Annotated in this window: 49 protein-coding genes, 1 tRNA gene and 1 pseudogene (2 of these 51 cut by a window edge); 20 read left to right on the plus strand and 31 right to left on the minus strand. The window is 69.6% G+C overall.

Annotated elements, in window-relative coordinates:
* The 4 genes from ACFYPN_RS17940 to ACFYPN_RS17955 form a co-directional block, all read left to right on the plus strand.
* On the plus strand, positions 1-532 hold the 3' end of the coding sequence (locus ACFYPN_RS17940; RefSeq protein ID WP_266707105.1) for an aspartate kinase. 740 nt of this gene lie to the left of the window's left edge; 532 of the gene's 1,272 nt are visible here — the last part of the coding sequence; its start codon lies off the left edge, out of view; the stop codon is at positions 530-532.
* Positions 529-1,608: an aspartate-semialdehyde dehydrogenase gene (locus tag ACFYPN_RS17945; protein WP_358764666.1), complete on the plus strand. Its 1,080-nt coding sequence runs from the start codon at positions 529-531 to the stop codon at positions 1,606-1,608. The genes ACFYPN_RS17940 and ACFYPN_RS17945 overlap by 4 nt, the downstream gene beginning before the upstream one ends.
* Before the next feature lie 772 nt (positions 1,609-2,380).
* Complete coding sequence (locus ACFYPN_RS17950) at positions 2,381-2,965, plus strand: SigE family RNA polymerase sigma factor (RefSeq protein WP_358764698.1); 585 nt, start codon at positions 2,381-2,383, stop codon at positions 2,963-2,965.
* A 425-nt stretch (positions 2,966-3,390) separates the two neighbouring features.
* Positions 3,391-4,950 carry a hypothetical protein gene (locus tag ACFYPN_RS17955; RefSeq protein WP_358764664.1) on the plus strand — a complete coding sequence of 520 codons (1,560 nt, stop codon included), beginning with the start codon at positions 3,391-3,393 and terminating at the stop codon, positions 4,948-4,950.
* 176 nt (positions 4,951-5,126) lie between these two features.
* Here the strand turns inward: ACFYPN_RS17955 and ACFYPN_RS17960 are convergent, their stop codons facing one another.
* Positions 5,127-6,047 carry an SURF1 family protein gene (locus ACFYPN_RS17960; protein WP_389299227.1) on the minus strand — a complete coding sequence of 307 codons (921 nt, stop codon included), beginning with the start codon at positions 6,045-6,047 and terminating at the stop codon, positions 5,127-5,129.
* Positions 6,048-6,109: 62 nt separating this feature from the next.
* Positions 6,110-7,975 carry a prolyl oligopeptidase family serine peptidase gene (locus ACFYPN_RS17965; protein WP_389299229.1) on the minus strand — a complete coding sequence of 622 codons (1,866 nt, stop codon included), beginning with the start codon at positions 7,973-7,975 and terminating at the stop codon, positions 6,110-6,112.
* 236 nt (positions 7,976-8,211) lie between these two features.
* On the opposite strand from ACFYPN_RS17965, the gene ACFYPN_RS17970 reads away from it, so the two are divergent.
* On the plus strand, positions 8,212-8,658 hold the full coding sequence (locus ACFYPN_RS17970; RefSeq protein ID WP_358764658.1) for a nuclear transport factor 2 family protein: 447 nt from the start codon (positions 8,212-8,214) through the stop codon (positions 8,656-8,658).
* Between the two features lie 179 nt (positions 8,659-8,837).
* On the opposite strand, the gene ACFYPN_RS17975 is transcribed toward ACFYPN_RS17970, so the two are convergent.
* Entirely contained in the window at positions 8,838-9,632 is a 795-nt protein-coding gene (locus tag ACFYPN_RS17975; protein ID WP_358764657.1) for an SGNH/GDSL hydrolase family protein, read from the minus strand.
* 648 nt (positions 9,633-10,280) lie between these two features.
* Complete coding sequence (locus ACFYPN_RS17980; protein ID WP_389299231.1) at positions 10,281-11,465, minus strand: helix-turn-helix transcriptional regulator; 1,185 nt, start codon at positions 11,463-11,465, stop codon at positions 10,281-10,283.
* A gap of 127 nt (positions 11,466-11,592) precedes the next feature.
* Between ACFYPN_RS17980 and gltX the strand changes: the two genes are divergently transcribed.
* Complete coding sequence (gene gltX, locus ACFYPN_RS17985) at positions 11,593-12,963, plus strand: glutamate--tRNA ligase (protein WP_389299435.1); 1,371 nt, start codon at positions 11,593-11,595, stop codon at positions 12,961-12,963.
* Positions 12,964-13,090: 127 nt separating this feature from the next.
* On the plus strand, positions 13,091-13,348 hold the full coding sequence (gene tatA / locus ACFYPN_RS17990) for a Sec-independent protein translocase subunit TatA (protein ID WP_358764653.1): 258 nt from the start codon (positions 13,091-13,093) through the stop codon (positions 13,346-13,348).
* A gap of 88 nt (positions 13,349-13,436) precedes the next feature.
* On the opposite strand, the gene ACFYPN_RS17995 is transcribed toward tatA, so the two are convergent.
* From ACFYPN_RS17995 to ACFYPN_RS18005, 3 genes are all read right to left on the minus strand, one after another.
* Complete coding sequence (locus ACFYPN_RS17995; RefSeq protein WP_358764651.1) at positions 13,437-13,670, minus strand: hypothetical protein; 234 nt, start codon at positions 13,668-13,670, stop codon at positions 13,437-13,439.
* Between the two features lie 889 nt (positions 13,671-14,559).
* Entirely contained in the window at positions 14,560-14,808 is a 249-nt protein-coding gene (locus ACFYPN_RS18000; RefSeq protein ID WP_358764649.1) for a hypothetical protein, read from the minus strand.
* Between the two features lie 362 nt (positions 14,809-15,170).
* Positions 15,171-16,124: an SEC-C metal-binding domain-containing protein gene (locus tag ACFYPN_RS18005; protein ID WP_219995614.1), complete on the minus strand. Its 954-nt coding sequence runs from the start codon at positions 16,122-16,124 to the stop codon at positions 15,171-15,173.
* Between the two features lie 646 nt (positions 16,125-16,770).
* On the opposite strand from ACFYPN_RS18005, the gene ACFYPN_RS18010 reads away from it, so the two are divergent.
* A complete protein-coding gene (locus ACFYPN_RS18010) occupies positions 16,771-17,895 on the plus strand; it encodes a hypothetical protein (RefSeq protein WP_358765895.1) in 1,125 nt (374 codons plus the stop codon).
* A 414-nt stretch (positions 17,896-18,309) separates the two neighbouring features.
* Here the strand turns inward: ACFYPN_RS18010 and ACFYPN_RS18015 are convergent, their stop codons facing one another.
* From ACFYPN_RS18015 to ACFYPN_RS18030, 4 genes are all read right to left on the minus strand, one after another.
* Positions 18,310-22,074 carry an AAA domain-containing protein gene (locus tag ACFYPN_RS18015; RefSeq protein ID WP_389299236.1) on the minus strand — a complete coding sequence of 1,255 codons (3,765 nt, stop codon included), beginning with the start codon at positions 22,072-22,074 and terminating at the stop codon, positions 18,310-18,312.
* Positions 22,071-22,454: a hypothetical protein gene (locus ACFYPN_RS18020; protein WP_103509194.1), complete on the minus strand. Its 384-nt coding sequence runs from the start codon at positions 22,452-22,454 to the stop codon at positions 22,071-22,073. The genes ACFYPN_RS18015 and ACFYPN_RS18020 overlap by 4 nt, the downstream gene beginning before the upstream one ends.
* 244 nt (positions 22,455-22,698) lie before the next feature.
* A complete protein-coding gene (locus ACFYPN_RS18025) occupies positions 22,699-24,099 on the minus strand; it encodes a hypothetical protein (protein WP_358765898.1) in 1,401 nt (466 codons plus the stop codon).
* A gap of 312 nt (positions 24,100-24,411) precedes the next feature.
* Complete coding sequence (locus tag ACFYPN_RS18030; RefSeq protein WP_389299463.1) at positions 24,412-24,777, minus strand: hypothetical protein; 366 nt, start codon at positions 24,775-24,777, stop codon at positions 24,412-24,414.
* Here ACFYPN_RS18030 and ACFYPN_RS18035 point away from each other — a divergent pair.
* Complete coding sequence (locus tag ACFYPN_RS18035) at positions 24,664-25,089, plus strand: restriction endonuclease (RefSeq protein WP_389299438.1); 426 nt, start codon at positions 24,664-24,666, stop codon at positions 25,087-25,089. The two genes, ACFYPN_RS18030 and ACFYPN_RS18035, sit on opposite strands and share 114 nt — an antisense overlap.
* A 41-nt stretch (positions 25,090-25,130) precedes the next feature.
* On the opposite strand, the gene ACFYPN_RS18040 is transcribed toward ACFYPN_RS18035, so the two are convergent.
* The 3 genes from ACFYPN_RS18040 to ACFYPN_RS18050 are packed head-to-tail and all read right to left on the minus strand — an operon-like array spanning position 25,131 to position 27,059.
* Positions 25,131-25,724 carry a histidine phosphatase family protein gene (locus ACFYPN_RS18040; protein WP_389299240.1) on the minus strand — a complete coding sequence of 198 codons (594 nt, stop codon included), beginning with the start codon at positions 25,722-25,724 and terminating at the stop codon, positions 25,131-25,133.
* Complete coding sequence (locus ACFYPN_RS18045) at positions 25,717-26,478, minus strand: SDR family NAD(P)-dependent oxidoreductase (protein WP_389299243.1); 762 nt, start codon at positions 26,476-26,478, stop codon at positions 25,717-25,719. The genes ACFYPN_RS18040 and ACFYPN_RS18045 overlap by 8 nt, the downstream gene beginning before the upstream one ends.
* Positions 26,463-27,059, minus strand: a complete 597-nt coding sequence (locus ACFYPN_RS18050) for a hypothetical protein (RefSeq protein WP_358765912.1) — start codon at positions 27,057-27,059, stop codon at positions 26,463-26,465. Before ACFYPN_RS18050 ends, ACFYPN_RS18045 begins: the two co-directional genes overlap by 16 nt.
* Between ACFYPN_RS18050 and ACFYPN_RS18055 the strand changes: the two are divergent.
* A pseudogene (locus ACFYPN_RS18055) lies at positions 27,034-28,101 on the plus strand (LacI family DNA-binding transcriptional regulator); the annotation flags it as partial. The gene ACFYPN_RS18050 and the pseudogene ACFYPN_RS18055 overlap by 26 nt on opposite strands.
* Positions 28,102-28,358: 257 nt before the next feature.
* Here the strand turns inward: ACFYPN_RS18055 and ACFYPN_RS18060 are convergent.
* From ACFYPN_RS18060 to ACFYPN_RS18080, 5 genes are all read right to left on the minus strand, one after another.
* Positions 28,359-28,784, minus strand: coding sequence for a hypothetical protein (locus ACFYPN_RS18060; protein ID WP_358765902.1), 426 nt, complete (start codon positions 28,782-28,784; stop codon positions 28,359-28,361).
* Between the two features lie 195 nt (positions 28,785-28,979).
* On the minus strand, positions 28,980-29,639 hold the full coding sequence (locus tag ACFYPN_RS18065; protein ID WP_358765904.1) for a hypothetical protein: 660 nt from the start codon (positions 29,637-29,639) through the stop codon (positions 28,980-28,982).
* An 858-nt stretch (positions 29,640-30,497) separates the two neighbouring features.
* Positions 30,498-30,571: transfer RNA gene (locus ACFYPN_RS18070), tRNA-Pro, on the minus strand.
* 65 nt (positions 30,572-30,636) lie between these two features.
* Positions 30,637-31,374 (minus strand): Pr6Pr family membrane protein, encoded by a 738-nt coding sequence (locus ACFYPN_RS18075; RefSeq protein ID WP_358765906.1) that lies wholly within the window; start codon positions 31,372-31,374, stop codon positions 30,637-30,639.
* 113 nt (positions 31,375-31,487) lie between these two features.
* Positions 31,488-32,426 (minus strand): metallophosphoesterase, encoded by a 939-nt coding sequence (locus ACFYPN_RS18080; RefSeq protein ID WP_358762957.1) that lies wholly within the window; start codon positions 32,424-32,426, stop codon positions 31,488-31,490.
* A 93-nt stretch (positions 32,427-32,519) separates the two neighbouring features.
* Between ACFYPN_RS18080 and ACFYPN_RS18085 the strand changes: the two genes are divergently transcribed.
* The gene (locus tag ACFYPN_RS18085; RefSeq protein ID WP_358762959.1) at positions 32,520-32,984 is read left to right on the plus strand and encodes a GatB/YqeY domain-containing protein; all 465 of its coding nucleotides are present in this window, start codon (positions 32,520-32,522) and stop codon (positions 32,982-32,984) included.
* Between the two features lie 174 nt (positions 32,985-33,158).
* Here the strand turns inward: ACFYPN_RS18085 and ACFYPN_RS18090 are convergent, their stop codons facing one another.
* Positions 33,159-35,411 (minus strand): transglycosylase domain-containing protein, encoded by a 2,253-nt coding sequence (locus ACFYPN_RS18090; RefSeq protein WP_358762961.1) that lies wholly within the window; start codon positions 35,409-35,411, stop codon positions 33,159-33,161.
* 617 nt (positions 35,412-36,028) lie between these two features.
* Between ACFYPN_RS18090 and ACFYPN_RS18095 the strand changes: the two genes are divergently transcribed.
* Complete coding sequence (locus ACFYPN_RS18095; protein ID WP_358762963.1) at positions 36,029-36,379, plus strand: WhiB family transcriptional regulator; 351 nt, start codon at positions 36,029-36,031, stop codon at positions 36,377-36,379.
* A 481-nt stretch (positions 36,380-36,860) separates the two neighbouring features.
* Here ACFYPN_RS18095 and ACFYPN_RS18100 read toward each other — a convergent pair whose 3' ends face one another.
* Both ACFYPN_RS18100 and ACFYPN_RS18105 read right to left on the minus strand, forming a co-directional pair.
* Positions 36,861-38,351: an ArsA family ATPase gene (locus tag ACFYPN_RS18100; RefSeq protein WP_358762965.1), complete on the minus strand. Its 1,491-nt coding sequence runs from the start codon at positions 38,349-38,351 to the stop codon at positions 36,861-36,863.
* Positions 38,348-39,322, minus strand: a complete 975-nt coding sequence (locus ACFYPN_RS18105; RefSeq protein WP_358762967.1) for an ArsA-related P-loop ATPase — start codon at positions 39,320-39,322, stop codon at positions 38,348-38,350. The genes ACFYPN_RS18100 and ACFYPN_RS18105 overlap by 4 nt, the downstream gene beginning before the upstream one ends.
* A 70-nt stretch (positions 39,323-39,392) precedes the next feature.
* Here ACFYPN_RS18105 and ACFYPN_RS18110 point away from each other — a divergent pair, with 70 nt between their 5' ends.
* From ACFYPN_RS18110 to ACFYPN_RS18125, 4 genes are all read left to right on the plus strand, one after another.
* On the plus strand, positions 39,393-39,551 hold the full coding sequence (locus ACFYPN_RS18110; protein ID WP_358762969.1) for a DUF4177 domain-containing protein: 159 nt from the start codon (positions 39,393-39,395) through the stop codon (positions 39,549-39,551).
* Positions 39,551-40,021, plus strand: a complete 471-nt coding sequence (locus tag ACFYPN_RS18115; protein WP_358762971.1) for a RidA family protein — start codon at positions 39,551-39,553, stop codon at positions 40,019-40,021. The genes ACFYPN_RS18110 and ACFYPN_RS18115 overlap by 1 nt, the downstream gene beginning before the upstream one ends.
* Positions 40,022-40,169: 148 nt before the next feature.
* Entirely contained in the window at positions 40,170-41,057 is an 888-nt protein-coding gene (locus tag ACFYPN_RS18120; RefSeq protein WP_358762973.1) for an NUDIX hydrolase, read from the plus strand.
* The gene (locus ACFYPN_RS18125) at positions 41,050-41,880 is read left to right on the plus strand and encodes an MBL fold metallo-hydrolase (RefSeq protein WP_358762975.1); all 831 of its coding nucleotides are present in this window, start codon (positions 41,050-41,052) and stop codon (positions 41,878-41,880) included. The genes ACFYPN_RS18120 and ACFYPN_RS18125 overlap by 8 nt, the downstream gene beginning before the upstream one ends.
* A 217-nt stretch (positions 41,881-42,097) precedes the next feature.
* Here ACFYPN_RS18125 and ACFYPN_RS18130 read toward each other — a convergent pair whose 3' ends face one another.
* Both ACFYPN_RS18130 and ACFYPN_RS18135 read right to left on the minus strand, forming a co-directional pair.
* The gene (locus ACFYPN_RS18130) at positions 42,098-42,772 is read right to left on the minus strand and encodes a Crp/Fnr family transcriptional regulator (protein ID WP_150489041.1); all 675 of its coding nucleotides are present in this window, start codon (positions 42,770-42,772) and stop codon (positions 42,098-42,100) included.
* A 69-nt stretch (positions 42,773-42,841) separates the two neighbouring features.
* Entirely contained in the window at positions 42,842-43,285 is a 444-nt protein-coding gene (locus ACFYPN_RS18135; protein ID WP_358763039.1) for a hypothetical protein, read from the minus strand.
* Between ACFYPN_RS18135 and nth the strand changes: the two genes are divergently transcribed.
* From nth to ACFYPN_RS18150, 3 genes are all read left to right on the plus strand, one after another.
* Positions 43,197-44,162, plus strand: a complete 966-nt coding sequence (gene nth / locus ACFYPN_RS18140; RefSeq protein WP_358762977.1) for an endonuclease III — start codon at positions 43,197-43,199, stop codon at positions 44,160-44,162. The genes ACFYPN_RS18135 and nth overlap by 89 nt on opposite strands.
* Before the next feature lie 144 nt (positions 44,163-44,306).
* Positions 44,307-45,062, plus strand: a complete 756-nt coding sequence (locus ACFYPN_RS18145) for a CoA pyrophosphatase (RefSeq protein WP_358762979.1) — start codon at positions 44,307-44,309, stop codon at positions 45,060-45,062.
* 86 nt (positions 45,063-45,148) lie between these two features.
* On the plus strand, positions 45,149-46,348 hold the full coding sequence (locus ACFYPN_RS18150; RefSeq protein WP_358762981.1) for a MarP family serine protease: 1,200 nt from the start codon (positions 45,149-45,151) through the stop codon (positions 46,346-46,348).
* Positions 46,349-46,485: 137 nt separating this feature from the next.
* Here ACFYPN_RS18150 and ACFYPN_RS18155 read toward each other — a convergent pair whose 3' ends face one another.
* The 6 genes from ACFYPN_RS18155 to ACFYPN_RS18180 all read right to left on the minus strand — a co-directional run bounded on the left by ACFYPN_RS18155 (position 46,486) and on the right by ACFYPN_RS18180 (position 55,214).
* Entirely contained in the window at positions 46,486-46,689 is a 204-nt protein-coding gene (locus ACFYPN_RS18155) for a hypothetical protein (RefSeq protein WP_358762983.1), read from the minus strand.
* 106 nt (positions 46,690-46,795) lie between these two features.
* Complete coding sequence (locus tag ACFYPN_RS18160) at positions 46,796-47,908, minus strand: alpha/beta hydrolase (RefSeq protein ID WP_358762985.1); 1,113 nt, start codon at positions 47,906-47,908, stop codon at positions 46,796-46,798.
* Positions 47,905-48,438, minus strand: coding sequence for a phage holin family protein (locus tag ACFYPN_RS18165; RefSeq protein ID WP_358762987.1), 534 nt, complete (start codon positions 48,436-48,438; stop codon positions 47,905-47,907). Before ACFYPN_RS18165 ends, ACFYPN_RS18160 begins: the two co-directional genes overlap by 4 nt.
* Positions 48,439-48,477: 39 nt before the next feature.
* Positions 48,478-49,842 carry a Na+/H+ antiporter NhaA gene (gene nhaA / locus ACFYPN_RS18170; protein ID WP_358763033.1) on the minus strand — a complete coding sequence of 455 codons (1,365 nt, stop codon included), beginning with the start codon at positions 49,840-49,842 and terminating at the stop codon, positions 48,478-48,480.
* 499 nt (positions 49,843-50,341) lie between these two features.
* The gene (acs, locus tag ACFYPN_RS18175; RefSeq protein ID WP_358762989.1) at positions 50,342-52,339 is read right to left on the minus strand and encodes an acetate--CoA ligase; all 1,998 of its coding nucleotides are present in this window, start codon (positions 52,337-52,339) and stop codon (positions 50,342-50,344) included.
* Between the two features lie 283 nt (positions 52,340-52,622).
* Positions 52,623-55,214 (minus strand): bifunctional SulP family inorganic anion transporter/carbonic anhydrase, encoded by a 2,592-nt coding sequence (locus ACFYPN_RS18180; protein ID WP_358762991.1) that lies wholly within the window; start codon positions 55,212-55,214, stop codon positions 52,623-52,625.
* A gap of 282 nt (positions 55,215-55,496) precedes the next feature.
* On the opposite strand from ACFYPN_RS18180, the gene ACFYPN_RS18185 reads away from it, so the two are divergent.
* The gene (locus ACFYPN_RS18185; RefSeq protein WP_389299254.1) at positions 55,497-56,870 is read left to right on the plus strand and encodes a hypothetical protein; all 1,374 of its coding nucleotides are present in this window, start codon (positions 55,497-55,499) and stop codon (positions 56,868-56,870) included.
* 157 nt (positions 56,871-57,027) lie between these two features.
* Here the strand turns inward: ACFYPN_RS18185 and ACFYPN_RS18190 are convergent, their stop codons facing one another.
* Positions 57,028-57,120, minus strand: partial view of an ATP-binding protein gene (locus ACFYPN_RS18190; protein ID WP_358762995.1) — the 3' portion only. Its footprint extends 900 nt past the window's final position; the window shows 93 of its 993 coding nt (coding positions 901-993); its start codon lies off the right edge, out of view; the stop codon is at positions 57,028-57,030.

Genomic DNA, 57,120 nt, shown 5'->3' on the forward strand with positions numbered 1-57,120 from the left:
GGACCAGCAGGTGGAGCACGCGATCATCTCCGGAGTCGCCCATGACGTCTCCGAGGCCAAGATCACCGTCGTCGGCGTCCCCGACAAGCCGGGCGAGGCCGCCGCGATCTTCCGCACCATCGCCAACGCGGAAGTCAACATCGACATGGTGGTGCAGAACGTCTCCGCCGCCGCGACGGGGCTGACGGACATCTCCTTCACCCTCCCCAAGGCGGAGGGCCGCAAGGCCATCGACGCCCTGGAGCGGGCCAAGGGCACCATCGGCTTCGACTCGCTGCGCTACGACGACCAGATCGCCAAGATCTCGCTGGTCGGCGCCGGTATGAAGACGAACCCGGGCGTCACCGCCGGATTCTTCGAGGCGCTCTCCGACGCCGGGGTGAACATCGAGCTGATCTCGACCTCCGAGATCCGCATCTCGGTCGTCACCCGCGCCGACGACGTCAACGAGGCCGTGCGCGCCGTGCACACCGCCTTCGGCCTCGACAGCGACTCCGACGAGGCCGTCGTCTACGGAGGCACCGGCCGATGACCTCACGCCGCCCCTCGCTCGCGGTCGTCGGTGCGACCGGGGCGAGCGGCGGCGTCATGCTCCAGATCCTTTCGCAGCACGCGGATGTCTGGGGCGAGGTGAAGCTCATCGCCTCACCGCGTTCGGCCGGCCGCAAGCTGGCCGTACGCGGCGAGGAGAAGGAAGTCCTCCCGATCACCGAGGACGCCTTCGACGGCGTGGACATCGCCGTCTTCCTGGTGCCCGAGAAGGTGGCGGCCCTCTGGGCGCCCGTCGCCGCATCCCGGGGCGCCGCGGTGGTCGACGGCTCCGCCGCCTTCCGCCTCGACCAGGACGTGCCCCTGGTCGTCCCCGAGGTCAACCCCCACGCGGCCCGCACCCGCCCCCGCGGCATCGTCGCCTCGCCGGACTGCACCACGCTCTCGCTGATCGTCCCGGTCGGCGCACTGCACGCCGCCTTCGGCCTCCGCGAACTGACCGTCTCCACCTATCAGGCCGTCAGCGGCCGGGGCCGCGACGGCGTCGCCGCCCTGCGCGAGGAACTGAGCCTCGTGGCCGGCAGCCTCGCCGTCGGCACGGAGCTGGGCACCCGCCCGGGAGACGTACGCCGCGCACTCGGCGACCGGCCCACCAGCCCGTTCCCCGCCCCTGTCGCGTTGAACGTCGTGCCCTGGGCCGGTACGGACGCGGGCGACGGCTGGTCCTCCGAGGAACTCGCCATCCGCGACGAATGCCGCAAGATCCTCGGCCTTCCACAGCTGCGTACCGCCATCACCTGCGTGTACGTCCCCGTCGTCACCACGCACTCGATGTCCGTCCACGCGCGCTTCGAGAGCGAGGTCACCGTCGACCGGGCCCACGAGATCCTGGCCACCGCCCCCGGCGTCGTCCTCTTCGACAGCCCCGCCGCGGGCGACTTCCCGACCCCGGCGGACGTCGTGGGCACCGACCCCACCTGGGTCGGCCGAGTACGCCGCTCCCTGGACGACCCGCAGGGCCTGGAGATGTTCATCTGCGGGGACAACCTGCGGAAAGGCGGGGCCCTGAATGTGGCCCAGATCGCCGAATCCCTGGCGGCCTCCGGGCGCAGGGCCTGAAGCACGCCCTGGAACGTGTCACGGAGATTCGCTCCGGATGACCTTCCGGGCGGGTGTTTCGTGTTTCGGACGGGTGTTTGGGCAGGGGTTTCGGGCGACAGGTTTCGGTGGAGTTCCTCTCGGTGTCCGGTTCCGGTGTCCAGTTCCGGTGTCCGCCGACCGCGGCGTTCGGTCGTGGTGTTGGATCGCGGCGCGTTGGATCGCGGTGTTGGATCGCGTGTTCGGTTCCGGTCTTCGTTTCTGTTCTCTTTCTGGTTCGCTTCGATCTCCGCTCCCTCCGTGCTGGTCCTGGGCTGTCCTGAGCCGGCTCCGCGATGATTCCGGGCCGAGGGGGAGGTCGTTCCGGCCCGCTTCCGGCGTGCGGCGGGGCCGTCTCCGGAGCCATCAAATTTCATATGCCATCGAAATGTCTGATCGAAAGAGTTTTGTGGGATCTGTGAAGGTCACATGTTCAATTCGGCTTCCTTAACCCCTTGAGCTGGGGCGTTGTCATATCCGACGATGAGCCTGCGGTCCTGTGCAACCGCGAGGCGGCTGTTCGGCGTCTTCGCCGTCACTTCTTGCGCGACGGGCGCACCAATAGGGCAATTGGGGAAGAGCGGGTACGTATGAGGGCGAGTCGCAGAGAGCTGAACGCGCTGCCGCACGCGTACAACCCTGACGGGGGGCAGCGTGTCCAACTGGCGTGGCAGAGGTTCTCGAAATTCCGGTGGTCGGCTCGTTGCGGGGCATCTCCGTGCTCCCGCTCCGCAAGCCCCGTGCGGTCGGCGGCATGCCGGTGATCGCCCCGCTGACCGCTGCGAGCACGACGAGCCCCGTAAGGTTCCCCTCGCAGCGCGAGGGCGCTGAGGAGGCGGTGGCGGCGGGAACGACGGTCGACCATCTGACCGAGACCTACCGTGCCCACTACCGCTCGTTGCTCGGCCTCGCCGCGCTGTTGCTGGACGACACCGCCTCCTGCGAGGACGTCGTACAGGAGGCGTTCATCCGTGTGCACTCGGCCCGCACCCGGGTGCGGGAGCCCGAGAAGACGCTCGCCTACCTCCGGCAGACGGTCGTCAACCTCTCCCGTTCCGCGCTCCGTCGCCGCATCCTCGGGCTGAAGCTGCTCTCCAAGCCCATGCCCGACATGGCCAGCGCGGAAGAGGGAGCGTACGACCAGCTGGAGCGGGACGCGCTGATCAAGGCGATGAAGGGCCTCCAGCGGCGGCAGCGGGAAGTGCTGGTGCTGCGCTACTTCGCGGACATGACCGAATCGCAGGTCGCCGACACCCTCGGTATCTCCCTGGGGTCGGTCAAGGCGTACGGTTCGCGCGGGATCGCCGCTCTGCGTCTGGTGATGGAGGCGCAGGCATGAGCGGTCGCCCCCTCAACCACGAACCGGACCGGACGGGAAGCGGAACTGTGAACCACGGGCCGAACACGAGCCACGGGCCGAGCGCGGATCCCCGTCCGGAGCGCTCCGCCGAGCCGGCCGGAGCAGCTGGGACGGGCACGTCCCCCGGCCGGGCCGGTCAGGCCGGTCAGGCCGAGTCGGGCGCCGAACCGTCCGAACGGGCGGAGGCGGGCGAACCGTCCGAACGGGCGGAGGCGGACGAACGGGCGGAGGCGGGCGAACGGGCGGAGGCGGGCGAGCCGAGCGGTCGTGCGCGCGGTGGCGACGAGGATCACGACCCTCCGGCACACACACCGTCCGGCCGGTACGTCGGAACAGCCGGCGTCGCCTCGCCGGAGAGGCCCAGCGATGCCCCGGCGGAAACGCCCGGCGACGCTTCCGACCGCATGGCTGCTGCATCCTCGGCCGACGTGAGCGGTGACGCCCCGGCCGACGTGAGCGGTGCCCTCTCGGCCGTCGACGTGACCGGTGCCCGACCGGGCGATCCGGCCGATCCGGCCGATCCGGCCGATCGGGCCGCTCCGGGCGCTCCGGGCGCTCCGGGCGACGCAGCCGGAGCGAACGACGCAGCCGACGCAACCTCCGCGCAGCACGATAAGGCGCCCCGCGCGGGCGACTACCCGTTCCGGCCCCGCGAGAAGGCGCCCAGCTTCCGTGAGGACGTTTCCGGGACCGGCACGCTGACACACCTCTTCGCGCCACGCGGCTCGGCCACGCGCCTCGGCCGGGCCCTCGGCGGCGGTACGGCGGACAGCGGCGATGGCATCGACATGGGCGGCATCGACCTGAGCGGCAGCGGCGGCGGCCCGAGTAGCGGTGGCTTGGGTAGCGGCCTGAGCGGCAGCGGGGTGGGCAGTAGCGGCCTGAGCGGCAGCGGCTGGGGCGGCAGCACGTGGAGGGGCAGCGGCTCAAGTGGTGCCGGTGACGTGGGCGGTGCCGGAGACGCGGGCGGCACGGCCGACGAAGAGGCGCTGCGACGCCTGCTGCGGGGAGCCGTTCAGGATCTTGAACCCACCGAGAACGCACTGGAGCATCTGCACCGGGCCGTACCCGCCCGGCGGGCGCGACGCCGCCAGGCCGTCATCGGCGCGGCTGCCGCGGCCCTTCTGATCGGTACCGCCGTGCCCGCCTTCGTGCACGTGGCGAACTCCGAGAGCGTGGCCACCGCTGCCCCCTCCCTCATCGGGCACGACCAGAACTCCCAGAGCCAGCAGGGCGATGCGTCCGGGGCTGCCGTGGGGGAGAAGCCGAGCGCCGGACAGCCCACGGCGGGCACGGACGGCCGGCCCAGCGGGGCGCCCGACCCCAGCGACGCTCCTTCCGCGACCGACGGCCCGACGGACTCCGACAGCACCCTTCCCGGAGCCGTCAGCGACGAGGAACGCGCCTCGATCGCCGCCCTGCCCGCCTGCGCCCCCGGTCAACTCGGTGTCGCCTCGGCGTCCGCCGGGACCGCAGACGCGAATGGGACGGTCTACGGCACCTTCCGGATCGCCAACACCTCCGCCACCGACTGCTCGGTCAGCACCGTTGGCACAGTGGCTTTCACGACCACGGGCGCCGCGGACGCGACGAAGATCGCGATCGTGCAGCACGTCGCGGGTGACCCCGCCGCCGGACTGCCCGACCCCACCGCCGAACCCACAGCCATGCTGTTGCAGCCCGAGATGGCGTACGAGGTGCAGTTCGCCTTCGTACCGAGCGACACGTGTCCCACGGCCGCGAGCCCCACGCCCACGCCGACCGTGGCCCCGTCGGGGGCGGCCGAGGGGGAGGACCAGGCGGCAAACGTGGAGACGCAGACCCTGACGGCGGACGGGGACCCGACCGAGGGGACCATCGCCGTGACGCACACCCCGGAAGCGGGTGCGCCGACCGCCGAGACCACGATCACCCACGCCTGCGCGGGCACGATCTACCGCACCGGCATCCTCGCGGCCTCCTGAGCCTACGGCGGCCCACCCCGGCCATCACGGCCCCCCACGGCCGCGACGGCCCATCACGGCCACTACGGCCGCGCCAGCCCACGACGGCACGGAAGGCTTTTCGGGACCGCCCGAAGCGGTGAGGGCTGTGAGACCGCGGGGGCCGGTGAGGCCCGCCGGGCCTGTTGGCGGCCTCCTCACTCGCTGCGGGGCGTCGTCCCTGAAGCAGTGCCGACGGGGTCACCCGGTTCGGCGGCGACCGCCCCCGACCTGGGCGGTGCGACTGCCGCGGTGGCGGCGGACGCGGACGCGGTGGCGGTTGCAGGGTCGGGGACCAGGCCCAGGGCGATGTCCCGGGCCGCTTCGGCCTCGCGCCGCAGCAGGCGGAACCACATGAAGAGCACGAACGCCGCGAAGACGAACCACTCCCCGGTGTAGCCCAGGTTCTGGAAGGCCTTGAGGTCCAGCCCGCTGCCCTCCACGGCTGCGGCCGGGACCGCCCGCATTCCGTTGCCGGAGTCGTCCGCGCCCCCGATGCCGCTCGCCGGGAGCGTCACCCAGGCGTCGTACACGTCGTACGGCACGAGATTCACCAACGAAGCCGCGCTGATGATGCCGAGTTCCCCGTCGGGGAGCCCGCCCGCGCTGTTCACGCCCTTGCTGGAGGCGCTCTCCGAAGCCTGGAGGTCACCGGTCACCGTGATCTCGCCAGTGGGTGCCGGAGGGATCGTGTTGTTCTCCCGCGCGCGTTCCGTACCGCCGGGCATCCAGCCGCGTACGACGGGCAGGGCCTTGCCACTGTCCGTACGCAGCAGGTCCAGGACGTAGAACCCGTCGCGGTCGTCCAGCTCACGCCCCGGGACCAGGAACTGGTCCGCGAACGTTCCCGTGGCCGTCGCGGGACGGCCGGACGTGACGGTGTCCACGGGCAACAGCGAGTCCAGCGGCTTCGCCCGGCGGGTGCCCGGGTCCGGCTGCTTCTCGGCCTGTTCGTGCGAGTGCACGCGGTCCTCGAAGCGGCCGAGCTGCCAGGTGCCCATGAACACGCAGAACGGAATGGCCAGCACGACGAAGAGGTTGATCCCCCACCATCGCGGGGTCAGCAGGAACCGGTACACCCCCTTACCGTACGGTCCCCGCTCCACCGGCCGGGAGCGGGGGCCGCCCCTTTATCCGGCTCTTACGCGAGGGAAGAGGTGTCCGCCTCCGACTTCCGCGCCCCCGGAAGATGGCGCAACGCGAAGTCCAGCTCCAGTCCCACCTGCTTGATCCGCTCCTCCACCACCAGCGAGCCATGCCCCGCGTCGTAGCGGTAGACCTCGTGCACCGCGCCCCGGGCCTTCAACCGGTCCACGTAATTCTCCACCTGTCGGATGGGGCAGCGCGGATCGTTGACGCCCGCAGAGATGTACACCGGGGCGCGCACTGCGTCGACGTACGTCAGCGGCGACGACGCCTCGAAGCGCTCCGGCACCTCCTCCGGAGTGCCACCCAGCAGAGTGCGGTCCATCGCCTTCAGGGCCTCCATCTCGTCGTGGTACGCCGTGACGTAGTCAGCGACGGGTACGGCGGCCAGGCCCAGGGCCCAGGCGTCCGGCTGGGTACCCAGACCGAGCAGGGTCAGATACCCGCCCCAGGACCCACCGGCCAGGACCAGACGGTCCGGATCGGCGAGGCCCGACTCGACGGACCACTCCCGGACCGCCGCGATGTCCTCCAGCTCGATCAGCCCGACCCGGTGCTTCAGCGCGTCGGTCCAGGCCCGGCCGTACCCCGTCGAGCCCCGGTAGTTCACCCGTACGACCGCGAAGCCGTGGTCGACCCAGGCAGCAGGGCCCGAGGCGAACGCGTCGCTGTCGTGCCACGTAGGACCGCCGTGGATCTCGAAGATTGTCGGGAACGGGCCCTCGCCCGAAGCAGGAGTCTGCACCAGTGCGTGGACCCGCCCGCCCGGCCCCTCCACCCAGACGTCCCGCACCGGCACCGAGGCCGGGGCCTTCGGGCCCGGCGGGTCCAGGACCACCGCGCCCGTGGTGGAGCGGACGACCGGCGGGAAGGCGGCCGAGGACCAGAGGTACTCCACCGTCCCGTCCGGTCGGGCCGTGGCACCCGACACCGAACCGACGGGCGTCTCCACCCGCACCGGCTCCGGCCGGCCCGGCTCATGGCGCCACAACTCACTCCGGGCCTCGAAGCCGTGCTCGATCAGGATCGCGGAGCCGTCCGGATACCACTCGGCGCTCACGTCGCCGGGGAGATCGAGCGCCAGCTCCGTCTCCGTGCCCGCGACCGGGTCCCAGATCATCGGCTCCCAGCGCCCGCGCCGCTGGTGCCCGACCAACAGCCGGGTGTCGCCCGCGACGGGAGCGAACCCCATCACTGCCAGGCCCAACTCCTTCGTACCGCCCTCGGTGTCGTCGAGCTCCGCCACCGTCGACCCGTCCGGCCGCACCACACGCAGCGCCGAATGCATCGCGTCGCCGTGCTCCGTGTGTTCCAGCGCGATCAGGCTGCCGTCGTACGACAGATCGCCCACCCCGGCCGACTCGCGGTGGCGGTAGATCTCCACGGGCGCCGCGCCGCCCGGCCGCGCCAGATGGATCGTCGTCCCGTCCTCGTCGGTCGAGCGGCCGACGACGGCGCTGCCGTCCCGCCCGATCGCGAGACCGGCCGGATACGACGGCTCCAGCCCCGGCGCCGCCGGCACGTCCTCGCCGCCACCGAACGGCTGCCGCATCCAGACACCGAACTCGTCGCCGTACGAGGGCGACCCGGGATCGCCGGAGCTACGGCCGTCGTCGAACCACCAGATCCACTCCCCGTCGGGAGAGAGCGCCCCGTCCGTGGTGCCGTCCGGCCGGTCCGTGACCATGCGTTGCTCGCCGGTCTTCCGGTCCCACGCGTAGATCTCGTACGTGCCTGTCGCGTTGGACACGAAGAGCGAGCGCTCCGGGGCATCCTCCGCCCACTGGGGCAGGGACACCCGGGGGGCGCGGAACCGCTGCTCCCAGTCCGGCGGGGTCGAGGCGTTCTGTGTGTCGCTCATGCCCCCATCCAACCCGATGAGGAGCCCCGGACGCACGGCCCTTCGTCTCACCGCGAAATCACCCGGATTGCGGGCCGCCGAAGTTTCGCACGGCCGTGATCACCGGGGTGCGTTCCGGCCTCCGTCGGACAGACCGAGAGTGCGCGCCCCCGTGCGGCAGGTGAGCCGGAACCGTTTGTCGATCGCCGTCCACGCAGGTCAGGGCGATTGTCAGTGGCGGGGTCCACACTCCTCCCATGACTGCAGAGATGAGCGCGGGCACGGTCTCGACCGCTGTTCTGCGCAAGGCCGTGGAGACGTACTGGACCGCCGCCGACGCCCGTGACTGGGAGGCGTTCGCGGCCACGCTCGACGACGACGTCGTGTTCGAAGTGCCGCAGACCCGTGAGGTGGTCCGGGGCAAGGAGAGATGCGTGCGGTTCAACCGTGAGTACCCGGGCGACTGGCACGTGCGGATCGACCGGATCGTTGCCGACCTGCCCGAGCACCCGGCCGGTGCCGCCGTGGCCGGTGTCGGTGGACAGGCCGCCGCACGGACGCTGTTCACCGTGGGGGATGCGGAGTTGGACGGCATTCACTTCTTCTCGTTCGACACCAGGGGCCGCATCACCGCCGTCACCGACTTCTGGCCGGAGCCGTACCAGCCGCCGACCGGCCGCGAATACCTCGTCGAGCGGGTCTGAGTCCTGAGGCCCACCGGCCGGGCGCGCCCGGGGCGCGCAACGGCACAGGGCCCCGGCGCCGGTCTGCGGCGGAGGAGCCCTGTGCGTGTGGGGGGTGGCGCTCTGTGGGCGTCGAGGGAGCGAAGGCGACGCGGGGTGCTCGGCGTGAGCCCGGTGAGCGAGCCCAGCCGGGACAGCCCTTAGATGGCCGAGCGGAAGGCGGGCAGGTAGCCGCTCGACTGACCGGCGGCCTTCGGGTGGTAGGAGTTGTAGATCGGCAGCGTGACGCTGTTGAGCCAGGGGTCACCGGAACAGAGCTCGTGGCCGGTGAACTCGTCCACCACGCTGGAGTAGGTGAACCCCGCGTTGGCCGCGCGCTTGGCGATCACCGTGTTCAGGACGTCCGCCCCGTTGTTGATCGCCTTCCGTGAGTTCTCGCTGAGGCCCAGGATGCAGCTCCCCGCGATCTTGTAGAAGTGCGGGTAGCCCAGGACCACGACGTGGGCCGAAGGGGCCTTCGCGTGGATGGAGGTGTAGAGGGAGTCGAGGCTGCCCGGCAGGACGTTCTGCGCCTTGGTGATGGCCGCGTTCACGCTGCTCACGCAGGTGGCCTCGCTCGACAGCACGCAGGTCTGCATGACATCGGCGAAGCCGACGTCGTTGCCGCCCGCGGAGATGCTGACCAGTGCGGTCGAGGAGCTGAGCGCGCTCAGCTGACCGCTCGCGACGGTCGATGTCGTCGCACCCGAACACGCGACGAAGGCGAAGGAGGACGGCGAGTTGGCGGCGGCCCAGAGGTACGGATACGCCTTGGTCGAGCGGTGGCAGTCGCCACTGTCCGAGATGTAGCTGCCGGCGCCGACTCCGGAGGAGTAGGAGTCGCCGAGAGCGACGTAACCGCCCGTAGCGGCGGAGGCCGGCTGAGCGGCTCCCAGCGCGGCGACGGCTGCGATGGCCAGAGTGGAAACGGACGCCCAGAATCTACGCACTGACATGGCCGATGGCCCCTTCGGAAGGTGGGGGGTGCGAGGGGAGTTCGTGGAGCAGACAGTTTTTAGCAGCTCGAAGTACCGGCCGGTAATGGCTGTGCGGGAAGTCGTCTGATATGCCCGAATGATCGTTCGGTAGCCGTAGCTCCGCGCGTAGATAAACCCTGAACACTGGTCAAAATCGGGGCACTTGGGGGCGCAGGCTCGGCGCGCGGATCAGAGGGCTGATCGGCGCTGAAGGGGTTCTGACGACAAGGTTCACGGCTTCCGCCAGATGCTGACTACTCACCAGAAACCACCCGCACGGGTGGGGGCGTCCTACCCGCGATGTCGCCCACCGGTGACGCCCCGCATCGGGCATGCAGTTCGGGACCACCGCGCCGGGGTCACTTTCCGTAATCCCTCGTCCGTCCGACGGCCGTCGTCGCGGACCGTTTTGCATCGTCCCGCCCGGTACTACCGTTTCCCCGCACCCGGCGCACCGCGGTGCATTCCGGCGAGACCCGGGCCGCACCGGACGAGGCCCGGACGCTCGTCTTCGCGCCCAGAGGCCGCCCGCTTTGCTCAGAGCCCTTGCGGCAGCTGGGTCACCTGGGTCGCCTGCGGCAGTTGGGCTACGTGGGGCGCCTGGGCCACCCGTGGCAGCGGTGGCGCCTACGTCTCCTGCGTGACGGTCGGGGAGGGCGTGTCCGCCAGCCAGCCGATCCGTGCCGCGTGCCAGCCGAGTTGGAAACGCGTGGAGGCCCCCACCTGCGCCATGAGCCTCTGGAGGCGGCGCTGAACGGTGCGATGACCCATGCCGAGTTGGCGGGCGATGGCCGAGTCCGTGAGACCGAGGTGCAGCAGGGCGAGGACTCTGCGGTCGGTCGGGTCGAGAAGGGAGCCGGAGGCGTCCTCGGGAAGCGCGGCGGGGGAGGGGCGGAGGAGCGTCCCCCGCTCGAACTGTGTCTCGAAGAGAGAGCTGAGCGCGATGAGAAGCCCGGTGCGGTGGACGACGAGAGCGACCGGCTCGATGTCTTCGCGCTCCGGATCGAGGGGCAGCAGCGCGATCCGCCGATCGACGATGACCAGCTTGATCGGCAGCTTGTCCACCACGGAGATCTGCTGGCCCTGGGTGACATAGGCGTTCAGTGCCTCCGCGGTGTCCGGGTTCTCCAGCCAGTCGCGTTCGATGACGGTCCGCAGGGCGATTCCGCGCCGCATGAGGATGCCCTCGATCTCCGCGTGGTTGTCCTCGTAACTGATCACGGAGTGCCGCGGCTCTCCGAGCGGCATCAGATTGCACACCTCGGTGGTGGCCTGCTCCTGCATCAGCAGCAGCCTGCGGCGGATGGCCGCGGCCCCCGAAAGCACCTCGACCGGTGCCCCCGAAGCATGGGCCTGGGCGGACCGGTGCCGCTCGGTGAGGGTGGCCATCAGGGATTCGACCCGGTGCAGGGAGGACCGCCGGGATTCCAGCAGAGGGCCCAGAGCGAGCACGGGAGAGGCCGCCCGGTAACGCGGTACGGCCCCGCCGGCGGAGGCGGAGCTCGCGAGTCCGCGCACCACGAGTGACTCCAGTGCGTCGCGGACGGCCGGGAGGGGAGCGGCCAACTCCTTGGTCAGCAGCGCGGGCTCACTGTCGGGGCGGTCCACGAGAAGCCGGTAGAGAGCATCCTCCAGCGGGTCCAGCCCGAGCAGGGTCAGCAGCGCGTCCTCGGAGCCCCTGGCGTTCGGTGCCCCGGCCGCGCCGCCCGCCGGGCCGGAGCCGGTGGTGCTCAGGGGGATCTCCGGCCGGGTGTGGGCTCGAACATGGTCCCGCCCCCCTTGCTGCCGCCCGCACAACCGTGCTGACCACAATATCCGTTGATCATATTGCAAAGTAGGTCTGTGGATAATGCTGAATGGAGGCGGGCGGCACGTCGGTAGGGTGGTCGGTATGTCTGATGCCCCGGTTCGTGTCCGTTTCGCCCCTTCCCCCACCGGCATGTTCCACGTCGGCGGCGCGCGCTCCGCCCTCTACAACTGGGCAGTCGCCCGACAGTGCGGTGGCACCTTCGTCCTGCGCGTCGAAGACACCGACGCGGCCCGGAACAAGCCCGAGTGGACCGACGGGATCATCAACGCCCTGGCCGCCATCGGCATCCACGAGGACGACCCGGCCTTCGAGGGCCCCTACTTCCAGTCGAACAACGCGTCCCGCCACATCGAGGCCGGGCTGCGGCTGTACGACGCCGGCCGCGCTTACTACTGCGACTGCACCCGCGAGCAGCTCAAGGAGCGCACCGGCTCGGAGCACCTCGGATACGACGGCCACTGCCGCGACCGGGGCCTCGCGCACGAGGAAGGGCGGGCGCTCCGCTTCCGTACCCCGGACGAGGGCGAGACCGTCGTGACCGACCTGGTGCGCGGCGAGCCCGCGTTCCCGAACAGCGCCATCGAGGACTTCGTGATCGCCCGGGGCGACGGTTCCCCGGTCTTCCTGATCGCCAACGTCGTGGACGACCTGGACGAGGGGATCACCCTTGTCGTCCGGGGTGAGGAGCACCTCTCCAACACCCCGAAGCAGCAGCTGTTGTGGGAAGCGCTCGGCGCCGAACCGCCCCGCTGGGCGCACCTGCCGGTGATCGTCAACGAGAAGCGCCAGAAGCTCTCCAAGCGCCGGGACAAGGTGGCGTTGGAGGACTACCTCGCCGAGGGCTTCCTCCCCCAGGCGATGGTCAACTACCTCATGCTGCTCGGCTGGGGCCCCGGCGGGGACCGGGAGATCCTCCCCTACGAGGAGATGGAGCAGCTCTTCCGCATCGAGGACGTCAATACCTCACCGGCGTTCTTCGACGTGAAGAAGCTGACCGCCTTCAACGGCGAGTACATCCGCGCGCTCGCACCGGAGCAGTTCGCCGCGGCCTGCGCGCCGTGGCTGATCGCCCCGCACGCCCCCTGGGAGCCGGCGGCCTTCGACACGGCCGTCTTCGAGGCGGCAGCTCCGCTCGCGCAGACCCGGTTGACGGTCCTGTCCGAGATCACGGCCTGCGTCGACTTCCTCTTCCTGGCCGAGCCGGTCCGCGACGAAGCCTCCTGGACCAAGGCGATGAAACCCGGCGCGGACGCCATCCTGCGGGACGCACGCACCGCGCTCGCCACCACCGCATGGCAGGCGGACGACCTGAAGTCGGCGCTGGTAGCGGTCGGCGAGCAGCACGGGCTGAAGCTGGGAAAGGCCCAGGCACCCATCCGCGTCGCCCTCACCGGCCGCACGGTCGGGCTGCCGCTCTTCGAGTCCATGGAACTCCTCGGTCGCGACCGGGTCCTCGACCGGCTGGACACGGCTTACGAAAAATTGGCCGTCCAGTCGTAATCCCGTAACAGGCGAGGCATGCCGGTGTGCCCGTCCGGGTTGTACCGTTGCGTTCAAGTAGCAACCATCTGGGCCGGGCAGGCGGCGTGCGAGCGTCCACGGCCGACACGAGGAAGGCGGGCTCGGCATGCTCCGCAACGGACTGGAACCCTGGCACCTGCTGATCCTGGCGGTCATCGTCATCGCCCTCTTCGGATCGAAGAAGCTCCCCGAGGCCGCGCGGGCCCTGGGTAAGTCGGCGCGCATCCTGAAGAGCGAGGCGCAGGCGATGAAGAACGACAACGCCCCCGCGCCCGCCGCGACTCAGGTCACGGTCACCGAGGCGGCCCAGCCCGCGCCGGCGCCCGCCGCCGCGATGACGGAGCCGCGCCCCGCGGATCTCTGACCGCGTCCACGCCCCCTGTCGCCGCCGGATCTCCGTGACCGCGGGGCAGCGGGCGTGGCCGCTCGGTGCCTCGGTGCCGCCGTACGTATCAGGGGCTGGCGGCGTCGAACCCGTACGCCACGGGCTCGTCCTGCGCATAGGGGTCGCGGCGGTACACGTACAACGCGTCCACCCTGAATTCGTCGCCGTCCGGGGATTCGACGCGGCAAGGACGCGTCACCTGAAGGACCGGCGGCTGGTCGGGAACTCGCATCCGAAGACCATCGGCAGGCCCCCCGGCGAGTTCGGCTGTCTCCCACATCGTCGCAGTGTGAAGATCCATGCCCACAACTTTACGGGCTGCCCCTCGCCCTTTCGGTGAGCATTGAACAACCGCTAAGCCCTCTTACCGTGCGGCTCACCGCTCCTGCCGCAACAGTCGTCACACCCGCCCCAGCCGCCACTGGCGTCACGAATTTCGAGGTTCTGGATCGCAGGTCAGTACGTGGTCCTCGAGAGAGCCGGCCACGATGGACTGCCTCGCTCAGCGAGTACCGCTTCGGAGCTCGGTGGCCGATCCGGGCTCGACCACGGCGGCGACGTACCGGAACTCTCCCCTGGGTCCGTCCGGTCGCGAGTACGCCTCCCAGTGCAGCGGGTAGGTGCCGCGCAGCTTTCGGGTATGGGGGGCGTAGTCGCCCTGCCCCCAACGGAGTTCGCCGGAGAGAACGCGCCCTTCGTAAATGCGGCCTCACTCAGCGGACCTGCCGCCCCCGCCCATCTGTCCTTGAAGTACTTGAATTCGATGGCGGTGCGCGCGGACGGGCCGATGCACAGCAGGTCGAGATGCTCGGCGTGGCCCTTGTGCAGAACGGGCCGCCGCACCTCCAGCCGCGACTGCACCTCGGGCGCCAGCTCCCACAGAGCCCGGGCGAAGCTGTGCTGCAGATCCGCCTCCGAGTGGAACACGGGCCGATCCCGCCGCAGGCGGCCCATGACGTCGGCCAACTGCACGACGCCGGCTATGAGAACAGACGTTCCGCCCACTGCATCGGTCATGTGCGCACCCCAGTTCGCCTCGGTCCGCCTGGACGGTCATTCCAGCACAACCGGCACCCCAGGGTCTCCGTAATCAGACCAACCGCAGTGATCCGAGCCGGGACGACGGTCTCACAGAGGCTCGGGGAGTGAAGCCGGCTCCCCCATGGCTCCCGGCAGACGTCCACGCACGCTCACGTCCGGTCGCGCCTGCGAGCTGTCACGGCGATCAGGAGCAATGCGACCACTCCGAGCGCCTGAAGCGACAGTGAGAACCAGGTGGGGTGCCCCAGGGGGATCAGCCGTGGCAGAGCGGCACCCGCTGCTACCACGATCACGACCAGGGGGATGAACAGCGGATCTCTACGGCCGCGCACCTGCCAGTACGCTGCCCCCGCGCAGAGGAACCCTGCGAGCCCCAGCGCGATCTGTAGGTAGGCCATCGATGAATGCCGTTCTGTTTCAAGATCACACCCAGTTCACACCCAAAACCCAGATACAACACAGTCAGGGCCGGTCTCCCCGAAGGGGGAAACCGGCCCTGACCTGGTGTTTCAGCTGTCGGGGTGGCGGGATTTGAACCCACGACCTCTTCGTCCCGAATGAGGGTCGGGCAGGATCGGCACCTGGTCGCCTCGCTAACGGTGCAGGTCAGGGCCAAGTTTCGGGTTGGTGTGGCAAGGGCTCGGTCGGCCTGCGGAGGATGATCATCTCCCAGAATTCTCCCAAGCCCTGATGCTGTGACCGCCTCGCGAAGCGGCGCTGTTCCCGTCGGCCGCTTCGCAGAGGCGAGTTTGCACGCTCCTTAGAGGGACTCGGGTACTCCTGCAGGGTGGCATCGTCGGGCTTTGCGTCCCGACCCGCATGGGCAGGGAGTGTTCTTGCCAACGCTGCGGCCCGGCCCGACGGGCCTTTGCTTGGGAATCGTGCGCCCGGACACCCGCTGCTTCCCGAGGTCTCGCCACAGCGACAGCACAGCAGGGGCGTCATCGCCCTTGTCCAGGAGCCATTGTGCTGCTGCTTTGCCGGATGCGTCAGGGAAGGTCGCTGCGGCTTCAGTAAGCCCGCTGCGCTCCAGGAACTGCCGAGCGATAAGCCCGTACGAGTCGCGTTCGTCGAAGCGTTGCATCCCCTGGACCCGAAAGATGTCGGGCGCGAAGCCGGCGCCGATCATAACGGCGGCGCCAGCCACCACCGCGCCTGGGTCACCGGTCGGCTCATCCGGGGTGCTCATCGCGTTGAACCGGTCGATGAGCACCTTCTCCGCCGCCGAAATTTCGATCCGCAGTTCTGCTGCCAGGAGATCCTCGTACCGTTCCTTGACCTCCTCGGGGCCACTGTAGGAGAAGGAGTCGATCACCTTGTCGTGGAGAAAGTGCAGGACGAAGAGATCGTCCTGGAGCGAGGAACGGAACGCCTCGACCGACTTGGTGCGGCTGTATCCCACAACCTGAACGGTTTCCTCGCGACGCGTACCGCGGCGCTTGTCATCCCCGAGACGTGCGCCCTGCGACGACAGGAATGGGCACACCTGCGCAGAGTAGACAGCGCAGATCTCGTGTACGGGTGCCTCTGCGAGCCCAACTTCTTCGGGAAGCGGTATGTCGCCGAAGTGGGGGAGGACTTGCCATCGTGCTTCGTCTCCGAAGGGAAGCCCGCAGACAGCGCACCAGTCGAACGTGGCCAGTACGAGCTTTCGCCGCTCATCGATCGCTCCGAAGTTTGCCCCCTCCGCGTCACGCCCAACCGTTGCGATCACGGGATAACCCCTGGACTCGCGTCCGAGGTGGCTTAGGCGTTGCGGTGATATCACCTCTTGCGGCCTCAAGGCCACCTCCAAGCGTCGTACGGTCGAACCAGGTTAGCGGTGAGGAGTAGGTCACCTACCGAAAACCGGTCAGGCCGGATGGCCGGTGTTCGACCACTCTCGGCTGCTTAGTGTGAGTAAGCTGGGGAAGCCAGGTCCGGACTCCCGGTAGCACCGGGGGAACCAGCCGAGGGCACTAATCTTCGCCGTCCGGAGGCGCGTCAGCAGCGCGCCCACCAGCGGAACTCCACTCGCTTCCGCGCACGGTTTCGTGCGTCCACTGTTCGGAGTCCTCCGCATGCCTGCTCAGCCGATCATGGCCGCGCTCCGCGGCTTCCGCTGCGAGCACACCCCTAGCAAGAGCCGCATCCTCGCTCTCGTCCACCATCGAGATGGCCCTGCCTCACTGCAGGCCGTTCTCACTTGTCGGCACCCCGAACTCGCGCAGCAAGCGGTGGGCATCCTCCAACAGGCCATCGGTTCTTCCGCCGATGCTTGGAATCCCGAGCCGCTGGAGAGGCTGTGCGCCCAGCTGCCGGATGCTCCGGCTTCCTCCCTTCGCAGTGCCGCACGGCACGCTCTCGCGGGCGTCTGGCCCATGCCTGCTGGCAGCTTCCTGAAGTGGGAGCAGATCGCCGATGGCGACGGCGACGTGTACGAGGGCAATGACGTCGACGCGGTCACGCGCGCCGTGCGCACCCCGAACGCCGCACGGCTCGCTGATTTGGCTGGTCCGGTCGTTCGTGTAGAGGTGCTCCGAGAGTTCCACGTGCATGACCAGCAGGCCGTGTTGAAGGCAGCTAGGAGCGCGGGCTGGGAGCCTCAGCCACACGACGACCTCGAGGGCGAGGACCCTGAGGATGTCGTCGGGGCCATCATGTGGCTGGGGGAGTCCGACAGCGAGATCGAGGGTGCGGACACGGTCACCGATACCTCTCAGGGCCTGCGGCTGCACACCGAGAACGGGCACGAGGTCGCCGACTGGAGCGAGGAAGCGGTGGTCGCCGACTTCGGCGCGGGCTGGCGGTACACAGCGGCTGTCCGCCGAGGTGAGCTGGCGACGCCGTCGATGAGGAAGAAGACCCCGGACTTCGCGGCGTTGTTCGCGACGGAGGCGCTGCACTGCGACGACCCGGAGTGCGAAGAGGAGCGGTGCCAGTGGCAACTCACCCCCCGAACCGCCGACATCCTCTACACGGAACTGTGCGTGCTCGCCGATCAGGCGTACGAGGACAGCGAGGAACTTGGTGACAGGCCGGTGGTGCCAGACCAGCACGACGGCCAATGGGGCGTTTTCGCCCATCTCCCGAAGCTGACCTTCGCGGCCGACCTCCAGTGGCGCCGCCGGTTCGCCCGGGCGGCCGACGACCTTGCCGGTGACCTCGAACGCGGGCAGTGGCCGGAGCCCACCTGCACGGCCGAGGAACTTGCCCTTCACCTCGCCATCCGCGACGCGGGAGACCGCGGGGACGAAGGCGATGACGCTGGTGACCACGGGAGGCTGCCCACCCACCGTGACGACTACGACTTCGACATGTGCTCCGAAGTGTTTTTCCAAGACACCGACGTGCTGATGCTCTACAACTCTCGCTTCGACGGAATCGAGGACCCGGACGGCGAGACGAACCAGCACATGGGCATCGGTGATCTCCGTGTCGCTGCCTGGTTCGAACCGTTCCTGAACGTCCAGGCGCGAGATCCCCGCCGTGGATTCCGCCGCTGATTGTCAGGCAGCGTCCTAGTGGATCCTGAGCGGGATACTTCAGCCAGTCAGGCTCTTGCCGCGCCGAAGGCCGGGAGCAATCCGTGGTGCCTCGGGTCTGCTGCAGCGGATCCACCCGGGTGAAGTGACCGCAGCGTGCCCCTCGTCCTTGCAGCCGCGCGGCAATCGCACCGAAACTCTCGATTCTGCACTCGCATTCCAGCACGTCCGCGATGGCTGCACAGCCGTATGCGGCACTCGCGTCGTTGTGCGCAGACCAGGAAGGGGGCGGCTCTCAACGGCTTCCGGAAGCCGGTCAGTGGATCCGGTCGAGGTTGAAGCAGAGAGCTTCCTGGTCAAGCACTGACCTGTAGCCCCTGGCGAGGCATGACGTCAGACGCAGCACTTCGTCGATTCGTCGGAACGCCCGAAGGATCACCCCCGCTGCTTGTCGGTGTCGTACAGCCGCCAGGCCGGCCAACGCGCCGCTTCGGCTCCACCGTCACCATCGCTCAGCAGATTCCGGCGGTGCAACATGAGCCGGAGGTGGCGTGCCGCGTCGCCGTTCTTTTCCATTCCCCGATCGAGAAGTACGGGTTGGGGGGTAGCGCCGTCGGCGCGTATCACGGCGTCCGCGGGATATCCGTGAACGGTTTCCCCCAGCGTGACAGTGGCTTCTTCCGCGAGGGAGAGGGTCTGGTACAGGCGTTTGAGCAGCACGTCCTTGTCTTCGCCTCCCGGGGCCAGGCCGTCCCGCTCCGCAGCCTCAAGCAGTGCGGCGCCCACGCCTCCCCGCTTCCGCCAGAGCTTCTTGTCCCCGACCACGACCAGGTGACTGCGGGCCCGGGTGATGGCGACGTTCCACAGGTTCAGCTGTTCACCGACCCATGCGACGGAGCCCGGGTGCATGCCTTCGCCGACGACGAGGGAGAACACCATGACGTCGCGTTCACCGCCCTGGAAGGTGTGCACCGTACCGATGCGCAGACGCTCCTCGTCGTACGGGCGCAGCCGTTTGCGCAGGGTTTCGGCCTGTGCCGTGAAGGGGGTGACGACACCAACGGTGGCCTCGGGCGGCAGATGTTCCAGCAGATAGCGGACGCTGTCCTGCACCTTGCGGATCTCGTTCTCGTTGACCCAGGAGCCACCGAACAGAGGCCGGGCGGCCCGCCCGGCCACATCCGTCCAGATCACGGCGGAACGGTTTGCCAGAGCTGGACGGCCACGGGTGTCGGTGAGAACGGTCAGCCCACCGTCGTAGAAGAATTCGTTGGAGATCCCCGCGATGTGCGGATGACAGCGGAAGTGCTCGTCGAGAAGCAGCGTGCCGCCCGCGGACTGCTCGGCCGCGTGGAAGGCGGAGTGGCGCCGGTAGGCGAGGTGGTGCTTCTCCAGCCAGTCGGACCGTAGCCCGTGCCCGCGCCGGATGAGAGCCTCGCGGTGCGGGCTGGTCTTCGTGATGTGCGTCAGCTGCATGGGGTCGCCGATGACCAGGGCGCGCCGTGCGCGGAACAGCAGGGGCAGGACTTGGGGAATGGCGCACTGGCTGGCCTCGTCGATGACGACCAGGTCGAACAGGGCCGGGTCCGGTGGGAAACGCCGGGCGGACAGGCTGGTGACCGCCCATCCGGCCACCGCGGGCGCGGTCATCGAGGTTCCCGAGCGCCCGAGGACCTTTCCCAACTGCGGCCAGTCGCCGCGTTTGCCCTCCCGGGCCGTCAACAGCTCCATGATGCGGCGGCGTCCGGCCCAGGCGGCAGCTTGGACCTTGGTGGCGAGGAACGTACGTGAAGCGTCCTGGACGGCGCTCTCCGCATCGCGGAGGTCACGCGTGAGCGCTGTGTCGTCAACGACGGCCGCGCGCTCGCGCCCGTCACGCCATTCCGCCTCGGCCGCGGCGAACCCGGCGAGCGCGAGGCAGCCCGTGACGGGCTCACCGGCGTACCCCTCCAGGCCGACCTTGCGCAGAAAACGGGATCGGCGCCACGATCCGAGGAAGCGCGCGCGGGAGCGGCGGCGTGCGCTGTCCTCCAGCTCCCTCGGCAGTTGCGGGCCGCCGAGCAGCTCCCGCAGTTCGGTGACGGTGATCCCGAGCTGTCCCGCGTAGTGGACTCGCGCCTCGCCTGCCTGGCGGAGCTTCAGCTCGGTCTCGGCGATATGGGCAAGATGCCGCCGTACCGCTGCCAGGCGGTCGGCGGCCAGCATGGTCTCCATGGCTGCCGTGGCCACGGTGGTGGACGGCTCCGGTCCGGTACGCAGCGCGTGGAGCGCGGCGGTCTCGTGCTCCGCGTTGCTCTTGCCGGTCTTCCGTGCCGAGCCGGTGCGTACGACGCTGCCGGGCACCAGCTCGTCGCAGCGGCGCCATACTTCGTCCACGGCATCGTTGTTGGTGGACGCAACGAGCACGGTCTGGCCTGCCGCGATCGCCGTGGCTACGAGATTGGCGACCAGTTGGCTCTTGCCGGTGCCGGGCGGGCCCGTGGCCACGGTGAGGCGACGGGTCATGGCGGACCGGAGAACCAAGCTCTGCGCCTCGTTGCAGGGCAGCGGAGTCACGAGGCCCGTCGGCTCGGGATCTGTGTGGGCGAGGCATCGGATGCGCTGCGAGGGGTCGGGCGCGAGCACCCCGAGGGCGGTATTTCCGATCTGGTCCGTCTGTTCGGCGATGCGGGCGAAGTCGTTGAGAAGTCCCTTCGTGAAGTTCGTCTGGGGGCGTGCCGAAAACAGGACCGCGGTGTTGCGGGCCCCGTGGCCGGGTGTGCGCACGTCGATGTGGTCGGCGAGCTGGTCGGGACGGAGCTCCTGTACGCACGGCAGCTCGAACTCCTGGGTGAGGAGGTTGCGTACCTCCACCGCCATACGGTCGTGCTGTCCTCGATGCCAGGACGGCTGAAACGTGTCGATGAGCTGGTTGGCCTCGTCCTCGCCCAGCCAGTCGTGGGCCAACTGAGGGTGTGGCTGGACCGGCCCGAACGGCTTCAGTCGCACTTCGCCCTCACCCTGGACGATCTCGACCCGGCGCACCAGCAGGGGCGCGAACTTCGGCTGCTGCCAGGGGCTTCCGGTACGAGGCCCGGTGAGCAGCACGGCCGGATAGCCCGCCCACAGCTCGGCATCCTCCTCTGCCGCTGAATCCACCAGCGGGCCCGCTTCCTTGGGGAGCGCGACGCAGCCGTCGTCGTCGACGTCGCCGGAGATGAACCTCTCCGCGCCGTCCAGACACACGTACGACGTGCCCTGCCGACTCACGTCCATGAGAGGTGTCTCGGCACTCTCGGCCAGGACGCACTCGCGGTAGTAGTCCAGCAGGTTGGACCAGGTGGGTTGTGCGTGAGCGGACTTCACGGCGTGTGGCGGTGCAGCTTCTCCCGCGGCTGCCCGGGGCCGAGGACTCAGAGGATTCAGGATGGGGGCTCGGCCGAAGGGGCTGTCCGCGATGACGATGCGGTCGTCGACGCCGAGCGCGGACTGCACCGGCACCTGACGCCCGCTGTCCTGGGCACGCATACGCCGGTTGACATAGTGGAACAGGTCGCTGACCGTCACCGCGCTGCCGCTGTCCTTGCTGACCTTCCCTGTGCGCAGCGCCTCGATGACCTCGCCGGTGAATGCTGACGGCTTCACATCATCGCCGCCGCCCGCGTCCGCGTACGAGTCCTCCCCGGCCCGCGAGGACGACAGGACGTACACGCCCCTGCTCGTCAGCGGGGGCCGCTCGCCGGACTTGGCCACGGAGCCGTCACCTTGCCGGTCCGACGTACGCAGACCCACAGCGAACCCGCCGCTGCGGCAGCAGTCGATCATCACGATCTTCTGCGGTGCGACGCACTCCTCCAACGCGTCGTTGAGAAACCCGGCGCTGACTCCGGTCGCGGCCACCCGGTCGTAGTCGGTGTCCTTGGCGACGAAGTGGAACTCGCCGCCGTCACGTACGGTGCGCACGCCGTGCCCGGAGACGTACACGAACGCGAGTTCGTCCTCGTCGCGCTCCTGGAGGAACTCACCGATGACTGCTCGCATGTCATCGGCGGCGAGATCGGATTCTGTCTGTACGGAGACGAAGTTGCCGATCTTGTGGTGCTTCAGGACCTGGGTGAGTCCCCATACGTCCGCCCTTACGGAAGCCAGCGAAGAGAAGCGGCCATCGTCGTAGTGCTCGTTGCCGATCAGGAGAGCTCGGCGCTTGTGGAAGCGGGTCACGTCGCGTCGTCGTCCGATGCGGTGCCGTCGTCGCCGGCGACCCGATCCTGGAACTCCCGGACCATGCGCTCCTGTGCGGCGTCCGGACGGCCGGTGATCTTGATGGAGTCGTCCCCGACGGTGACCACGACCTTGCGGTGCCGCTCCTTAGCGCACCACTCCTTGATCAGGGTGATCAGGACCTGGGACGCCGGACGGGCGACTGCCGCGGTGGTGGCGGCCCAGAGAGCCACCTCGCCGACACCTGTGCCCTTACTGCCCGGTTCGGCGGGCTCTTCGGCGTCATGGAAGCCGACGACGAGATCGTCTGCCCTCCGAAGACTGTCGTGCAGATCCCGGGTGAGACGCTCCTGCCGGAGTGTGTCACCCCCTGTGGGCACAGTGAGTGTCCATGGCGATCCCCCGTTGTGCATGTGCCGCTCCTTGCCTTCGCGTATGCGCTTGCTGGCCTGTCCAGCGACTTTGGCACGTAGGCCGTCGAGTGGGACAGCCGGGGATGAGCTGGAGGGACGGCATCCGGCCACTCCGTCCAGCGCCGGAGGGGAGGCGCCGGACCAGCTCGAGTCGGCACGGACAGGCAAGAGCCGGCTTCTCCTCCGGAACTCTCCTTCGTACGGATCAGCCTCAGGAACGGTCGTCGGACGATGCCGGCTCCGGCACCACCCTTATCGCCATTGCGGTGCCGTCCGGCCGGATGGAACTCGCGCCCCAGTCGTCGATGTCGTCCGGCTCAGGCCAGTCATTCCGCCGCGCGTAAGTCCGTCGGCGATACTCCTCCACCTTGCCCTTCGCCAGCAGGGCGTAGAGATCTGCGGCCATGCCTGAAAACGCCTCGACCCGCGTGCCGTTGACACGGAAGACCTGGTCAGTGCCGACGTACTGCTCGCCGGCGAAGCAGGCTTTCGCGTCGTGGACACTGGCAGTCCCGGCGTAGGCGGTTTCGCTGAAGTGCTTGCGGCCCTGCTCGTCGATCAAATACTGGCCGACAGTCCCACCGCCGCCGGCCAGGGAGAGCTGCCCGGCGGCGTGCGCCCGGGCGACGACGCGGCTGAACCACGAGAACTCCTTCTCGGGGATCAAGAATGCGTTGTGCCGTTCCGCCCCCAGCTCCTTGGGGAGGGCCACGGAGTCCACGTACGGCAGGGTCCGGCGGCCGATGGCCGTATCGGCCGAATCCGCACCGGCCGCTGGTCGTAAGGGAAGCTCGACACCTCCATCCGTGTGCAGGACATGCACCGTCACACCGGCGGCGGCCAGGAACTCGGTCGAGGTCGTGAGCGCGGGAGTCGCGTTCCGCTGCCCCAGATGGAATCGCTCCACGCGCTCACTGCCCCGGGCCAGCTGCCTGTACGTCGTGCGAGAGCTTGCGGAGGTCTTCGGCGTCACGGCCTGGTGGTTGCCGTTCACGGTCACCACGAAGACTCGGGAGCCTTCACCGGGACGCCATGCCTCCAACAGGAAGTCCGGCCGCGGCCTCGCGCCCAGAGTCCCGGCCGGCTTTGTTCGCGCGAAGCCGGGAAGCAGGACGGTTTCCGCGTCGACAATGCTGATCAGGTGGTCCGGATACCTTTCGCGAAGCGCCCACTCAGCGACGGCGAGCCCGAACGCTCGGCCCAGCTCCCTTGCCTGCATGGCCCGATAGGACAGTTCGGGAGCCTTCCCCTCATCGGTGAGGCGCAGACTTCCGTGCCGGTCGGCGGCGAAGGCGCGGCAGTATTTCAGCCCCTGCCAGTGCTCAGCCAGTCCCCTGCCTCGTCCTTGCCGTGCCAAGGCCGTACCGCGCGCGAACGTCGCGAGCACATCCCATGGAGTCACCCATAGGGGACCACGCTCGGCCCGGGGTAGTTGGCGCAGGTCCGGTTTGCGGGGACCATGACCTTCGTTCGAGGTCTTCTTTTTCGCCCGCTCGCGGTCGACGGCGTTGGCCGCTTTCCCCACTCCGGCGACGAGTTCGGGCGATGAGTTCACCTGCACGGTCAGAAGGTCACCGAGACGCTTGATCACGTCGAAGGCCGTGGAGTCCATGCAACGGGACGGTAAGAACTCCCGATATCGACGACAAGAATGCGATTCAGGCCATGGTGGCGCAGTCGCCCGACTCCATGAGTAGCTGGACGAGGTTCTTCTGGTTGTACGCAGCGATGCCGTGGTACCCCCGGCGTGTAGCCCGTGCGGCCATGGCGAGGCTCCGCTCTTGTGGCCCGACAGGCAGGTGGGCGAAAAGTTGCCAACCAGCCAATGGCTGATTGGCAACCTGATGCTTCGGCACTGCTTCCTTGATCCTGCTGTGCCAGAGCACATGGGAGGAGCATGGCAGTGGTACGGAAGTTGCGGACCTCAGCTGCGCGTAGACGTCGGCAGCGGCATCTCAAGATTGGGGCCACTGCCGGGGGCCTCGGCCTTGTCGTGGTAGTGGCGTTTTGGGGCGTGATCTGGTCCTATCTCGTCGGTGCACTTGCTCTCATTAGCCTCGGCGGTGGTGGGTGGTGGCTGTGGCGCACCGATCGGTTCATCAGGGGCGGTGATCGGCAGTGGCGGCATGACGAGGCCGTGCGGGCAGGGCAGCGGACGCTTGCCGAGATTGACGTGATGACGGGGACGGAGTTTGAGGACTTCGTCGTAAAGCTGTGCCGTCGTGACGGGTGCACTGATGTGCGGAGGGTCGGTGGCTCGCACGACAACGGGGCTGACGTGCTGGGGCACCTTCCCGATGGGCGGAGCATGGTGATCCAGTGCAAGCGATACGCGCCCAAGCGCAAGATCCCCAGCCGGGAGGTCCGGGATCTGCTTGGTGCGAAGGTGCACTTCAAGGCCGACGTGGCGATCTTCGTGGCCACCACTTACTTCAGCGGCCCGGCAGAGATGTTCGCCGCGGAGAACGGCATCCTGGCCGTCCACCGTGATCACTTCGGGCTGTGGAACAACGGTGCCTCGCTGCTGTCGCTCAGCGCGGTCAACGGTACGGGGCAGGGTGACCGTCGGCCCCGGGAGCGCTGGAAGGAGACGTACGGGTAGGAGCGTCTTCCACCGGGCGTAGCAGTCGGAACGCCAGTCGTTTACCGGGTAGGTCGCCGAACATCAGGTCCCACACGTTGGTGGGCGGGTAAGAGACGGGGCTTGGCGAACTGCAGGGGCGCCTTTGCCGCGGTGGTGAAGGCGGCGGGGCCTTCTGGGAGGTGGGTGAGTACGCCGAGGAGGAGGGTGTGGGAGACGGCTAGGAGGGGGCCGTGGCGCCCAGCGGTGTGGTGGAGGAAGGCGGCGCAGTGGCGGGCGCGGGTGTGGAGGTCGGTGAGGCTTTCGCCGTCTTCGCAGCGTAGGGAGGGGTTGGCGAGGCGGCGGGCTCGCCAGGCGCGGTAGGCCGGCGGGTAGGTCTCGACGGTGCGGCCGAGGACGATGCTCGGGGCGCGCCATTCGGCGAGGAGGCCGGAGGTGGCGACGATCGGCAGGCCCGTGAGGTGCGAGACGAGGGTGGCGGTCCGCCGGGCACGGGGGATCGGGCTGGTGACGATCGCGGTGACGCCCTCAGGGAGGGGCAAGGAGCGGCGTACCTGCTCGCGGCCCTCCTGCGTGAGGGCGGCTTCGTGCGGGGCGTGGTAGCCGGGGCGGTGACCTTCGTAGGCGCCGTGGCGCATGAGCCAGATGTCAGCCAAGGATCCAGCCTCCGTCGACGCGCAGGGTCTGGCCGGTGATGAATCCAGCGTCGTCGGCTGCGAGGAAGGCGACGACCGCGGCGATGTCCTCCGGGCGGCCCCGGCGCTGGACGCACCGGCGGGCGAGCTGCCGGGCGGTCATGGCTTCCGGGTCGTCGACGACGGTGTCCTCAGCGGGGACGCGGATGGAACCGGGGGCGACACAGTTCGCGGTGATGCCGACTGGGCCGAGTTCGCGTGCGAGGGCACGGGTGAGTCCTTCGAGGCCGGCCTTGGCACTGATGTAGCCGGCGAGGTCGTGACGGCCTGCCGTGGCGAGGACTGAGCCGATGGTGATGATCCGGCCCCGGCCGGCGGCCGTCATTGCAGGGGTCAGCTCGTGGGCGAGGAGGTAGTGGCTGGTCAGGTTAGAGGCCAGAGCCTCGTCCCAGTGAGCCGGCGTTGTCTCCGTCCACGTGCGGCGGGGGTAGGCGCCGGCGTTGCTGACCAGGATGTCGATCGGGCCGAGCTGGTCGTGGGCCTGGTGGCATAGGGCGCGCACGGCCTCGGCGTCTCGGAGGTCGGCTGCCAGGGAGATTGCGGCGTCGCCGCTGCCGGTTATGTGGGCGGCGAGCTCGGCTACGGCCTTGTCCTCGTCGAGGTGTGCAAGGGCGACGGTGGCGCCGTCGGCAGCGAGACGGCTGGCGATGGCCGAGCCGAGGCCGCCGGTGGCTCCGGTGACCAGGGCGGTGCGGCCGTTCAGGGGGCCGGGCATGGCGACTCCAGCGGGCAGAAGTAGGTGGTTGGGTCGAAGGTGGGGTTCATGGCCTCGGCGAGCCGGGCGAGCAGGACAAGCCGATCCTCGGAGGCCAGGTCGGCCAGGTTGCAGACGCCGAGGATGCGCATGGCGAGGTAGGGGCGGAGCAGGTTCGCCAGGTCTTCGCCGGGCCAGAGGCGGTCCGCGACTGGCCGTACGAGCTTGTTCCAGTACGCGGCCACGGCGGCCCGCCGGGGTGGGGAGAGGCGCGGCGTGTAGTCGATGTGGATGGTGCTGGTGGTGTGGTCGACTGCCGCTCGTCGGATCTCGGGGGTGTTGGCCGGGACGTGGGCGAAGGTGGCGGAATGGTCGGCGAATGCGGTCGGGTTGTACGTGGGTACGAGCCAGCCGCCGAGAGCGGAGGCGTACCAGAGGAAGTTGGCGAACTCGCCGGGGATGCTATTCATCCCTGCGGTGTCGTAGTCGAACCAGGCGAGCGGACGGGCGAGGTTGACGTCGGTGGGGTCGCCCTGGGTGAGGGCCGCCCAAACCGGCTCGGCCGTGGCGAAGTGGGGGTTGATCACGTCGAACCCGGCCACCAGACGACGCGGGCGGGGCAAGCGCGCGGGCCGCTCCCGTGACCGAGGCCCCGAGAAGGTCGTCACCGATCCGCTCGGCATCCTGCTCACCGCCGAGCGGGCAGCCCTGCTGTCCGGCCGCGACGACGAGTTCGTCGCCGTGGTCCTCAAGGGGTACACCGGCATGCGCTGGGGCGAAGTCGTCGGCCTGGAGACCGAGTTCGTCCGCGCCGGATCCGTCCGTGTCGAGTGGCAGCTGTACGAACTCGACTCGGGTGAGATGGTGCGCTGCCCGCCCAAGGACGACAGCTATCGCACCCTCGACTCGATGGACTGGCTGTCCGCCCTGGTCGCCAACCACGTCGCCCGCACGAAGCCGACGCCCTGCCCCTGCCACGGCAGGACCTACGTCTTCCGTGGCCAGGGCGCGGCTCGTACCGGAGGGCACCAGGGCGCGAAACCTGTCGACGTCGCACGCCGGGCCGAGGTCTCCACGGGAACGGTGTCCAACGTTCTCAACCACCTTGATCGCGTCGCCGAAGCCACCCGAATACGGGTGGAGGGGGCCGTCAGCGACCTCGGGTTCGTGCGTGGCGGAGTCGTGGCGGAACATGCGGCTCACTGGCGCAGGAACGGCTTCGGGACCTGGCTGTTCACCCCGGCGGTGTCAGGCTGGTATCCGAAGAAGGCCCCGCAGGAAGCGCGCCCCGTTCCTCTGCTCGGCGAGCCGTGGCCGGGCGTCCCGGTACGGGGGCGCGGCGTCGGCAACCGGGCCGACGCCTGCTGGCTCCCGATCGCGAAGGGCCTCACGCCCCACGGCCTGCGCCACACCCATAGAACCGTGATGGAAGACCTCGGTACCGAGAAGGTCCTCATGGACCAGCGCATGGGCCACATCGACGGCTCCGTATTGGCGCGCTACGCCCACGTCACGCCAGGCATGCGCAAGCGCCTGATGGTCGGGATGACAGAGCAGTGGGAGGCGGCCCTCGACGCTCGGCTGGCGATGTGTCCTACGTCGCCCGTGCGCGGGCTCAACGGCCTTCTGCGCGTACGCCAGTAGCACGGGCGCGAAGTCTGGACGGCGAGATGCCGGACCGCACGGAAGGGCTCAGCGGGCAGGGCTGTGACCTGGGCACTGAGCCCCTCCGTGCGGCGACTCATGGCGGGTCCGGTGAGGGTGACGTTCAGTGCCGAAGGGAATGGGCGTCAGCGCTGAAACACAGGTCGGCGCCGATCTCTTCGTCCGAAAGCAGTCAACCTGTGACTGACCGTTACAGTAGTGCGCTGCTGAGCACGCGCTGCAATGGCGCGACGTGCTCAGGCCACGGCTGGCTTGGCCCCATGGCGTTCGTAGAGTTGTTTTACCTGCTTGATCCAGAACTCGAACTTCTGGTCCGAGGACGCGCTCATGGGAAGAAGCTGCAGGTCCTTGGCCAACTGATAGAAACCAGGTCCAGCGTCGTTGGCACTCAGATAGTTCACCAGCGCCGAGAGCATGACACGAGGGTCGGAGGGGGTGATCTCCTGATCTCGGACGACGATCCGTCCCAGCAGCTCCCCCATGGCCGCCCGCTCATCAGCACGCTCGAAATCGAAGGCACGGCAGCCGGTTCGCCGGGCCACTGTGACGCTGAGCTCTGTGTACGAGGTGAGCCTGCCAAGTTTCGCGCGCTCGACGAGAAATTCCCGCCCCGCTTCCACCAGCATGTCCCACTCGTTGTCTGCACGGCCGTACTCCGGCATTCCGCCCCCTCCGAGCCAAACCGATCCGTACGCGGCAACGTACAGTGACGCTGCGGTTACCGCAATCGCTCACGCGGTCGGATGGGAAGCCGCCCTCGCACGGCAGAAATGCCGGGGCCCAGCCAGGCTGGGGGAAACGCCAGCTGTGCTCGATGTTCGTCCAGGCTGCCCGCGTCGCATCCAGCCCCTGAAGCCTCAGGCGCTGGCCAGTGCGATGATCGACGGCTCCCGGTCTGAGGCGAGATCGTACTCGGAGAACTCCCAGGCGATGATCTTCGCGTCCTTCGGGACCCGGTAGACGAACTGCATCTCGTCCTTGAAGCCGGGCTGGAGCTGCTCGTTGCACTCGGGATTTCCTGCCACGTCGTACAGGTCGTCGATAGTGTCGTAGCGCCGCTCTTGCTCGTCCAGCAGGCCATTCGCAATGGGCAGCGAGCAGGTCAGGTCCATGCTGGCCTTGGAGTCGTTAAATACCACGGTTTCCAAGATCACATACTTGGCGTCGCCTCCCGCCTTCTTGACTCCACCGGCCACGTTGATCGACTCAGCCTCCCGGACCTTGGCGACCGTGACGACGGCGCCGCCGTTGCGCGCTTCGTCTCCGATCTTGAAATCGGCCGGTCGACTTGGGGTGGGGGATGTCGTCTCGACGGGAGCGGTGTCAGCGCTGGGGCGATCGTCCTGCCAGATCGAGGGCGGCGGAGCGGCTGAGGCGTTGGGAGCGTCCCCTCGGCTTCCCGTAGCGGTGTAGGCGAGTGCTGCAACGGTCACCATGAGCGCGCCAGCCAGGCAGAACGTGGCTGTTTTCCACGGGTTCCTGACGCTCTTGGGTCGCTCGGGAAGCTGTTCAGGCATCGGTGGGAGCTGACCGCTCACTGAAGTCCTCTCGTGGGTGGCCGGGCTCCTCAAGAGGTTGCCGACCTGTATGCGGGCACCAGTCAAGCGGGTGCCAACGGGCCGATCCGGAAAGGACTCGGACTCACTCAATGGCGCTGACGATAGCAACGTCACAAGCGTGGTAGGTGCCGTTCGCCCCGGAACGCAGGCACACCTCGTCTCCCGGCGCCGACCGTGTGCGCTGCCCGTCCAGCCTGTCGCGAGTGAATGCGCCATATGGGCAACCTGAGTGCCCGACTGGCGATTATTTTGGGGGCGAGTTTGTAGGCAACTGCGGAGGACCTATGAGCAGCACCCAAACGCACGCTGAGATCCTTAGCGAGGCCATCCAGGCCCTCCAGGGGACGTGGGATGCCGAACGTGTCTTGGCGGCCCTGTTCGGAGCGGGATACCGTCCCGCTGACGCGGCGATCGGGAAGAAGCGGGCACGCCAGGTGCTTCGAGATCTTGCTGATGCCGGGGTGATCGTGAAGGTGAGTGAGAGGCCTGTGGGGTATCGACGCGCTGGCAGCTGAGCCGCAGTCCCTCCCTGCCGGTCGGAGAGCGGAATCGGCGCGCTCGGCCAACAGCTATGAACAGATGATTCCTCCTGTCTTTTGACGGGCCGAGCGGCATGAGCCGAGCGCGCCGAGCGAAGGACAGGTACGGCCCTGGGGTAGCCCCGTTCCACAGTTGGCCTCCACGCGCACCCTCTGGGAGCCGGCGGGGAGCCGCATCCCGCACTTGGCTCCCAAACGGCTCCCAAGATGGCCCCAGAAACGAGTCAGGGGCCTGATCCACTAAGTGGATCAGGCCCCTGACCTGGACTTACAACTGTCGGGGTGGCGGGATTTGAACCCACGACCTCTTCGTCCCGAACGAAGCGCGCTGCCAAGCTGCGCTACACCCCGATGTCCACCGGTTCCCCGGCGACATCGATTACTTTAGCCCACCTGCGGCCGGAGGCGAAATCCGGTTACCGGCGGGGCCCGGTCCGATGGCGGGGGCGGGGGCGTACGTGGTCCAGGGCGATGAGCAGGCAGGCCAGGACGATGAGGAGCAGCGAGAGGGCGAAGGCGTGGGCGAGGACCTCCGGGTAGCCGTACGTGTCCACGTTGAGGAAGGGGTACGGGTAGCGGGGTCCGGCGTCGGGGGCGAGCAGGGTGCCCCGGGCCAGGACGAAGGCCAGGTACGCGACGGCACAGAGCAGCCACTGCGGCAGGAAGCGCAGGCGGAGCGTACGGGCCGGGGTCAGCAGGAGCCAGTCCAGGGTCACGGCCACGGGCAGCACCGTGTGCAGCAGCTGATCCGAGACGGCGCGCACCCCTGTGGGCGGGGCTGCCGAGGTGCCGGCGGCGGAGTAGCCGAAGCTGTTGTCGGTCAGGATCAGGTGGTACGTCAGGCCGATGATCACCGCGACGAGAAGTACACCGCCCGTGAGGTGCGGGGATGCCGGTCCGCGACCCGTCCAGGCACGGAAGGAGGACCAGCCGAAGGCCCCGGCGACCAGGACGTTCGCCTGGAAGGTGAACCGGCTCAGCAGCTCCAGCGGCGCACCGGTCGTCGCCATTTCGATCGTGAGGCCGCAGATCGCCGCCGCGCACACCAGCGCCCGGAGTACGGCCGCCGTGCGCCGTGGAGTACGGACGCCCCGCAGGAACGCGTCCTCGGCCCGGGGCCTGGGCAGCGTCGCGGTTTTCGGGGCGGCGGTCATGGTCCTCACCGTAGAGGCGGGGTTCCCGGGGCGCGATTCGTCCGTGGCGGATGGGCCCCGGCCCATCCGCCACGGACGGGGAACCCCTTCGGTGAGGGCTCAGGTCTCGCCGGTCACGGCCGCGGGGTCAGTGTGAGCAGCGTCGCCTCGGGGGGGCACGCGAAGCGGACCGGGGTGTAGCGGTTCGTGCCGCAGCCGGCCGAGACGTGGAGGTAGGCCCGGTTGCCGTCGGCCGTGTGGCTGGAGAGACCCTTCACCCGGTCGGTGTCCAGGTCGCAGTTGGTGACCAGCGCGCCGTAGAAGGGGATGCAGAGCTGTCCGCCGTGCGTGTGACCGGCCAGGATGAGCGGATACCCGTCCTTCGTGAACGCGTCCAGCGAGCGCAGGTAGGGAGCGTGCACCACGCCGATCGAGAGGTCGGCGCCCGTCTCGGGGCCGCCGGAGACCTCGGCGTACCGGTCCCGCTTGATGTGGGGGTCGTCCAGGCCGGTGAAGGCGATGTCCAGGCCGTCGAGCTTCAGCCGCCCGCGGGTGTTGGAGAGGCCGATCCAGCCGGCGTCGTCGAAGGCGTCGCGCATCGGTTCCCACGGGTTGTGGACCACGTTCGTCGCAGGGGCGTTCCCGTTGAGGCCGTGCTTGCCCGCCGCCTTCTCCTTGAGATAGCGCACCGGGTTGCGGAGCTTGGGGCCGTAGTAGTCGTTCGAGCCGAACACGTACACCCCGGGGAGTTCCATGAGGGGCCCCAGCGCGTCCAGCAGCTCGGGCACCGCCTCGGGGTCCGAGAGGTTGTCGCCCGTGTTGACGACGAAGTCCGGGCGGAGCCCTGCCAGGGACTGGAGCCAGGCGCGCTTCTTGCGCTGGCCGCAGACCATGTGGACGTCCGAGATCTGGAGTACGCGCAACGGGCGTGCACCGGGCGGGAGTACCGGGACCGTCACCCGGCGGAGGCGGAACGAGCGGGCTTCGAAACCTGCGGCGTAGGCGAGGCCGGCGGCGCCGACCGCCGCACCGGCCGCAGCGACTTTCAGGGGAACTCCGTAGCGTGCGCGCATGGGTCCATCGTCGCAGACCCGGCCCGGGCGGGGTCCGGCGGCGGCCGGAAAACAAACGGGCGGCCCGGACCGCGTACCTGACACAATCGGGTCATGACCACGCTCAAGTCCAAGCTCAAGGAAGACCTCACCACCGCCATGAAGGCGCGCGACGAGCTGACCTCGTCCACCCTTCGGCTGACCCTCACCGCGATCACCAAGGAGGAGGTGAGCGGGACGACCGCTCGCGAACTCTCCGACGACGAGGTGCAGAAGGTCATCGCCAAGGAGGCGAAGAAGCGTCGTGAGGCGGCGGAGGCCTTCGCCCAGGGCGGCCGGACGGAGCAGGCCGAGCGGGAGAAGGCCGAGGGCGAACTGCTCGACGCCTACCTGCCCAAGCAGCTCTCCGACGAGGAGCTCGACGCGATCGTCGCCTCCGCCGTGGGGGAGGCGAAGACCGCCGGCGCCGAGGGTCCGCGCGCCATCGGTGCGGTGATGAAGATCGTCAACCCGAAGGTCGCGGGTCTCGCCGAGGGCGGCCGGGTCGCCGCCGCAGTGAAGAAGTCCCTCGCGGGTTGATCGCCGCACGGGCCGAGCCTCCGTGGCCCGGTCCCAGAACGACCGAAGGTGGGGCGCTCCCGTTTGCCGGGGGCGCCCCACCTTCATCGTGTGTCGGACCTCAGGTGACTACCTGGCGCCACTGTCCGCCCGTGTCGGGAGGCAGGGCGCGCGGGGCGATCAAAGGCCCCTCGGTCAGGGCCCGTTGCCGCCGGCATCCTGGCCGCCGTGTCGGCCGCCCTGGTTGCCGCCCTGATTGCCGCCGAGGAAGTCCGGCAGCACCGTGATGCCGGGCGTCGGGTTGGAGTCGTCGCCGGTGCCGTCACCCTCGCCGTCTCCGTCGCGGCCCTGGTTCTTGTCCCTGTCGCCCTTCTCCTCCCCGCGCGGAACCGCGACGGTGTTGAAGGACGGGGTCTCGCCGGCGTCGAGGGCGCCGGTCATCGCGATCTTCCATATCGGGCCGGGCAGACAGCCACCACAGACCTTGTCGTAGTACTGTCCGCCGATCGTGATGTCGTACATCGGGAGCTTCTTGCCGATGTCGGCGCCGACCCAGACGGCCGTGGACAGGTTCGGCGTGTAGCCGACGAACCAGGCGTCCTTACGGTCGTTCGTCGTACCGGTCTTGCCCGCGTTGTCGCGGTCGCTCAGGCCGGCGGCCGTACCGGTGCCGTCCTCGACGACGCCCTTCAGCATCTGGTTGATCGTGTCCGCGGTCTTCTCGCTCATGGCCCGGGAGCAGCTCGACTTGGGCACGGCGAGCTTCTTGCCGTTGGCGTCGGTGATCGACTGGATGGCTACCGGGGTGCAGTAGGTGCCGCGGTTGGCGAACGTCGCGTACGTGGCGGCCATGCCGAGCGGGGTGCTCTCCGCTCCGCCGAGGGTGATGGAGGGGTCCTCTCCGAGGGTTTTTCCGTCCCCGCGGGCGTAGCCGACCTTCTTCGCCATCTGGACCGTGTCGCAGAGGCCGACCTTCTGCTCCAGCTTCGCGAAGTAGGTGTTGATGGACTTGCCGAGGGCGCTGGTCATGTCCCAGGTGCCCTTTTCCTCGTCCGTCTCGTTCGACGGCTTCCAGGTATCGCTTCCCGCCGGGGCGCCCGAGCAGGTGGTGAAGGAGCTCATGGGCAGGGTGATCTCGTGGTCCGTGGTGAAGGACTGGGCCGGGCTGATGCCCTTCTCCAGCGCCGCCGCCGCGGTGATCGGCTTGAACGTCGACCCGACCTGGAAGCCGAAGGTGGAGCCGCCCATGGCGGAGCCGACGGCGAGGTTGAGGACCGTCTCGTGCTTCTTCTGGTCCAGGCCGTAGGGGCGGGACTGGCCCATCGAGAGGATCTTGCCGGTGCCGGGCTCGACCTGGACCACCGAGGCGGCGACCTTGTCGGTCTTGTTGACCTTCGCGGTGGCGGCTTCGTCGGCGGCCTCCTGGGCGCGCGGGGAGAGCGTGGTCCTTATCGTCAGACCACCGAGGTTCCAGAGCTTCGACCGCTCCTCGCTCGTCTTGCCGAAGGCGGGGTCGGAGAGGATGACCTTGCGTACGTAGTCGCAGAAGAAGCCTGCTCCGCTGACGGCGGTGATGCAGCCGTTCCTGGGGGTCTTGACCGCCAGCTTGATCTTGGTCGCCATGGCCTTGTCGGCCTCGGCCTGCGAGATGCTGCCGGTCGCGGCCATGCGCGCGAGGACCGTGTTGCGGCGCTTGGTCGCCTCTTCCTCGTCGTTGACGGGGTCGTACCGGGTCGGGGACTGGACGATGCCTGCGAGCAGCGCGGCCTCCTCCAGCTTCAAATCCTTGGCGTGTTTGGAGAAGTACCGCTGGGAGGCGGCCTCCACGCCGTAGGCCTGCTGCCCGAAGAACGTGATGTTGAGGTAGTTCTCGAGGATCTTCTTCTTGCCGAGCTCCTCTTCGACCTGGATCGCGTACTTGAGCTCACGGACCTTGCGGCCCAGGGTCTGCTGGGTGGCCTCGGCGACCTTCTCCGGGTCGTCGCCCGCCTCTTCGACGAACACGTTCTTCACGTACTGCTGGGTGAGGGTCGACGCGCCTTCCGCCGTCCCGCCCGACTGCACGTTGCGGTTCATCGCACGCAGGATGCCCTTGAGGTCGACCGCCCCGTGCTCGTAGAAGCGGGAGTCCTCGATCGCGACGATCGCGTTCTGCATGTACGGGGACATGTCCTTGAGCGGCACGACGGTGCGGTCGCGCGAGTACACCGTCGCGATGGCACCCCCGTCGGCGTCCAGGATGGTGGTGCGCTGGCTGAGCGGTGGTGTCTTGAGGTTGGCGGGGATCTCGTCGAATCCCTCGACCGTCCCCTTGGCGGCGAGGCCCAGTGCGCCCGCGGCCGGCAGTGCGATGCCCGCCAGCACAGCTCCGGAGAGCGCGGCGACACCGAGGAACTTGGCGGCCTGCTGGGTCGTGGTGAGACCCCCGCCCGAGCGCTTTTTTGGCATGGGGGCAGCCTAATCCGTATCCCTGTACGTTCCGATGGAGCAGGCTCCGCTCGGGATGTTCAGGTACCAACCCGTTACGAGACACGGGTTTGAGGGGCCGATTCGGCACGTCAGAGGCGTGTGAACCGGCCGGCCGGAGCGCGCGGGCGCGTTGCGGCGCAGGCGCGACACGCAGGCGTGCGCCCGCGCGAGGACACGGCGCAGTGGCTACGTTGTCATTCGCCGGACACGCGCGCATCCCTTGGCCTAAGCTGCACTCAACTGTCACAGCAGTCCGGCCCCGTATCAACCCCCGCGCACGCGCTGTATGCGTCCCCCCGCTCGGCGTCCGTGCATGAGGACCGCACGCAAGGTGTCCCCGAAAACACCTGGTGTGTCCTGGAGCGTCCTCGGCAACTCGGGTGTATCGTCCCGGTTTTGCGCAGTTCGTCGCGCATGTCCTCTCATCACTCCCCTGGGTGATCTGCCGCGTACGCATAGTCCGTTCGGGCCATTCAAGATTGGGCCCGAAGGGGGTGTTGTGCTCGTGGTCGCTTCCGTAACGTCCTCAACTGGCAGCGGTGAATATGCCGCTACCGCCGTGGGGGAGCCTCAATTCGGGAGAGGACGGCGCCGGCATGGGCTGGGTAACCGACTGGAGTGCGCAGGCAGCCTGCCGCACTACCGATCCGGACGAGCTGTTCGTACAAGGGGCAGCGCAGAACAGGGCCAAGGCGGTGTGCACCGGATGTCCGGTGCGGACGGAGTGCCTGGCCGACGCGCTCGACAATCACGTCGAGTTCGGCGTGTGGGGTGGAATGACGGAGCGGGAGCGCCGCGCACTGCTGCGCCGCCGTCCCACCGTCACGTCCTGGCGGCGACTGCTGGAAACCGCGCGCAGTGAGTACGAGCGCTCGACCGGCATGCTGCCAGGAGTCATCGAGATGGACGACGACGACTTCGAGGAGACGTACGCCGCAGTGGGATAACTCTCGTGGTCCGCAGCCCTGTTGGGTTGATGGGTCGGCAGGGTGACCAGTCGTCGATGTCCCCGTACGGAGTCGCGCGAACGCGCCGTACGGGGGATGCCCCGGGCGAACCGGGGCCGTGCCACGCTCGGGCGTGCCCACTCTCCGCTCCCGTGTCATGGCCGGGCTCCCGTGAGGGCCGGCCGGTGCCGGTGAGGCGTATGCCCCCGCGCGGGGGCTTCGGCCGCGCGTACGTGCCTGCCGCCCGCCGCGTTTCCGCAGCCCGGCGGGGCCCTGCTCGCGTGACTGCTCGGACCTTGCGAGACGGACCGTGCGAGACGGACCGTGCGAGACGGACCGTGCGAGACGGACCGTGCGAGACGGACCGTGCGAGACGGACCGTGCGAGACGGACCGTGCGATGGGGGCCGCACGATACGGACGCGCGTTACGGACGCGCGATCAGGTGGCAGCCCGGGTTCACAGGTGGCAGCCCGGGCTTCTCAGATGGTCCCGGGCTGTCGGACGGTTCCGGCGGGGCCATGGCCGGCGGCACCGGCCGCGAGACGGTCGCCCACGGTCCGCAGGCCCGCCAGATCATGCACGTCGCCCGGCAGCGCGGCCACCTCGGTCACCAGCACCTCCGGGTGGGCGGAGGTGAAGTGCTCACGGGTGAGCCGCTCGCGGGCCACGACCTGCATGCGTTCGGCGTGCAGGCGCAGCAATCCCTCGGTGAGTTCCTCGATCGCTACGGCGGGGGCCGTCGGAGCGCCGTCCGTGCCGACGGGTGTGGGGGACTCGGCCGCTTCGGGGGATGCCTCGGGAGAGGGGGCTGCCACCGGGTCACCAGGATCATTCTTCCCGGCCGCCTGATCCACCATGCCCGCCGCCTCAAGATTTTCGGCGGCCGCGAGCGCCTGCTCTGCGGTCAGGCGCGCGGCCTCGCTGCCGTGCGCCCGGTTCAGCACCAGCCCCGCCAGCGGCATGCGTTCGGCGGCGAGCCGCTCCACGAAGTACGCCGCCTCGCGCAGCGCGTCCCGCTCCGGTGTCGCGACGACCAGGAACGCGGTCCCGGGGGCTTGGAGCAGTTGGTACGTGGCGTCCGCGCGCGTCCTGAAGCCGCCGAACATCGAGTCCATCGCGGCCACGAAGGTCTGGACGTCCCGGAGGAACTGGCCGCCCAGCAGCTTGCCGAGCGTACCCGTCATCATCGACATGCCCACGTTGAGGAACTTCATCCCCGCCCGGCCGCCCATCTTCGCGGGTGCCATCAGCAGCCGGATGAACTTGCCGTCCAGGAACGACCCGAGCCGCTTCGGCGCGTCCAGGAAGTCCAGCGCGGAGCGCGAGGGCGGGGTGTCGACGATGATCAGGTCCCACTCGTCGCGAGCCCTCAGCTGCCCGAGCTTCTCCATCGCCATGTACTCCTGCGTGCCCGCGAAGCCTGCCGACAGGGACTGGTAGAAGGGGTTCTCCAGGATGGCGCGGGCCCGCTCGGCGTCCGCGTGCGCCTCGACCGTCTCGTCGAAGGTCCGCTTCATGTCGAGCATCATGGCGTGCAGTTCGCCCTCGCCCGCGATGTCCTCGACCCGGCGCGGCACGTTGTCGAGCCGGTCGATGCCCATGGACTGGGCGAGCCGCCGCGCGGGGTCGATGGTGAGGACGACCACCTTGCGGCCGCGCTCCGCCGCCCGTACCCCGAGCGCCGCGGCGGTGGTCGTCTTGCCGACGCCGCCGGACCCGCAGCACACCACGATCCGGATGCCGGGGTCGTCGAGCAGTGCGTCGGTGTCGAGGCTCGGCGCGCGCACGGGCCCCGCCGCATCTCCCGCTCCCGTGCTGTCCACCTGCTCCGTACCGTCCACCGCTCCCGTGCCGTCCACCTGCTCCGTACCGTTTACCGCTCCCGTGCTGCCCGCCTGCCCCGAACCGTCCACCGTTTCGGCGTCGCCCCTGCCCCTCGGGTCGGGTGCGGCGCCGGGCGCCCGCGTCATGACGCCCCCTCTTCCCCTGCGCCCTGTTTGCGGAGCTCCCCGGCCAGGACGTGCAGCGCGGCGAGGTCGATTCCCTCGCCCATCAGCGGCAGCTCGTCCGTGGGCAGCCCGAGCCCGGCCAGTACGGCCCGCTGCTCGCGTTCCAGGCCGACCCGCTGCGCGTGCTCGGCCGCCTGCGCGATCAGCGGGCGGACCAAGGCCGCCGAACCGGTGACACCGGCCCGGGTCAACGTCTTCGCGATCTCCTTGCGGCGTGCGCCCGAGGCCGTGCGCAGCGCTTCCTCGTCCAGCAGGTGGGGGCGGACCATGTTGACGATCACCCGGCCCACCGGGAGCTGTGCGCCGCGCAGTTCCTCGATGCCGTCCGCGGTCTCCTGCACCGGCATCTCCTCCAGCAGGGTCACCAGATGGACCGCGGTGTCGGGGGACTTGAGGACCCGCATCACGGACTGCGCCTGGTTGTGTATGGGGCCGATCCGGGCCAGCCCGGCCACCTCGTCGTTGACGTTGAGGAAGCGGGTGATCCGGCCGGTGGGCGGTGCGTCCATGATCACGTGGTCGTAGACAAAACGACCCTGCTTGTCCTTCCGGCGCACGGCTTCGCATGCCTTGCCGGTCAGCAGGACGTCCCGGACACCGGGCGCGATGGTGGTGGCGAAGTCGATCGCGCCGAGCTTCTTGAGCGCCCGGCCCGCGCTGCCGAGCTTGTAGAACATCTGGAGGTAGTCGAGGAGCGCCTGCTCGGCGTCGATGGCCAGCGCGAACACCTCGCCGCCCCCCGGCACGTCCGCGATCCTGCGCTCCTCGTAGGGAGTGGGGCTCGCGCCGAAGAGTTCGGCGATGCCACCGCGTCCCTCCACCTCTACGAGGAGGGTGCGCCGGCCCTCGGCCGCGAGGGCGAGCGCGAGGGCGGCGGCCACCGTGGTCTTACCGGTGCCGCCCTTGCCGCTGACGACCTGGAACCTGCTCACGCTTCGAGCCTAACCAGTAGCCGGGCAGCCTACGCACGGGAGCGCCCGTGCCAGGCATTACAGTCGGGCCATGACCAAGTGGGAATATGTGACCGTGCCGCTCCTCGTGCATGCGACCAAGCAGATTCTGGACACCTGGGGCGAGGACGGCTGGGAGCTGGTCCAGGTCGTGCCCGGGCCGAACAACCCCGAGCAGCTCGTGGCCTACCTGAAGCGGGAGAAGGCGTAGTGGCCGGCGCCGTCGAGGCGAGGATCGCCGAGCTCGGTCTCGTCCTGCCGGACGTCGTGCCGCCGCTGGCCGCGTACCAGCCGGCCGTGCAGTCCGGCGTGTACGTGTACACCTCGGGCCAGCTGCCGATGGTCGAGGGCCGGCTCGGTGTGACCGGCAAGGTCGGCGGCGAGGTGACGGCCGAGGAGGCCAAGGACCTCGCCCGGGTGTGTGCGCTCAACGCTCTCGCGGCCGTGAAGTCGGTCGTCGGTGACCTGGACCGGATCGCCCGGGTCGTCAAGGTCGTCGGGTTCGTCGCCTCCGCCCCCGACTTCACCGGACAGCCCGGGGTGATCAACGGCGCCAGCGAGCTGCTGGGCGAGGTGCTCGGCGACAAGGGCGTGCACGCCCGCAGTGCCGTCGGCGTCGCGGTACTGCCGCTGGACGCTCCGGTCGAGGTCGAGATTCAGGTCGAGCTGGTCTCCGCCTGACCGCAGGATCTCGCACGACCTCACGTCTCCGTCCCGTCCGGTCCTTCGGGGCCGGGCGGGATTTTTTCTGCCCGCCGCTGCGGGAGCGGTCGTGGGGAACGCGTGTTCCCCTCTCGAACAAATCGGCCGATCCGGATAGCCTCCGGCCATGTCCCAAGGTCAGTGGTACCCACCGGAATGGCCCGACCGGATCCGGGCCCTCGCCACGGGCGAGCTCACGGCCGTGACCCCCCGGCGCGCCGCCACCGTGATGCTCCTGCGGGACTCCGGTGGCCGGCCGGTCGTCCACATGCTCCGGCGCCGCACCACCATGGCCTTCGCCGGCGGCGCGTACGCCTATCCCGGTGGCGGGGTCGACCCGCGTGACGACGACCACCTGGTCGGCTGGGCCGGCCCGTCCCTGGAGAGCTGGGCCGCACGACTCGGCGTCCCGAGCGCGGCGGAGGCCCAGGCCATCGTGTGCGCAGCGGTCCGGGAGACCTTCGAGGAAGCCGGCGTACTGCTCGCGGGCCCCACCACCGACACCGTCGTCGGCGACACCACCGGCGCCGACTGGGAGGCGGACCGCGCGGCGCTCGTCGCCCGGGAGATCTCCTTCGCCGGCTTCCTGGAGCGGCGCCGGCTCGTCCTGCGCTCCGACCTGCTGGGCGCCTGGGCCCGGTGGATCACCCCCGAGTTCGAGACCCGGCGCTACGACACCTGGTTCTTCGTCGCGGCGCTCCCGGAGGGGCAGCGCACCCGGAACGCCTCGACCGAGGCCGACCGCACGGTCTGGATCACCCCCGCCGACGCCACGGCGGGCCACGCGCGGGGCGAGCTGCAGATGATGCCGCCCACCGTGACCACCTTGCGCTCGCTCCTGCCCTACCGGACGGCCGAGGAGGCGCTGAAGGCGGCCGAGACCCAGGATCTCGCCCCCGTGCTCGCGCGGGCCAGACTGGAGGGCGACGAACTGGTGCTGATCTGGCCGGGACACGACGAATTCACCACCCTGGTCCCGCCCGCGGGCCCGAAGCCGGAGGAACAGAATGAGTGACGCCGCGCTACTGCCCGGACAGCCCCGCGGGCAGGTCGTCTCCGGACCCGCCACGGCCCGCGCGGTCAATGTCCTGGCCCCCAACGCCTCCGCGATGACCCTGGACGGCACCAACACCTGGATCCTGGCCGAACCGGACTCGGACCTCGCGGTCGTCGTGGACCCGGGACCGCTGGACGACACCCACCTGAGAGCCGTCGTCGACACCGCCGCCCGGGCAGGCCGGCGCATCGCGCTCACCCTCCTCACACACGGCCACCCGGACCACGCCGAAGGCGCCGCCCGTCTCGCCGCGATGACGCGCACGAAGGTACGCGCGCTCGACCCGGCGATGCGGCTCGGCGAAGAGGGACTGGCGGCCGGGGACGTCATCACCACCGGGGGACTCGAACTCCGGGTCGTCCCCACGCCCGGCCACACCGCCGACTCGCTCTCGTTCCACCTGCCCGCGGACGGCGCGGTGCTCACCGGCGACACCATCCTCGGCCGGGGCACGACCGTCGTCGCGCACCCGGACGGGCGCCTCGGTGACTACCTCGACACTCTGCGGCGGCTGCGCTCGCTGGCCACGGACGACGGGGTCCACACGGTCCTGCCGGGCCACGGGCCGGTACTGGAGGACGCGCAGGGGGCGGTGGAGTTCTACCTCGCGCACCGCGCCCACCGGCTGGCCCAGGTGGAGACGGCGGTCGAGTCGGGGCTGCTCACGCCGTCCGAGGTGGTGGCCCGGGTCTACGCGGACGTCGACCGTTCCCTGTGGCCGGCCGCCGAGCTGTCCGTGCGGGCGCAGCTGGAGTACCTGGGCGAGCACGGCCTGATCTGAGCCGGGCCGGCGGTACGCCCCGTCCTGGTGGCCCGGCGGGGTACGTCCCGTCCGGCACTGATGGATCAGAGGTCCCCGGGAAAAGCCGAGTGGCCCTGCCGTGACGGCAGGGCCTCTTCGTGCGGCGGTGGCGGTGCGACCGTGGCAGTACGGGGGCGCACCGCCCGCGCCGTACGGCTCCCGGTGGCGGACCGGGCCGCTGGAGCAGCCCGCGGGGTCAGCGCGAGCGCTTCGCCAGACGCTCGACGTCGAGCAGGATCACGGCACGGGCCTCCAGACGGAGCCAGCCGCGGCCCGCGAAGTCCGCGAGCGCCTTGTTGACCGTCTCGCGGGAGGCGCCGACGAGTTGGGCCAGCTCCTCCTGGGTGAGGTCGTGGACGACGTGGATGCCTTCCTCGGACTGGACGCCGAAGCGGCGTGACAGGTCCAGAAGGGCGCGGGCGACTCGGCCCGGCACGTCGGAAAAGACCAGGTCGGACATCTGGTCGTTGGTCTTGCGCAGACGGCGGGCGACGGCGCGCAGCAACGCGGTGGCAACCTCGGGACGGGCGTTCAGCCAGGGCTGCAGATCGCCGTGGCCGAGACCGAGCAGCTTGACCTCGGTGAGCGCCGTGGCCGTGGCGGTACGCGGACCCGGGTCGAACAGCGACAGCTCACCGATCAGCTCTCCCGGGCCCAGGACGGCGAGCATGTTCTCGCGCCCGTCGGGGGAGGTGCGGTGGAGCTTCACCTTGCCGTCGGTGACCACGTAGAGGCGGTCACCGGGGTCACCCTCGTGGAAGAGCGCGTCTCCGCGCGCGAGGGTCACCTCACTCATCGAGGCGCGGAGTTCCGCGGCCTGCTCGTCATCGAGCGCCGCGAAAAGCGGGGCGCGTCGTAGAACGTCGTCCACGAGATCTCTCCTTGTCGGCCTGTTCAGGGAACCGTGGTCCCCATCATGCCGGACGGTAAAACAGTGCGATCAATCACAAACCAGTTTGACGCACGAGCGGTCCGGATCGTACGGCAGGGGGCCGATCGGGGGTGGAAACCCGCTGACAGGGGCGAATCCGAGGGGTGGGCCATAGGCTGACCGGGTGTCCGGAAAGCTGCTGGGAGCGAAGGCCGAGGGGGCCGCCGAGGTGTCGGAGAAGCGAGATTCAGCCGTGGGCGAACATGGCTCGGGGGTGCCGCAGAGAGCCCGTACGACCGGGCCGAAATCCGCTGGGCGCTCGAAGTCGGCCGCGCCTGAGCCCGCCGACTCGAAGCCCGCCGGGTCGAAGTCGGCAGGGTCGAAGCCCGCCGGGTCGAAGTCGGCAGGGTCGAAGCCCGCCGGGTTGAAGCCCGCCGGGTCGAAGTCGGCAGGGTCGAAACCAGCCGGATCGAAGTCCGCCGCGGCGAAATCCGTACAGGCGAAGCCCGTCAAGCCCGAGTCGCATCTGGCGATGGTCCGCCGCGCCCGGCGGATCAACCGTGAGCTGGCCGAGGTCTACCCGTACGCCCATCCCGAACTGGACTTCCGCAACCCCTTCGAGTTGCTCGTCGCCACCGTGCTCTCCGCGCAGACCACCGACCTGAGGGTCAACCAGACCACCCCGGCGCTCTTCGCCGCCTACCCGACGCCCGAGGACATGGCGGCCGCCGTCCCGGAGGAGATGGAGGAGCTGATCCGGCCGACCGGGTTCTTCCGGGCGAAGACCAAGTCACTCCTCGGCCTCTCGGCGGCGATCCGGGACAACTTCGGCGGCGAGGTGCCCGGTCGGCTCGACGACCTCGTGACCCTGCCCGGCGTCGGCCGCAAGACGGCCAACGTGGTCCTCGGCAACGCCTTCGGGGTCCCCGGCATCACCGTCGACACCCACTTCGGCCGACTGGTACGCCGGTGGAAGTGGACCGACGAGGAGGACCCGGTCAAGGTCGAGGCGGTGGTCGCCGAGATCTTCCCGAAGAGCGAGTGGACGATGCTCTCGCACCGCGTCGTCTTCCACGGCCGCCGGATCTGCCACTCCCGCAAGCCCGCGTGCGGCGCGTGTCCGATCGCGCCGCTCTGCCCCTCGTACGGCGAGGGGGAGACGGATCCGGAGAAGGCCAGGAAGCTGCTGAAGTACGAGAAGGGTGGGTATCCGGGACAGCGGCTGAGCCCGCCCGCCGACTATCCGGGTGACCCCGCGCCGGGCCTCGGCGGGCGGGAGGCGGCGGCGCAGGAGGCCGCCCTGGCGTCCGCGCGGGAGGACGCGGCCGGGGAAACGGCGGGCAAGGCCGCGCGGGGGTCGAAGACCGCGCCGGGTGCGGGAGCCGAATGAGGGAGAACCCGCCCCGCGCCTTCCGATCGGCAGCCCACGTGCCCGGGGCGGCCGTCGGCGCGGAAACATCCCGCTCGTCCCCCGTACGGATGAGGCCGGAACGAATTGGCAGATGACAGGCGTTGTGAGAAATCGGGGGTGCCCATGACCTACACACCGAGCACGACGCGGCCGACGAGTGCCGCACAGACGGACGGCGGGACGCACCGGCCGGGCGAGCGACCTGCCCCCGGCGACATCGCCGTCACCACCCGGGGCTTGCCGTCCTGGCTCGAGCCGGTCGCCGAGGCCGCGCGTGATGTCCGGCCGCAGCAGCTGAGCCGCTTCCTGCCGCCGGAGAGCGGTGCCGGGCGCCAGTCGGCCGTGCTCATCCTCTTCGGCCAAGGCGAACGCGGACCGGAGCTCCTGCTGATGGAGCGCGCCGGAACCCTCCGCTCGCACGCCGGGCAGACCGCCTTCCCGGGCGGCGCGCTGGACCCCGAGGACGGCGATCCGGCGACCACCGGCCCGCTCGGGGCGGCGCTGCGGGAGGCCGAGGAGGAGACCGGTCTCGACCCGCGCGGCGTCCAGATCTTCAGCGTGCTTCCCCGGCTCTACATCCCGGTCAGCGGCTTCGTGGTGACCCCGGTGCTCGGCTGGTGGCGGGTGCCGAGCCCCGTCCGTGCGGTCGACGCCGCCGAGACCGCCCGGGTCTTCACCGTCCCCGTGGCCGATCTCACGGACCCCGCCAACCGGGTGATCACCAAGCACCCCAGCGGCTTCATGGGCCCTGCGTTCCTCGTGGAGGACGTCCTGGTCTGGGGGTTCACCGCAGGTCTGATCGACCGGATTCTCCACTTCGCGGGCTGGGAACGCCCCTGGGACAGGACCAGGCAGGTGCCGCTCGACTGGCACGCATGACAGGCTGGCCCCCCTGCTGGGCCGTTCCGGGCCCCCGGACCCCGTCACCCGACGGGCCAGGTGACGAATCTGCGAGGCTATAGACGGTGAACGTGCTGGACATCCTGCTGCTCGTCGGCGCCGTGTGGTTCGCAGTCATCGGCTACCGCCAGGGTTTCGTGGTCGGCATCCTGTCCGTGATCGGCTTCCTGGGGGGAGGCCTGGCCGCGGTGTACCTCCTGCCGGTCCTCTGGGACCGGGTCACGGCCGGCTCCGAGGTCTCCTCCACGGCGGCCGTGGTGGCGGTCGTGATTGTGATCGTGTGCGCGTCGGTCGGCCAGGCGTTCACCACCCACCTCGGCAACAAGCTCCGGGGGCACATCACCTGGTCGCCCGCGCGCGCCGTCGACGCCACCGGCGGCGCGCTGGTCAACGTGTTCGCGATGTTGCTGGTCGCCTGGCTGATCGGTTCCGCGCTGGCCGGGACGTCCCTGCCCACTCTGGGCAAACAGGTCCGCAATTCCTCCGTCCTGCTCGGGGTCTCCCGCGTGATGCCCGAACAGACCTCGACCTGGTTCACCGACTTCTCGTCCGTCCTCGCCCAGAACGGCTTCCCGCAGGTCTTCAGCCCGTTCGCCCATGAACCGATCACCGAAGTCGAGCCCCCCGACCCGGCGCTGACGGGCAGTCCCGTGGTGGCCCGCGCGAAGAAGTCCGTCGTCAAGGTCGTCGGCATGGCCCCGAGCTGCGGGAAGGTCCTCGAAGGCACCGGCTTCGTCTTCGCTGACGGACGGGTCATGACCAACGCCCACGTGGTCGGCGGCGTCGACGAGCCCACCGTCCAGGTCGGCGGCGAAGGACGGGTGTACGACGCGAAGGTCGTCGTCTACGACTGGCAGCGCGACATCGCCGTCCTCGACGTCCCGGAACTCCGCGCCACCCCACTGAGCTTCAGCGGAGACGACGCCAAGACCCGTGACAGTGCCATCGTGGCCGGCTTCCCGGAGAACGGCGACTACGACGTCCGCAGCGCCCGCGTCCGCGGCCGTATCGAGGCCAGCGGCCTCGACATCTACCACCGGGGCACCGTCCACCGCGACGTGTACTCGCTCTACGCCCTCGTACGGCAGGGCAACTCCGGCGGCCCCCTGCTCACTCCGGACGGCCAGGTGTACGGAGTGGTGTTCGCCAAGTCCCGCGACGACGCCGACACCGGATACGTGCTGACCGCCGACGAGATCCGCCCGGACATCGACGCCGGCCGCACGGCCTTCCAGCAGGTGGACACCCAGGAGTGCGCCCTCTGAGGGGTGTCCGGCGGGTGCGTGTGCCCGCGCGGGCGGTGTCCTGCGCGGCGGTGTGCCGCGCGGGCCGTCTGCCCGCGCGGACGGCGATCAGGTGCGGGTAGGGGCAGCGTGCGCGCCGGGGGCGTCGCGGGTGACGGCTAAATGCGGGGATGGCGCAGCCGCGCCGACACCCAGCGGGCCCGCCGACGGAGGATGCGGGGAATGCCGAGCCGAGGGTCGTGTATGACCTGCACGGTATGCACCTGGCCCATGGGGCCGCCCCCCTCGTGAGTGCTCACCGCGCCAGTGGCGGTCGAGCGGCGGTTGCGTGCTGCGTCACCGAAGTCGTGCGTCCAGCCCATACCCCGACGTCTGCCCGTGACCCATGGTCGGTAACCGTGCGGAAGCAAGCCAATTGGCCTATGCGCGCGGCACGTGGCCGTTCGACGCACACCTGTACGCACGGGGTCAGCGATCGGGTTCGGGATCCTTGAGCCAGTTGATGAGTTCGGTCGAGAAGGCGGCCGGATCCTCCTCGTGCGGGAAGTGCCCGAGACCGTCGAAAAGTCGCCACCGGTAGGGCGCCTCGACGTACTCGCCGGACCCCGCCGAACTCCGGGTGCGCATCGCTGGATCGAGTGAACCGTGGAGATGCAGTGTGGGTACCCGGACCGGCCGCTTCATGCGCCGGTAGAACTGCACACCGTCCGGCCGGGCCAGCGACCGCACCATCCACCGGTACGGCTCCACCGAGCAGTGCGCCGTCGACGGGACGCACATCGCCCGGCGGTAGACGTCCAGCGTCGGCCCGTCCGGGAAGGCGGTGTCGTTCGGGCCCGCCCACTCCTCGATCAGCCGGCCCACCAGGGCGCCTTCGTCCGCGACGAGTTGGCGTTCCGGAATCCAGGGCCGCTGGAAACCCCATACGTACGAGCCGGCCCTGGTCTGGGCGGGGTCCGCGAGCATGGAGGAACGCCAGCGGCGCGGGTGCGGCATCGAGGACACCACGAGGCGCCGCACCAGCTTCGGCCGCATCACGGCCGCCGTCCACGCGAGGTAGCCGCCCATGTCGTGGCCGACGAGGGCCGCGTCGGGCTCGCCGAGCGACCGGATCACGCCGGTGACGTCGAGTGCCAGATTCGCCGGGTCGTAACCCCTGGGCGTGCGGTCGCTGCCCCCGACGCCGCGCAGGTCCATCGCGACGGCACGGAAGCCCGCCTCGGCGAGCGCGGGCAGCTGGTGGCGCCAGGTCCACCAGAACTGCGGGAAGCCGTGCAGCAGGAGCACGAGAGGGCCAGAGCCCATCTCCGCGATGTGGAACCGCGCTCCGTTGGCAGCCACGTCACGGTGCGTCCAGGGGCCGTCCAGCCGTACCGGACCGCCGGGCGTCGCCGGGCGACGACCACCGGCCGAGACGACGGGAACGGCGGGGGCGGCCGCCGCGGCCTCGGTCACCCCGGACGCCGCCCCGCCCGCCGCAGCATCCGGGGCGGCGGGCGGGGCCGGGGAGGACCCGGACGGCTCCGGCGCCGGACGCGCGGAGCCTGTCGTGCCGAATGCGCTGCTTTCGGGGACCGTCATGCCGAAGAGCGTGCCACAGCGGACGACTTGTCCTGGACAGGGCTCTTCTCGACGGCCTTGTCCGCGAGGGAGGAGCCGCCGATCGCGGTACGGGACGGGCCGGGCGCCACGACCGGGCGGGGGTGAGGCTTGACGCCCTGAAGGACGGCCGCGCTCTGCTTCGCGGACGCGATCGACTTCTCCGGGGGCTTGACCTTCTTGAACTTGGCCACGGCGAACAGCGCCAGCAGTACGCCCAGCAGGATGAAGGCGCCGCCGACGATCAGGAACGACCAGGCCAGGCCCAGTCCCAGGTTGTGGATGCCGTACGCCGCCGCGAAGCTCAGCGTCGGGATCGCGAACAGCAGCAGGACGCCCGCGATGATGCCGGCGGCGCTGCCCATGACGCCGCGCTTGACGTCCTGGCGTACCTCGGCCTTGGCCAGGGCGATTTCGTCGTGCACCAGTGCGGACATCTCGGCGGTCGCCGAGGCGACCAGCTGTCCCAGACTGCGGTCCGCGCTGCCCACGAAATTGCCGGGGTCGCTCATCCCTGACTCCCTCTCCTCTTCAACACATCCGGTGACAGATCATGCCGGACCGTCCGGCTTGTTGCGCGCTGCCCCCGCCCGTTCGGCGAGACGGCGGTGCTCGGCCGCCTTCCGTTCGTGGAGGGCGGCCATGCGCAGGTGGTACTCGGGATCGTCCTGCTCGTAGACATCAGGGACCCCTGAGGCGTCCTCGTCCCGCTCCTCCACCTCGTACAGCGCCCGGTGGACGCGTACCCGGAGTTTGAGCAGTACACCGGAGACTACGGTGGCGATGAGCGAACCGAGCAGAACGGACGCCTTGACTTCGTTGATCATTTCCTCATCACCCGCGAAGGCGAGTTCGCCGATGAGCAGCGAGACGGTGAAGCCGATGCCGGCCAGTGAGGCGACCGCGAAGACGTCCGACCAGGCCAGGTCCGGGTTGAGCTCGGCTCGGGTGAAGCGGGTGGCGAGCCGGGCGCCGCCGTAGATGCCGACGGTCTTGCCGACGACCAGGCCGAGGACGACACCGATCGTCTCGGGCCGGGTGAATACCTCGGCGAGCGCGTTGCCACGCAGGCTGACCCCGGCCGCGAAGAGTGCGAACAGCGGGACCGCGAGCCCGGCGGAGAGGGGGCGCACCAGATGCTCGATGTGCTCGCCGGGGGAACGCTCCTCGCCCTCGCGCCGGGTGCAGCGCAGCATCAGCCCCATGGCGACGCCCGCGATGGTGGCGTGGACGCCGCTGTTGTACATCAGCCCCCAGATGACGAGGGCCAGCGGTACGTACACCCACCAGCCGTGGACCTCGAAGCGGAGCAGGGTCCAGAAGAGGGCCAGCCCGAGCGCGGCACCGCCCAGGGCCAGGAAGTCGACCGAGTCGGTGAAGAACACCGCGATGATCAGGATCGCGAAGAGGTCGTCCACGACGGCCAGCGTCAGCAGGAACGCGCGGAGCGCCCCCGGCAACGAGGTGCCGAGCACGGCGAGTACGGCGAGCGCGAAGGCGATGTCGGTCGCGGTGGGCACGGCCCAGCCGCCCAGCTCGCCCCCGCCGAGGGCGTTGGTGAGTACGTAGACGAGCGCGGGGACCGCCATGCCGCACAGGGCTGCGACGACGGGCAGGGCGGCCGTTCTGGGGTCGCGGAGTTCCCCCGCCACCAGCTCACGCTTGAGCTCCGCGCCCGCGACGAAGAAGAAGACGGCGAGCAGTCCGTCGGCGGCCCAGTGCTGCACGGAGAGGTAGAGGCCGAGAGCCGTCGGGCCGAAGTGGTAGTCGCTGACGGCCGTGTAGGAAGAGCCGTGGACGTTGGCCCAGACGAGTGCCGCGACGGCCGCCACCAGCAGGACAACCCCACCGACCGTCTCCGTGCGGAGCGCGTCCGCGAGGTAGGTCCGCTCGGGCAGCGACAGACGGCCCAGCAGGGTCGGTCGGGAGGCTGTGGAGGCCGCTGAGGCCGCTGAGGCCGCTGAGGCCGCGGACGTCGCAGGGGAGGGGGCGGACGGGGCGGACGGGCGCGACGGGGCGGGTGCCGAGGAATCGGACGCCTGAGGGGCCTGACGGGCCTGAGAAGCCTGCGGGGCCTGAGAAGCCTGCGGGGCCTGTGGAGATGAGGACGACGGGTTCGATGACGGTGAGTCCGATGAGGGCGGGGTACGGCGGGACTCGGCCACGGGAAAGACCTCCGGAGTTCGGGGCGGCGACGGGACATGGCTGACGCACTCGCCGACCAGACTTCCCGGCACCCCTATGAAGATCTTCTCCGCTCTTGGGCGGATGCAGCCACTGTAGACCGCCCGTCCACACGCCGGAGGGGCATCCGGTGCGTGCCGGATGCCCCTCGGAGCCGTACAGCTGTTTCCCGGCCCCAGGCGGTGCCCTGAGCCGCGTGGACCAGGTGCCGCGTACTAGGGCCCCGCGTCCTCAGTCCTCGGAGGGGGACTTCGGGAACTCGGCCTGGATGAGGGACATCACCGACGGGTCGGTGAGGGTGGTGACGTCGCCCAGCTCACGGTTCTCGGCCTTGTCGCGCAGCAGGCGGCGCATGATCTTGCCCGAGCGGGTCTTGGGCAGCTCCGCCACCGGCAGCACCCGCTTCGGCTTGGCGATCGGGCCGAGGGTGGTGCCGACGTGGTTGCGCAGCTCGGCGAGCAGCTCGTCGGAGGAGGTCGCCGTCCCGCGCAGGATCACGAACGCGACGATCGCCTGACCGGTCGTCTCGTCGGCCGCGCCGACCACCGCCGCTTCCGCGACCGCCGGGTGCGACACGAGAGCCGACTCGACCTCGGTGGTCGAGATGTTGTGGCCGGAGACGAGCATGACGTCGTCCACCCGGCCGAGGAGCCAGATGTCGCCGTCGTCGTCCTTCTTGGCGCCGTCGCCCGCGAAGTACTTGCCCTCGAACCGGGACCAGTACGTGTCGATGAAGCGCTGGTCGTCGCCCCAGATGGTGCGGAGCATCGAGGGCCACGGCTCGGTCAGGACGAGATAGCCGCCCCCGCCGTCCGGTACCTCGTTGGCCTCGTCGTCGACGACGGTGGCCGAGATGCCGGGCAGGGCGCGCTGCGCCGAACCGGGCTTCGTCGCGGTGACGCCGGGCAGCGGCGAGATCATCATCGCGCCGGTCTCGGTCTGCCACCAGGTGTCCACGACCGGGCACTCGTCGGCACCGATGTGCTTGCGGTACCACATCCATGCCTCGGGGTTGATCGGCTCGCCGACCGAGCCGAGGACGCGCAGGCTGCTCAGGTCGAACTTGGCGGGGATGTCGTCCCCCCACTTCATGAACGTCCGGATCGCGGTCGGCGCGGTGTAGAGGATCGAGACGCCGTACTTCTGCACGATCTCCCAGAACCGGCCCTGGTGCGGAGTGTCCGGCGTGCCTTCGTACATGACCTGGGTCGCGCCGTTCGCCAGCGGTCCGTAGACGATGTACGAGTGGCCGGTGACCCAGCCGATGTCGGCGGTGCACCAGTAGACGTCGGTCTCGGGCTTGAGGTCGAAGACCGCGTGGTGGGTGTAGGCGGCCTGGGTGAGGTAGCCGCCGGAGGTGTGCAGGATGCCCTTCGGCTTACCCGTCGTCCCGGAGGTGTAGAGGATGAAGAGCGGCTGCTCCGCCTCGAACGCCTCGGGGGTGTGCTCGGCGGACTGGCGGCCGGTGATCTCGTGCCACCAGATGTCGCGGCCCTCGGTCCACGCGGTGTCCTGGCCGGTGCGGCGGACGACGAGGACGTGCTCGACGCTCTCGATACGGGCGACGGCGTCGTCCACCGCGGGCTTCAGCGCAGAGGGCTTGCCCCGGCGGTACCCGCCGTCCGAGGTGACGACGACCTTGGCGTCGGCGTCCCGGATGCGGGCGGCGATGGCGTCGGCGGAGAAGCCGCCGAAGACGACGGAGTGGGCGGCGCCGATGCGGGCGCAGGCCAGCATCGTGATCGCGGCCTCCGGGATCATCGGGAGGTAGACGGCGACCCGGTCGCCCTTGCCGACGCCCAGTTCGGTCAGCGCGTTGGCCGCCCGGGAGACCTCGTCCTTCAGTTCCGCGTAGGTGATCGCCCGGCTGTCGCCCGGCTCGCCCTCGAAGTGGATGGCGACCCGGTCGCCGTTGCCCGCCTCCACATGGCGGTCCACGCAGTTGTACGCGACGTTCAGTGTGCCGTCCGCGAACCACTTGGCGAACGGCGGATTGCTCCAGTCGAGCGTCTCGGTCGGCTCGGTGGCCCAGGTGAGGCGGCGGGCCTGCTCGGCCCAGAAGCCCAGCCGGTCCGCGGCTGCCTGTTCGTACGCCTCCGCCGTGACATTGGCGTTCGCGGCCAGCTCGGCCGGCGGCTCGAACCGGCGCTCTTCCCGCAGCAGGTTGGCCAGGCTTTCGTTGCTCACGACATCTCCCATTCCCAGGGTGACCGTTGTGTCCCGAGGCACAGCTCATCAGGCGAAAGGCCCAGTGACAAGTGTCTGCCGGGAATTGGTTTAGACCTGTTCCTCGTGTATGGAGGAGATCCGCCGACTCATTCCGCCGGCACGGCAGGTCGGTACGGGAGGTCGTACCGACTGCTGCCGCGCCCGCGGAGGAGCAGCTGAACCACAAGGTCTCACGGCCCGGAGGTGCCACCGGTTCAGACGAGGCTGTCAGAGTGTCAAAGGGGGGTGTCGGAGGGGGCGGAGGGAGTGTCGGAGGGGGCGGAGGGGGTGTCGGACGAGGGTGTCAGACGAGGCTGGGTCTGACCTCCTGGTGGCCGGAACCATCCGCCGGAAACGCTGCGGCCGGACGGGGCGCCACCCCGTCGGCATCATCGGCTTCCCCCGGATCGAGGCCGATACCGGGCGCCACCCGTTCGAAGACCTCGTCCGGGCCCGAGCCGGAACTGACACCCTCCGTCAACAGGTAGGCCTGCGCCTCGCCCACGTGGAAGTACATGCCGTGGAGCTGGAGGGTGCCGTCCGCCAGTCGGCGCGCCACCGACTCGTGCGCGCGGAGGTGGTCGAGCTGCTGGACGACATTGGTCAGGCAGAGCTGCTCCACCGCGTCGGTGGGCATCCGGCCGGAGATACGCGCCCATGAGTGTTCGCGGGAGGACATGCGATCCAGGCTCGGCAGCCCGTGCCGCAACCACCTCCACAGGGGCGTGGTCCTCGGCGTCCCCGGCTCGGCGCTGAGGAGTGCCTGCATGGCGCCGCAGCCGGAGTGCCCGCAGACGGTGATGGACTCGACCCGCAGGACGTCCACCGCGTACTCGATCGCCGCCGCCACCGAGTCGTCACCGCCGCCGTCCCCACCCGCCCCGGGTGGGGGCACGAGATTGCCCACGTTGCGCACTGTGAACAGATCACCCGGGCCGCTCGACGTGATCATGCTGGTGACGAGGCGGGAATCCGCGCAGGTGAGGAAGAGCTGGGAAGGCCGTTGGCCCTCCGCCGCGAGGCGGGCGAGCTCCTCGCGGACCAGCGGAGCCGTATTGAGCTGGAAGGAACTGATACCGCTCAACAGGCTGTGCGCGCCACCGCGCCGGGGCGTACCCGCGGACTGGGCGGCGTGCCCCGCCCCGTCGGTGGAGGGCGCCTCCGGAGCACCTCCGGGATGTCCCGGCCCCGCGTGGGGGCGTTCCGCCGCGGTGGTGGGCTGGTGGGGGCGGTCGTGGCAGTGGTGGTTGCGCCAGGGCGTCCACGGACGGCAGCAGGAGTGCGCCGCCGACGCGGGCTCCGCGATCCTCCCTCCCGACCTGCCGGTGAAGACGATGTGGCCGCCGTGCGCGACCTGAGTGGTGCGCCAGTCCTGAATGGCCTCGTAGGCCGCGTGATCCATGAAGAAGCCGTCCAGTTCGACGATGGCGTCGACGCCTTGGGGGAGTTGGTTGAGGACGCGGCTGAGCCTGGGCACCGCGAGGAAGGTCAACTGGCCGCGCACGGTGACCAGATAGCGGCCTTCGCTCTCGGTCACGGAGATACGGGTGCGGGCGAGCCGGTGCAGCGCCATTCCCACGGCGGCCGTGATGCCGATCGCGACGCCGGCCAGCACGCCGAACACGACGACGCCGGTGATCGTCGCCCCGTAGACCAGGACTTCGCGGTGCCGGTGGACGTTCTTGATGTGGGCGTAGTTCACCATCTGGATGCCGACGACCATGACGAGGGCGGCCAGCGCGGCGAGCGGAATCCATTCGAGCACGGAGACCAGGAACCCCGCCGCGAGCAGCACCCAGACGCCGTGCAGCACGGTCGCCGCGCGGCCGGTGGCTCCCGCGCGGACGTTCGCCGAACTGCGCACCGCGCCACCGGAGATGGGAAGTCCGCCGAGCAGCCCGGCCAACGCGTTGGTGATGCCCTGCGCCCGCAACTCGCGGTCCAGGTCGGAGCGGGCGACGTGCGGCAGCGGCACGTCCGGCTGACGCAGCGCGTGTTCGGCCGTGCGGTCCGCAGTCAGTTTGTCCACCGCCACGGCCGCCAGGAGCGACTCCAGGCTGCCGACCAGCATCACGGTGAACATGGCGGTGGCGAGGGCGAGTACCGGGCCCCGGGGCATCTCGGGCAGGGCGTGCGAACTCCACGAGGGCAGGTCCACCCGGCTGATGTGGGGCGCGGCGAGGGCTGCCACCGCCGTGGCCGCGGCGACCGACGCGAGCGCGGCGGGAATCTTGCGGAGCGCACGACCGGCGGCACCGGGAATCCGTGGCCAGAGCACCAGAAGGGCGATGGTCAGGGCTCCGATCAGCGGTGCGGCCGGACTGATCCGCGCCAGCTGTTCGGGAAGGGCCAGGGCGTTCTCCATCGCCGAACTCTGCGGGGAGCCACCGAGGACGATGTGCAGCTGGGCCAGCGCGATGGCCACCCCGATCCCGGCGAGAGTGCCGTGGACGATCGCGGGGCTGACCGCGAGAGCACCCCTCGCCGCTCTCAGTGAACCCAGCAGGATCTGGAGCAGGCCGGCTCCGATGGTGATGGCGCACGTCGTGCGCCAGCCGTAGACCTGGATCAACTCGGCGGTCACGACGGTCAGTCCGGCGGACGGCCCGCTGACCTGGAGCGGGGTGCCGCCGATGAGCCCGGCGACGATGCCGCCGATCGCGGCGGAGATGAGGCCGGCCTCCAGTGGGGCGTCCATGGCGACGGCGAGACCGAGCGACATGGGTACGGCGATGAGGAAGACCGTGATCGAGGCGGAGAGATCGCCCGCGGTGACGCGGAAGCGGAGGCGTCCAGGCGGGGGCGGCGGGCTGTGGGGCCGCTTCTCCCCAGTGGTGCGGGGAAGGCGGGAGGCGCGGTCATTTCGGTTGTTTCGGGTGGGTACGCAGGCAGGCATTTCCCGTCTCCTCCGGGGCAGCGCGGTCGCGGAACGTGGGGACGCGGCCGTGGGGTCACGGCGTGCAGCGGCGGGATGTCTCAACTCTAGGTAAATGAATCGTAATGCAGAGTAAAGAAGCGTGGTTCACATATCAGGCAAACAGTCGACAGATTCACCCAATCCAGCGAATAAGCATCTTTTCGTACGGCCTGTCGCTCGGAGGCATCCGGGCTGCGTGTGACCGTGGCCGCGCCGGTCGGCACATCCCACGCAAACGAGCCGCAAGGAAGAGGTGGGCGGATGATCACCGCCACGAAGAGAGTCGCCCTGGGGGTCACCACCGCAGCCGTGTTCGCCGCTCTGGCCGGATGTTCCGGCGTCGGAACCGGGACGTCCGGATCCGCCGTGGAGAAGGGGCACGGGGCCAAGGAGAAGCCCGACGGGCAGAACGCTCCCGCACCGGGCAACGCCGTGCAGTTGATCGGCGACGGCTCCACGGCGTTCACGGGTGCTCAGCCCGGCCTCCCGGTCGCCAGGCGCCTCGCGCCGGGGCAGAAGCCTCCGCAGTTCGTGGTGTTCTCCTGGGACGGCGCCGGTGAGGACAGCCAGAAGCTCTTCTCCCACTTCCGCGGCGTCGCGAAGAAGTACGGCGCGAAGATGACGTACTTCCTCAGCGGTGTCTATCTGCTGCCCGAGGAGAAGAAGGGCCTGTACGACCCGCCCCAGCACTCGCCCGGCCGCTCCGACATCGGCTTCAACGACGCGAAGGGCATCCACGACACCCTCAACGAGGTGCGGGCAGCCTGGAAGGAGGGCAACGAGATCGGCACCCACTTCAACGGCCACTTCTGCGGCCCGGACGGCGGCGTCGGCACCTGGTCCGTGGACGAGTGGAAGAGCGAGATCCGCCAGGCCAAGGCCTTCGTGAAGAACTGGAAGACGAACGCGCCGGGCCTCAAGTCGGAGGCTCCGCTGCCCTTCGACTACGACAAGGAACTCGTCGGCGGCCGTACCCCCTGCCTCGAAGGCCGGAAGAACATGGTCGCCGCGGCGCGGGACATGGGATTCCGCTACGACTCCAGCGGCATCGACAACCAGGTCTGGCCCGCGAAGAAGGACGGCGTCTGGGACCTCTCGCTCCAGCTCGTGCCCGTCCCCGGGCGCGACTTCGAGACGCTCTCGATGGACTACAACTTCATGTTCAACCAGTCCGGCGTCACCCAGGGGGATCCGGCGGAGCACGAGTACTGGGGCAACCAGATGCGGGACGGCCTGCTGGAGGCATTCGACCGCGCGTACGACGGGAACCGTGCGCCGCTGATCATCGGCAACCACTTCGAGTCCTGGAACGGCGGCACCTACATGCGCGCCGTGGAAGAGACGATCGCGTCCGTCTGCACCAAGACGGACGTGCGCTGTGTCTCCTTCCGCCAACTCGCCGACTGGCTGGACGCCCAGGATCCGGCGGTGCTGGCCAAGCTCGGGACGCTCGGAGTCGGCGAGGCGCCGAAGGGCGGCTGGCCGTCCTACCTCGCGGCTCCCACGGCCGCCGCCGGCGGCAGGCCGATGCGCCCCGCCGACAGAGGTGCCGACACAGGTGCCGGCAAGGGCGCCGACAAGGACGCGGCGAAGCGTGCGGACGGGAACGCGGCGAAGGACGCCCACGAGAAGTAACGTTTCTGCGGACTGCGGACTGCGGACTGCGGACTGCGGACAGCGGACAGCGGGTGGCGGGTGGTGCGAGGGCGGGACCGCTGCGGGCGTTCCGCGCGCGCCCCGCCCCTCCGTCGCGGCCCGTACCTGCCGGACCGCGGTCGTCGCACGTCACACGTCACACGGGAGCGGCCGTACCCGTCACCAGACGGTCGTCGAGCATGAACGCCGGGTCGACCTGGGCTGCCAGATCGGCGCCCGTCTTGTCGTT

Source organism: Streptomyces sp. NPDC005576, assembly GCF_042871745.1.
Classification (GTDB): Bacteria; Actinomycetota; Actinomycetes; order Streptomycetales; family Streptomycetaceae; genus Streptomyces.

Bases quoted from the DNA above. Each gene is read 5' to 3' on its own strand.
- ACFYPN_RS18010 (WP_358765895.1), top strand. From the start codon at position 16,771: ATGCCTGCTGGCAGCTTCCTGAAGTGGGAGCAGATCGCCGATGGCGAC.
- ACFYPN_RS18045 (WP_389299243.1), bottom strand. From the start codon at position 26,478: ATGCCCGGCCCCCTGAACGGCCGCACCGCCCTGGTCACCGGAGCCACC.
- ACFYPN_RS18090 (WP_358762961.1), bottom strand. From the start codon at position 35,411: ATGCCAAAAAAGCGCTCGGGCGGGGGTCTCACCACGACCCAGCAGGCC.
- tatA (WP_358764653.1), top strand. From the start codon at position 13,091: ATGCTCCGCAACGGACTGGAACCCTGGCACCTGCTGATCCTGGCGGTC.
- ACFYPN_RS18120 (WP_358762973.1), top strand. From the start codon at position 40,170: ATGTCCCAAGGTCAGTGGTACCCACCGGAATGGCCCGACCGGATCCGG.
- ACFYPN_RS18060 (WP_358765902.1), bottom strand. From the start codon at position 28,784: ATGCCGGAGTACGGCCGTGCAGACAACGAGTGGGACATGCTGGTGGAA.
- ACFYPN_RS18185 (WP_389299254.1), top strand. From the start codon at position 55,497: ATGATCACCGCCACGAAGAGAGTCGCCCTGGGGGTCACCACCGCAGCC.
- ACFYPN_RS17975 (WP_358764657.1), bottom strand. From the start codon at position 9,632: ATGTCAGTGCGTAGATTCTGGGCGTCCGTTTCCACTCTGGCCATCGCA.
- gltX (WP_389299435.1), top strand. From the start codon at position 11,593: ATGTTCCACGTCGGCGGCGCGCGCTCCGCCCTCTACAACTGGGCAGTC.
- ACFYPN_RS18110 (WP_358762969.1), top strand. From the start codon at position 39,393: ATGACCAAGTGGGAATATGTGACCGTGCCGCTCCTCGTGCATGCGACC.
- ACFYPN_RS18035 (WP_389299438.1), top strand. From the start codon at position 24,664: ATGACGGGGACGGAGTTTGAGGACTTCGTCGTAAAGCTGTGCCGTCGT.
- ACFYPN_RS18180 (WP_358762991.1), bottom strand. From the start codon at position 55,214: ATGCCTGCCTGCGTACCCACCCGAAACAACCGAAATGACCGCGCCTCC.
- ACFYPN_RS18160 (WP_358762985.1), bottom strand. From the start codon at position 47,908: ATGACGGTCCCCGAAAGCAGCGCATTCGGCACGACAGGCTCCGCGCGT.
- ACFYPN_RS18025 (WP_358765898.1), bottom strand. From the start codon at position 24,099: ATGGACTCCACGGCCTTCGACGTGATCAAGCGTCTCGGTGACCTTCTG.
- ACFYPN_RS18155 (WP_358762983.1), bottom strand. From the start codon at position 46,689: ATGGGCTGGACGCACGACTTCGGTGACGCAGCACGCAACCGCCGCTCG.
- ACFYPN_RS18000 (WP_358764649.1), bottom strand. From the start codon at position 14,808: ATGGCCTACCTACAGATCGCGCTGGGGCTCGCAGGGTTCCTCTGCGCG.
- ACFYPN_RS18075 (WP_358765906.1), bottom strand. From the start codon at position 31,374: ATGACCGCCGCCCCGAAAACCGCGACGCTGCCCAGGCCCCGGGCCGAG.
- ACFYPN_RS18065 (WP_358765904.1), bottom strand. From the start codon at position 29,639: ATGCCTGAACAGCTTCCCGAGCGACCCAAGAGCGTCAGGAACCCGTGG.
- ACFYPN_RS18085 (WP_358762959.1), top strand. From the start codon at position 32,520: ATGACCACGCTCAAGTCCAAGCTCAAGGAAGACCTCACCACCGCCATG.
- ACFYPN_RS18165 (WP_358762987.1), bottom strand. From the start codon at position 48,438: ATGAGCGACCCCGGCAATTTCGTGGGCAGCGCGGACCGCAGTCTGGGA.
- ACFYPN_RS18125 (WP_358762975.1), top strand. From the start codon at position 41,050: ATGAGTGACGCCGCGCTACTGCCCGGACAGCCCCGCGGGCAGGTCGTC.
- ACFYPN_RS18080 (WP_358762957.1), bottom strand. From the start codon at position 32,426: ATGCGCGCACGCTACGGAGTTCCCCTGAAAGTCGCTGCGGCCGGTGCG.
- ACFYPN_RS18100 (WP_358762965.1), bottom strand. From the start codon at position 38,351: ATGACGCGGGCGCCCGGCGCCGCACCCGACCCGAGGGGCAGGGGCGAC.
- ACFYPN_RS17955 (WP_358764664.1), top strand. From the start codon at position 3,391: ATGGCTGCTGCATCCTCGGCCGACGTGAGCGGTGACGCCCCGGCCGAC.
- ACFYPN_RS17995 (WP_358764651.1), bottom strand. From the start codon at position 13,670: ATGGATCTTCACACTGCGACGATGTGGGAGACAGCCGAACTCGCCGGG.
- ACFYPN_RS18095 (WP_358762963.1), top strand. From the start codon at position 36,029: ATGGGCTGGGTAACCGACTGGAGTGCGCAGGCAGCCTGCCGCACTACC.
- ACFYPN_RS17965 (WP_389299229.1), bottom strand. From the start codon at position 7,975: ATGAGCGACACACAGAACGCCTCGACCCCGCCGGACTGGGAGCAGCGG.
- ACFYPN_RS18145 (WP_358762979.1), top strand. From the start codon at position 44,307: ATGACCTACACACCGAGCACGACGCGGCCGACGAGTGCCGCACAGACG.
- ACFYPN_RS17950 (WP_358764698.1), top strand. From the start codon at position 2,381: ATGCCGGTGATCGCCCCGCTGACCGCTGCGAGCACGACGAGCCCCGTA.
- ACFYPN_RS17945 (WP_358764666.1), top strand. From the start codon at position 529: ATGACCTCACGCCGCCCCTCGCTCGCGGTCGTCGGTGCGACCGGGGCG.
- ACFYPN_RS17970 (WP_358764658.1), top strand. From the start codon at position 8,212: ATGACTGCAGAGATGAGCGCGGGCACGGTCTCGACCGCTGTTCTGCGC.